This window comes from Streptomyces bluensis (genome assembly GCF_014650715.1).
GTDB lineage: Bacteria > Actinomycetota > Actinomycetes > Streptomycetales > Streptomycetaceae > Streptomyces > Streptomyces bluensis.
The window spans coordinates 57,672-102,945 of the sequence record NZ_BMVM01000022.1; the positions used below are offsets into that span (position 1 = coordinate 57,672).

The window sequence follows — 45,274 nt, forward strand, 5'->3', positions numbered from 1 at the left end:
CTGTTGTCTCTTCCGCTGACGGTCGTAGAGAAGGTGATACGGATCGGGCAGCGCGGGCACCGCAAATACACGTGGTCCGAATTGGTTCTCCCCAGCTCGAAACCTTGTCGCCGAGCGGCCTTAGCGAGATCGCGCAACCGTCCGTCGCGAATCCCTTTTTGTGGATTTATCTTGGACATGCAGACCTTCGTTGATGAAGTATTTCCTTGAGGAAGGGCAGCTTGCGGCAACCATTGAGGAGTCGCAGTAGCGCCCTGGTGGGATTTGACTTTGTCCACCAGTGACGACAGCTCGTGCGCCTCGGCTTCCCGAACGCGCGGGTTGCAGTACGAGCTATGGAAGGCGGCCGTGATGATCGGCACCTCGGGCGCCTCGGGCAGCCGCAACCCGACGTTGGCGGGCGGCGTCCGGACACCCTTGGGTGGTGGTGCTGGGGGCGAGGGCCGATGGTGAAGACGGACCCGCGTACGAATCTGGTGGGGTTGCGGCCCTGGCCCACCTCCGCCGGGAAGCCGCGCATGCCGGACGTGTCCTGGGCAGCCTGCCATCGCTGGCCGGCGGCTTTCTCCGCGGCGGTGGCGGTGGGCTTGGTCTGGGAGTAGGTGAGTTCCGTCATCCCAAGCCAGTCGGGCTCCGGCGGGGCCAGAACGCGCTCGCACGCCTGACACCACCGTGCGGGAAGGAGGCCCCGCTTCTCCTCGGGGCCCCTGTCGTGCTCCGGGTTCATGGGCACGAGACGGACTACGTCACCATCCTTGGTCTTCACCCCGGTCCTCCTTGCTGGGTTGTCGAATAGTGGTTTGGCCTTGCCCCGGCACGGCTTATCTGCGGGCCTGACTCACGGACCCTCGCCGGGCCGGCGCACAAGAAGGCACGGTGCGTCGGTGGTGCTCTCCTAAGGCGAAGGCGTGAGACAAACGGGCTGGGCCAGGGACGCAGGAGCGGTGACTCCCCACTGGGGCGGCGGTTGCAGGATCGTCGGTCCTTCGATACTGACGCGGCTGAACCACGCCTCCGGATTGGTGATTTCCCGGCACGTCGGGGCGAGCGACGCGTCGGTCCAGATCCGGTTGAACGGGACGACGCTGCCCGCGACTTCGATGGCTGCCTTGATAAAGCCCACGCCGTCGCCGCGGGCCGCCGCATTTTGATCCACTGAATGCGAGCACACCCATGAGGTGAGATCCGCAGGGCGTTTCAACCAGGGGAGCAGCCGCCCGTGTTGCCGGTACCGCCATGAGCACGGCACTGCTCGGGGCCGGTGTTCACGGCAGAATCCGAAGAAGGCGGTGGCCACCTCCTGTTCGGCCCAGGCGGCATGCCCCTCCATCAGGGCCCTCGTGGCCGAGTCATCGTGCACCCGTTCACCAGTGCGGATCGGGGGTGGTGGGAGCGCGCCCGCGCTTGCCGTGATCTGCGCGTGGTGGGTGCAGGCGTGGACGACGAAGCGGATAAGTGCGGTGCGGTCGTACCGGATCCCCGTGTGGTGCAGGGCCTGCGGCGCGATGAGGGTGTGGGGTTCGCCGTAGTGGTCGGTGATCGTGAGGCCGGGGTTCATCGGCCAGCCCAGGCGCAGGGCGGTGGCGGCCCATGCTGCGAGCCGACCGCGGACCTGGTCCGCCTCCGGCCCGTTGAGGTGGGCTTGCACGAGGTCTTCCTCCAGCGCCCGCTCGGCCCATGCCCGGATCTCGGCCCTCCAGGCGCGGGGAGTGAGCAGCCGGAACACCAGGCTCGGACAGGGCAGGTCCGTGACCTCCTGGAGCAAGGAAGCGGTGTCCCGCAGGATCTGCTCGATCTCCTCGGCGAGCCCGGTGTGGCCCCGGGTCTCGTTGAGGACGTGGATGATCGTCACCCCCGCGTCCCCCTAGCCGTCATCGATACCCGTCCGGGCTGCGGATCGTGCGGGACGGCGACGAGAGCGACCACCAGGGTGCCGCTCGGGGGAGTGCCGAGGCGGACGTGTCCTCGGATTCCGAGACTGGTGCGGGCTTTGGGCAGCCATGGGGGCGGGGGAGAGAGAGGAGCTCGGCTCTTCATTAACTGGCTTTCGGAGCTACGGACAGGGGGAAACGCGGAGGTTTTCGGTGGTGGGCACCGGGACCGACGAGTGGGTCAGGCGGCGGACAGGAAGTGCTGGCGGTAGAGCTCGATGAGCGTGCCGCGGTCGTACGTTGCGAGCACCGTGTGGTGGTCGGACAGGCCCTTCATGTCGATGACCTCGACGCTGACCACGGCGGGCAGGAGTATCCGGCTGGTGAAGATGAGGTCCACGCGGTGGGCCGGGCCGTGAGTCGGCGACGCGTCGACGGTCGGGGCGAGCAGTCCTGGCCGACCGCGAGGACAGGTAGCTTCCGTTCGATGGTGCCGGTGCTGGTCTCGTGCATCTCGACACGGTCGGCGAACCGGGTTACGTCGTCCGCCTGGACCGCCCGAAGCGATGGAGAGTTGTATGACAGGTGAGTGCAGGCGGCCACCAGGTCGACGTCCCTGGTACCGCGTACGCGCAAGGTCATGGCGGTGGGGTGCAGCAGCCAGCCTGGCCACTCGGTTTCCCAGAGAGTGATCTGCTCGAACACCTCGGGGTCGTAATACAGCGCGATGGAGCCCAACCCCGGGCCGAGTTCGCCGGCGAGCTGCAGGATGCGCTTCGACTGGCCGAACAGGGTGGACCCACGGCCAGTACGGGCGTGGCCGATGTTCTCCTGGCGGCACAGAATCGTCGGACGCAGCTTGGCCAGCCGCTGGTGCATAGTCAGCCACTTCTCGTGGTCGCCGTTGCCGTTGAGCTCGAAATTACAGGTAGCGATTCTGATCCGACTCACTGTCATGATCCTTGAGGGTGTGGACGGATGGGCGGGTCTGGTGGGAGTGGGGTTGGTGCCTTTGGACAGGAGGCAGGAGGGCGCCAGTTCGGCGCTCAGGCAGCACGGCGCCGGGATGCGTGCTCTGCGGACCACTGGTGCCGGGTGGGCTCGAGTACGTCGTCCCCGATGTACTTGAGTTGGATGTCGTCCGGTCCGGCGGGGGCGTTGATGAGCTGGATGTCCCGCAGTATCCGCTCGCAGGGGTTGCCGACGCGTGTGGCGTGACCGCCGTGCAGTTGCTTGGCATCTTCGGCGGAGGCGACGCCATGACGGTTGTTCACGAGTTTGGCGTTGTACAGCCATCTGTCGCACGACTGCCCCTGGTCCAGGAGATAGGCGGCGTGGTACGCGGCGAGTTCGGCCTGCATCAGCCGGAAGGCCATCTCGGAGATGCGGCGGCGCACCATCTTCACGTCGGAGAGGTAGCCGTTGTAGCGCTCGCGTTCCACGGAGACCCACCTGGTGGTCACGTCCAGTGCCTGCTGGTGGATGCCGAGTGCGACGGCCGCGAGGTTGAGTCTGCCGTAGACCACCGACGACATGAGCGCTACGTCGTGGCCGCCGCCGACCTCGCCAATGATGTTGCCTTCCGGGACACGGACACCGTCGAGGCGGAGTCCGTCGACGGAGAATCCATGCAGACCACTGGAGGGTCGGTGGACGACCTCGACACCGTCTCGTTCGGCCTCGACCAGGACAGCAGTCAGGCCCCGTGCGTCGCCGCGCTCGCCTGTCCGGACCACGACGCAGTGGATGTCCGCAAGGCCGGCGTTCCCTATGAATTCCTTCGCGCCGTCGATCACGAGTTCGCCGTTGTCGAAGCGAGCGGTACTGTCCATGTCCAGCAGATGGCTGCCGTGGCGGGGCTCCGTGACCGCGATGCTCGGCCAGACCTCGCCGGCAGCGATGGCAGGCAGCCATGTGCGGCGCAGCTCGTCGCTGCCGTACTCGGTGATCGGGGCAGCCCCGAGGATCGATGCCTGGAGTATGGCGCCGGCGGCCCCGCTGACGCGCGACACCTCTGTCACCGCGACGGTCTTGGCGAGGTGTCCCTCGTCCCTGCCACCCCACTCGGAGCTGATGAGCAGCCCGAGCCACTCGCCCATGATCGGTCGCAGTTCGCGGTCGGTGTGCGAGCCCCGGGACTCCATGCCCGGTACCCGGGGGGCGATCTCGGCGTCCGCGATGCTCTTGACCTGTTCCCTAAGGCGCTCGTGATCGTCAGTCAGGTACGGGCTCGTGGTGGGCATCGTGGTCTTCCTCTTCTCCCTGCTTGGCTGGTCGCTGCAGTGGGGCCTTGCGCAACGTTGTGTCGGTGCTACGAGCTGGTACGCCGGTAGAACTCGGTCATGAAGAGGTCGCGGTAGTGGTCAATGAGTGTCCACAGGGGGCGTCCTGCCGAGCGGGGACGCGGCTCGGTGCCGACCACGCAGACCGTGCCCCAGACGTGGTTCGTGCGTTCGTCGATGAGGGGGGCTCCTCCATAGACGCGGACCCCGATCTCGTCGACGACCGGGTTACCTGCGAACTCGTCGAAGTCGAGGACATCAGTCAGTACTAGCGAGCCTCGGCGCTGGACGACGTGGGGGCAGAAGCCGCGGGTCAGCGGCATGCCGCGGCTCACCACGGGCAGTTCGCCTCCGGTGGGGTTGGCGAGACCGAGGAAGAGCTGCTCGCTGCCGACCCAGTTGAGCATGGCGTACGGGGTGCCGGCCGCGTTGGCTACCTGCTGGGCGAACGCGTCGAATGCGCCCACGGGAGGAGCTGCGGGGTCGAAGAATTCAGGCAGATGGCTCTGCCAGTCGATGTCGTGGCCGGTAGTGGACAGGAGATCGGACGGAGCATGTGGGTTCACAGCTGTGCTCCTCGCAGAAAGTTGGCATGGGCATGTGAGAGGGTGAGAGTGTGGTCGACGAGACGGCCGAGTACGCTGGCCGCGTCCGCCCTCTTACGGGCATCGCACAGCACGACCGGAACCGTGGCCGGCAGGGAAAGAGCTGACGAGACTTCGTCGGGGTCGTAGCGGCTGGCGTCGTCGAACTCGTTCACGGCGACCAGGAAGGGCAGACCGAGCCGCTCGAAGTAGTCGACCGCGGGAAAGCTTTCGTCGAGGCGGCGGGTGTCGACGAGGACAACGGCGGCGAGAGCTCCTCGCGTGAGCTCGTCCCACATGAACCAGAACCGGTTCTGCCCTGGTGTGCCGAACAGCATCAGGATGGTGTTCAGCTGCGGGAAGGTGATCCGCCCGAAGTCCATGCCGACGGTGGTCGCCTTCTTGTCGAACAGCAGCGTGAGGTCGTCCACACCCTCGGAGGCTGCGGTCATCACGGCCTCAGTACGCAGCGGGGTGATCTCGGAGACGGCGCCCACAAACGTGGTCTTGCCGACCCCGAATCCGCCGGCGATGACGATCTTGATTGATATGGGCTTCGCCCCGCCGAGCCGGCGTGACAGCCCGAGGTCAGAGCTTGAGGAGTCCATCGCGAAGGGCCTTCAGGAGAGCAATGTCGGGAAGGTCAGCGGCGTTCGTGGCGGTCACGGCACTCAGCGCGCCGATGTCGATCAGCCGGGACATGAGGATCCTGGTGATCTGGAAGGGCAACCCGATCAGGGCGCCGATCTCGGCGACTGCCACGGGCTGCTCCCGGCACAACGCCATGGCCTGTGCGGCTTCCGGCGGCTGGCCGGGTGGCGGTTCTCCCTCGGCCCACAGCAGCGTCTCGATCTGCAAGTCGCGAGTGGGCCTGGTCTGGCCGCCGGTCAGGACGTAGAGGCTGGGGGCCTCGGTGTCCTCGACGGTCCAGGCCGGGCCGCTTGCGGCCGCCATCTCACTGGCCGTCACCGGAAGGGGCCCCGCTCACGCGCGCCTGTGTGGCCAGCAGTTCGCCCATCCGCTTGATCAGGTTGACCATCGCGAATCCGACGGCGCCCTCGTCCGCCCGCGTGTTGGTCAGCACGCCCAACACGCTTTCGACCTTGTCCGGGTCGCGTCCCGCGTTCCGCGCCACCACGGCAGGCGGGTTCCCGGCGCTCATGATGAACAGGAGCCAGTTGTTCTTCCTGACGAGAACCTGTTCGACCCGGCCCTGGCCGTCGTCGACGCCGTTGGCGATCGAGTACATACCGTTGATCACTGCGGCCATGCGGTCCGCCAGGGTGCCGTCCATTCCCGGTCCTGCGTGAGCCAGCCTCATGCCGTCCTGCGAGGCGAGCAGGACTCCGGTCACTTCGGGCAGCTGGGCGAGGTCGTTGAGCAGCTGGTCCAGAACCTCTTCCGGCTGGACTGTCGTCGAGTCGGTGGTCATCGAATTCTCCGTATCTCCGTACGCTGTACGGCTGGTGCCCAGGCGCCAAGGCGGGCACGAAGGACGTGATCGGGAGGCGGCTGCGGGCGGCTAGCTCGTGCTTCCCTCGGACGGCCACGCCCCGCTGTCTGTCTCGGCTTGCTCCGCGCGATACACGCCCTGGGCGAACTTGCTGACGAAGGTTGGATCCGGCGGTGCTTGTGAGACTGGGCCCGCCTCTGACACTGCAGGCGCCGCAGACTCACCCATGACCGCTGCCTGCGGTGTCCGCTGCGGCAACGTGGGGCGAGTGTCGTGTGCTGCGCCCTTTGGAGGCGTTGCCGTGCACTCAGCCGACGCGACAGGTTGCTGCGCTGGCGTACGCCGCGCGTCACGGTGAGGCAATGGGGCCATCCCTGCCGGGGCCGGGGCCGGGGCCGGGGCCGGGGGACTGGGCCTGGGACCGCCAGCGGGACGCGGTCCAGGGCGCCCCACGAACTGCGACTCCGGGCCTGGAACAGCGGCAACGGCTGCGGCCGGTTGAGTCTGTGACAGGGCCGCCGACCTGTCCTGCCAGAGCAGGAGTTCGTCCGGCACCACAACGAGCGCCGTGGTGCCGTGCATGAGATTCTTCTGCAGTTGCACCTGGATGCCGTACCGGCGGGCGAGCTTGGCCACGACGAGCAGGCCGGTCTGGCGCTGGGCCAGTTGTTCGGCCAGGTCCGTGTCCTGCGGATTGGCCAGCATCCGGTTGTAGCGATCGAGTTCGCCCTGAGCCATGCCTATGCCCCGGTCCTCGATCTCCACGGCCAGACCCGCGGTGACCCTCGTCGCCCGCACGACGACCTTGCTGTCCGGCGGCGAGCAGAGAGTGGCGTTCTCCTCCAACTCGGCCAGCAGGTGGATCAGATCGGGTCCCGCAAAGCCTGGTATCTGCACATCCAGGGTGGACGTGTGCATGCGGACCCGGGCGTACTTTTCGATCTCCCCCGACGCGCCACGCAGAAGATCCACCAGCCCGATCGGCTGGTTCAGCTGGCGCGCCTTCACACCACCCAGAACCGCCAGCCGTCCGGCCGACCGCCGCATGCGCTTGAGGAGATTGTTGACGTCGAACACGCGATACAGCACGTCCGGGTCCTGGACCTGCTTGGTCAGCTCCGTCACGATGCCCAGCGCGCGCACGAGCAGCAGGGTCAAGCCGCCGGCGAGATAGACGAGTGCTTGCGTCAGTTCGGCCTGCCGGCCGTTCACCACCGCCCGCCAGGCTTCCTCGTTCAACTGGGCTAGAGCGGCATCGGCCTCATTCCACGGGTTGCCGTCGGAGTTCGCCTGTGCCGCGCCGAAGGCGGGAGCGGAGGGCCGCTCGCCCCGGTCGAGCTGCTCCAGGGCTCCGCTGATGCTCTTGCGTCCTTCGTCCACGCCGGATTTGAAGTGGCGCAGCCAGCTATGCACTGAATCGCTGTACTCGCTGCGCTGCCGGTGTAGCTCAGCCGCAGTGCGAACTGCCAACCACTCTGCGACGATCAGCACGGTCAGACCAGCCGCTGCTACCGCCGTCACGATGATCCAGCCATCCACATGGACACGGGCCACCGTGCCGACGACAGCCGCCGTGCACGAAAATGCCGAGGTCAAGAGGGCGGGTATGAACACCAGAAGCCGCAGCCGCAGGCGTAGTCCCTTCTCGGTGCGTAGTGGCGCGGCTCCGTGAGCCCGCCGTCGCTGGCCACGTCGGTGACCGTTTGAACGCGGGCATGACAGATCAGACATGGGTGACCTCGTGGAACATGGTCCTGACGGGGAGGAGAACGCGGCCGGCGGGGAACGGGCGAGCAGCGCACCGTCGCCGAGCTGGGGAGCAGCGGCGACCAGGCCGAGACTTCGGCGGGAGTGGCCGCCGGGGCACGCGCACCAGTCCGCAGCCGACGAGGGAGGTGGCGTACGGTCCGGGCTCACTACGGTGCCCCGACGGCCGGTCTATATGCGGATCGCGCTGATGGTCTCGGCCATGCTCTCCACGAAGCGGCTGATGGACGGAGCGAGCGAGCTGCCCTGGAGATAGAAGCCGAGGAGCACGGCCGCTACGGCGTGGCTGGGCTTGAGGCTGCCATTGTGGATCAGCAGCCACACCACCATGGCCAGCAAAAGGACCAGGGAGACAGTGATGCTCACGGAACTGGGTTCCTGACGGGAGGGCGTTCCCGACGGGCCCCGCGTGGCCCATCGGCTTAGCAGCGATGACCAACGCGGCTGCGGGACTTGGGCCGATTGCGCGGCTGACGGATGGGGCGCCTGCGCAGCTGGTGGCCGCGATGGTCCGGGCGCGGCCGAGGCTGGCCGCCATACCGGCTAAGGCGGGAAACAGGGCGAGCACGGTGTCCTCCGGGTACGCAGACTTGTCGTCTTGCGTCTTGTCCGCGACGCCCGGGTGACCGTTTCCGGCCTTCGTCGAGTTTATAGGTAAACCAGCGAAGTAATCGACTATCTCGGACCAGATTCCTGTGAAAAGACAGTGAGCAGGGATGCTGGTGCCAGAACGAGGAATGTCGCTGCGCTGTGAGTTAGGTGGCGCTGGCCAATTAACCCCCTTTGCTGTGATGGCATTGGTCATGGCACCGACGGTCTCGCATATCGCGGTCGACGCTCCGAAATCTGTCAGAACTTCCCGGCGATCAGACGATCGAGTTGGGTGCCGTCGTGGTCGGGCGGTGTCGAGGGTCGCGGCGAGCGGCCGGGTGTGGTGGAAGGAACAGCCCGTCCGGCCGTAATGCGTGTCGGCTGGCGACGGACCCGGGGATGCAAACCGGTGGCCCCCTCGTTCCGCTGCTGACCAAAGTTATTCTTGCCCAATTGTGCAAGTAGTCCCGTGCTGGGCGGATGTTGTTCACGAGAGGGTTACAGAAGCCCGCGGAGCGCAGCTTCGGCTTTGCCCACGGCTTTTGTGAGGGCGTGCATGTGAGCCTGCGGAAGGTTGCCTGCACCGAGCTGTGAGGCCGTGAGTAGGGCGTTGAGTGTCTGTCTCTGCTCGCTGGTCAGGTGGGCGCGCGTCGTGTGGTGGTTCAGGACGTCTTGGGCGGCGTAGGCGTCGAGACTGGCCACGTTGGCGACGGCGTCCCGTAGGAGGACAGCGTGAGGGCTTGTGTGGTCAGGGGCCAGTTCGAGCGCGGTCAGTCCAACTCGGGCCTGGAACACCGTGGTTGTGGGATCGGGCGGGGTAATCAGCGCGAGTGCCTCCTGCAGAGCAAGGTCCGCATCCGGCTCTGGCGTGGGGTTGGGCGCGGGCCGGCAGTAGATACGCAGAAGCGCCGCGATGGTGTTCTCCCATGGTTCTGTTGGGGTGGTGGACTCGATGGTGTCGCGAGCCTCCTGATCGAGGCCGCGTTCCATCAGGGACATGATCTGGATTTGGCGTCCGTCGAGGAGGCGGTTGCCGACGCCGCGGTGCGCGGCCATGGCTTCGGCGGCCTCGGTCCAGCGGCCGATCCGTGCCAAGGCCCTGGCACCGTCGACGAGCACGGTGCTCCACAGCTCCTGACAGATCTTCCGGTGGTCTGCGTCGGTGTCGATAAGCATGGACAGATCGAGAGTGTGGCCGCAGATCTCGGCTGTGCCGCGTCTCTGGGCAGCGCGGTACAGCCGCGTGAGCACGTCGTAGGCGGCTTCACCGTCGCCCTCGCGGGTCAGCAGCCGGGAGATGTTGATCAAGGGCATGAGCGACATCACCGCGATGTCTCCCCTGAGGTTTTCAGCTTCGACGAAGACCCGGTGCTGCCTCCAGCACAGGTCGGCTGCGAGGTCGGGCATCCCGACGTCGGAGACGATCAACGCTGCGTAGTTGAGGACCGAGCAGGTGCGGGCCACCAGATCACGGTGGCTCGCACCAGCGGGCTCGACAGGCAGCCGGTTGAGGAGGGTGATCCGTTCGTCCAGCGGTAACGCGGGCTTCTTGGCTCGGCGGACCAGCGGGATGCGGCTGGCTATCGAGGGGATCACCGGCTCACCCCTTGCGCGGCCAGTCGACGACAAGGCGGCTGTAGGTCTTGTCGATCACGAAGCGCGGCTCCGTAGCCGTCAGTTGGTCGCGGGTATTGCCGACAGCCATACGGAAGCCGGGCTCCGGCCCGTCGTTGCCCCAGCCCTGGTCCCACTCGCCGATCTCCGTCGCGACGTGGTCGGTGAGTTCGGCGGCGCGCGATCCGTGGCCGACGACGCCGACCTGCCAGAACTTGCCCTGCTCGTCTTCGCCTTCGCGTACGGTCAGGTAGGCCAGCGTGTCGGCGTCGAGCGCGGCCATGGCCCCCCAGCCGAAGCTCGGGGCGTAACCGGGACGGGTGCCGGGCATGCGGGACAGGCCGTTGGGCAGTACGCACGCCAGGTACAGGTACATCCACTCCCAGGGGGCGCCCTTGCGGAACTTTACGCCGGTGTAGAGGGTGGTCTGCGGCTGGTCCAGGACGGTGCGCATCGCTTCGCGGTCAACCTCCTGCTCGCTGAAGGTCTCCAGGCGCACGTTGCCCTCACCTGCATGGGGCACCAGGGTGTAGATGTCGTCGCAGACGCCCTTGCGCAGGGGCACGAACGTCGCCATCTCACAGGAGACGGTCTTCCAGGTGTCGCCGTCGCGTTCGAAGGCGAAGGAGCGGGAGATGCTGCCGCGGATACGCATCGGCAGGACCAGGCGTCCGCCGGGGGCGAGCTGGTCGAGGATCTGCACGGGGATGTCGCCTGCGCCGACGGTGAACTGGATACGGTCGAAGGGGGCGTGGACGGGCAGGCCAGCTGCGCCGTCGCCCAGCACGGCGGTCACGATCGTGGCCCCGGCGTCGGCGAGGTTCTTCTGGGCGCCGTCGACGAGGTCCTGGTCGACGTCCACGGTCCACACGTGGCCGCCGGGCGCTACGAGATGGCCGAGGAGCGCGGCGTTGTAGCCGGTGGCCGCCCCGGCTTCCAGGATCTTGTGGCCGGGCCTGGCGCCCAACTGCTCCAGTTGGGTGGCGACGATCGAGGGTGCGGAGATACAGGAGATCATCTCGCCCGTCGCGTCGTGCTTGATGGGTACGGCGTCGTTGACGTACGCGGCCTGAAGGTCTACGCCGGGGAGGAAGCGGTGGCGCTCGGTGTCCCGGAAGGCGGCGATGACTTCGGGAGTGCGCAGGTGGCCGCTGTCGATGAAGCGGTTGACGAGCGCTTCGCGCAGTTCGGCGGGGTCGGTCACGGAAGTGATGGTGGTCTCCATTCGAGTCAGGTTGGGTTCCTGTGAGGTGGACTGGCGGGGAGGCACGTCGGCTACGCCCCTCTCGGGGAAGGCGACTTGACAGCCCAGCCATGCGGTGGCGACTTGCTCGCCGGCAGATACTGCGGCGCGGTTGAAAGCGAAGATCGCGTGGTGGGCGAGCACCGCGCGCAGGCCCCGCGTCAGCCGTCCCTCGGAGGCGAGCCGGGCCAGCTGGTGCCCGGCGTCCTCAAACGCGGTGACGCGTTCGGCCCATCCGGGCTCGGCGTCTGGCCGCATGGCTGCGTCCGCGTTCATCAGCCGTCGCATGGCTGCGAGTGCCTGGTCGCGCGCAGGGCCGGTGGGTGGGGTGATGGGTGGCCGCAGGGAGCCGATCTTCGCCCAGACGTCACCGGCCTCGAACTGGTCCAGGCCGGCCGACCGGATCATGGTGGAGAGCAGCAGGACACAGCGCTCTTTGGCACCTGGGCTGCCGGTCTCGGCCAGAGCGGCGCGGCTGTCCGTGCAGAACACGTTGTGGGCGACGGTCATGCCTTCGGCGCCGCCGAACGCTTCGGTCTCCGGCTCATAGACGCCGCCGACCCAGTTGCTGGCCAGCTCGTCGGCGACGAGTCGGTCCAGCAGGTCGGCGGTGGGGCGCTCGGTACGCAGTCGCAGCCCGCCGTCCTTGCGCAGGAAGTGGAACCGCTGGTCGCGCAGTGCGGATGACAGTGCCTGAGCGGCCTCTTGGGGCACCCCGGCACCGCCCGGGAAGAACACGGTGGCGTGCCACCAGTCCTTCTCTCTGGTGATGGGAAGGTCTTCGAGATTGACCATGGTCGTGGGTGCTCCTTGTCGGTTCGGCTCGGTTCGGATGGCGGGCGGGGAGTCAGGTGATCAGCAGGGCACTGGTCCAGTCCGTTTCGTTCGTGCCGTCCAGTGCCAGGTGTGCACCGGTACGGCCTTCGAGGAATCCGGGCTTGGGCAGTCGTTCCAGGTCGGCGGCCAGGCGCTGGGTCAGGTCTTCGATCGGCGGGGTGAATCGGTCTGGTGCGGGGCTGTCGTCGGCAACCGCGCGGGCGATGGTCAGCAGGCCGGCCCAGCCGTGGCACAGCGAGGCGTCGGTGATCAGCCCGAGGAAGTTCGGGTCGGCCAGCGTGCGTATGACGGTGTCCTCTGCCGCGAGTCGGCGGGCGGGGTCTTTCAGGGTGAGTGCGGCGAGTTGTTGGGTGCGGGCGATGCCGATCTGGCCGTAGCACCAGGACGGGCGTGCGGGTGCCGGCTCGGGTGGCTCAGGGGCTGACAGTTGGTCATGGGTGGTCCAGTACCAGCAGCCGTATGTGTCCAGCCAGCGTGCGAACACCTCGATGGCGTCGTGCTGCCCCGGGACCTGGACGTCGTGCCGGACGGCGAGGGAGAGCGCCGCTAAGGGACCGGCGATGCCGTGTGCCACGCCGTTGTTGCTGTGTCCGCCGGCCACCGCCTCGTCGGCGGGCCCCACCGGTGACCACCATCCCGGCAATTCCCGGCCTTCGACGCGGACCGGCCGGGCCAGGGAGACCAGATAGGCCAGAACCTCCTCCAACAGCGGCGAGGGCGCACCGCGGGCCAGGAGCAGCGCGCCCAGCCCGGTCAAGCCCCGAATGAGGTCGAACTCCGCGGGATGCGGCAGCGCCCCAGCCGCCTGACGCCGACGAGCTGCGGCCAGTCGGGCGGCCACGACGCGGTCGACGGCGCCCTGTACATCGTGGTCGGCACGCCCGGCGCGTCCCAGCACAAACTCCAGCGCCGGGACGCCGTGGAACAGGGAGGCGTTGCCTCCCGCGCTGACTCCGCCCGCAACCGCCTGGGTCAGGTTGTTTCGTGCGGCGGCGAGATCGCCGCGCTCGATGTGCAGCAGTGCCATCCCGAGTGCGCCTTCGGAGAGGTCCTGCGTCCTGGGCGGACTCGCCGTGGCCGTCATGAGCGCGCCTTCAGTGGGACGACGATGCTGTGGGCCCGCCCGCCGATCCATCCGTCAGCGTCCGGCGGCGGCGCGTCGTGCAGGACCGCGACCCCGGTCGGACTGGCGTCAAGGTGGGCGCGCAGCAGGTCCAGAGACATGTCCTGGCGCAGATCCAGGGGCAGGTGTTGGTCTTCCTCGGCTACCAGCACACGGTCCGGCACGCCGAACCGGCCCATCCAGGCGTGCAGCTGTTCGGCCCACTCATCCCGCATTGCAGAGCGGCCGGGCAGATCCCGGGTCCGCAGCTTCCACCGTGCCGCCACCAGGATCGACCGCCGGTAGTGCAGCGCCGGGGTGAACGGCAACGTCCAGGCTGCGCCCCAGTCGAACCACGACACCTGCGGTGCTGCGGCCCGGCTGATCTCGGCCAGGAACCGGGCCAGGGGAGGGGTGTAGTTGTTCCACACGAAGTTGATCGCGGTCGGCGCAAGCAGCTCAAGACGCCTGCCGGTGGCGGCCTCGGCGAGGTAGAGGCGGCCGTCGCGGAAACCAACGGCCAAATCGGACGGGAAGAGCATCCCCTTCCCGCGGTGCCGGAACTCCCCGACGCTGACCAGCCGGGGCAGCACCTGCGGGGCCCGAGTGAGCAGATCCGCCCTGACACGGCCGGCGTGAAAGGACAACTGGGCCAGCTCCGCGCCGGGCTCGACCGTGGGCAGGCCGGCATACCTCGCGCCGGCCTGCGGGAACAGGTGCCAGAACCGGCCCACAAACGAACCAGCCGCGCGGGAGGCGGTGGACACCCGAAGCCGGAAGTCCCCGCGATCCAGAGCCCCCATCGAGCCGGATTGGACCTGCCCGCACAGTTCGAGATGGGGCGGGTTGACCACCCGCTTACCCGCGGCAGCCTCCAGCTCCTCAATCATTGCGCCGGACAGCGCCACCGCCCTGCGGCCTTCGAGGGCCGCGGTACCGGCCAGTTCCAGCAGCAGCCGGTCTCGCCGGGTCATCGGGCGGGGAGGCTCGGAAACGTGGCCGAACCCCTCGGGAAGTCCCAGGCCATGCTCGGGATCCGTCACCAGCTCCAACGCCACCTCGACGTTCTCACCGTAACGGTCGGTGAACCGCTCGATGTAGCGGCGCCATGCTGGGGTTCCCGTCGGATGCATAGCGAGCCGGGTCAGAACCGTCGCGGCGGTATCCGCCTCCGTCAGGACCGCCTTCGGTAACCGCACTGTGGCGTCCAGCCGCAGATCCGGGGCAGTCACATGGTTCTGGGCGGCCTCACGCAAAGCAGGCGGCAGGGGGACCGTTGGATCGACGACGGTGGCGGGCGCGCGCAGCGAGGACCGCAGCAGCCGCACCCGCAGGAGCTGCGCGAGCAACCCTGCCCGGTGATGTTCTGCCGTGTTCGGGAACTCGGCCGCGAGCTTTTCCGCCAGCGCCGAGTATTGGATCGGTGCGCGTGCCGCGTCGAGGACCAGCGCGACTGCAGGCGTCAGCGCGAGCGAGAACTCCGAGGCTCCTTCGGACGGGACGTAGACGCGCCCGCCCTGCTGCCTGAGCAGGTTGTTGACGCAGACCTCGACCTCGGACATCCGCTCGGTGTCCGCCTCCCAGTCACTGATCGCCGCATCCATCGCCACCGGGTCCGGCCGGCGAACCGCCTGATGCTGGTCCCCGACCCGCACCTCGGCCGTGTCGTCGAACTCGAACAGCGCGACACCCGCGAACAGCCCGAACGGGGCGGAGCGGCGCGTGGACCTGATCGCGTACCGGGCGGTGGCCAGCGCCGCCCGTCGTACCCGGCGCTCCTTCGGCGACCGCCCGTAGAGGATCGACTGGACCTGGCGGGCGAGATCCGGACTGGCGCCGGAAACGGTCTGCCGGAAGGTGTCATCGGCCCACACAGCGGCCAGCCACGAACGCCAGTGTTCGAGCCGTGCGTCGGGACCCGGCCAGGGCGGCATGTCCGGCCCGGCGAGGTTCACCGCGGCGCGCAGCATCCCTTCGCCGGCACCCTGATACAGGCTGTGTCGTGAGCGCGTCATAACCCTCCGTTCTTGGCAGGAAGGGGGCGGGCTGGGCGGAGCCGTCCGTCCAGCCCGCACCGCCGGGACTGGTTAGACCGTGGAGCCAGAGCAGGCGCTCGGGCAGGAACTCCCGCAGGTGTCGCCGGTGCTGCACATCAGCACCGTCTCGGTCTCCGGCGTGTTCTCGATGATGGTGATGTCGAGTTGGAACGGGTCGTCCGCGTCGCCGATGGTCAGCTGTGCGGGAGCAACGGGCTGCTCCAGGGGAACGGCGGTCATGCATACCTCCTTGGATAGGTGCGGGCGGTGCAGGATTCCGGGACCCGGCCGGCCCCGGTGCTTTAGTGCCAGGTCACTGCGAGAATGCCGTGCCGCTTCTGCGCGGCTACCTGAGGCAGAGAGGATGGAGCGGGACCCGGCAGGTACCTGATCATTGCGGCTCCCCGGCGCCGGTGATTCTGAGCCCAGCGCTGCAGCGGGTCCGCGTATGGGTCGGCGAGAGCTTCGGCCTGCGGACCATGGGCGACCCCGTCGCTCTCGAAGCCGCCGCTATCCGTGTTCTCGCGGCGGGTTCGGTACGCGATGCTGTTCTTGGTGACCAGCGCCGCCGCACCGCAGGTGGGGCCTTCGCGGCGCGGGGTTTCCATCACCAGACAAACGGACGCAACGCGCACGGTCATGTGACGGCGGGCGCGGCGCATGACGAGCTTGGGCACGGTGTTCTCCGGGGCGCAGACATGACGTCCAGCGTCAGTGACCGCGACGCCCGGGTGCCCGTTGCCGGACATGATCAAGTGTACTGAGGGCACGGCCAGTTGCCGAATGGTCACCGCTCGGAATGCGCCAGGGGCTGGACTACACAGAGCCATGCGCCACCTCCTTCCGGGCCATGCCCGCATACGACGCGGCCTGCTGGTGGACTGGGTATTCCAAGGCCATTGCCTGAGGCTTGACCAGTCCCGGGTGGACCAGATGCCAGTCGTCGAACAACGGGGCGATCTGCTCTTTCGTCCGCAGGTAGACAGGGCAGCCAGCGGCCGTCACGGCCTTGGCGACCTTGCGAGCGGGCTGGCCGGCGAAGTCGGCAGTGGAATGCGTGATGACGAGCGCACTACCCGAGGCGGCGACCTTCTTGTACTGGTCGACGAGCACTGAAAGGGGGCGAGCGGGCGTGTCGCCGATGTGGTGGAGCACGCTGCCGAACAGCAGGATCACGGGTTCTCGCCAGTTGATCGTCTCCATGATCTCTCGCGAGGCCAGGACGGACTCGGGCTCGCCGATGTCGGCACGCAGGTGTGCGACTGTGGCTGGCGCGCCGACCTTCAACAGTGCACTGGTGTGGGCGTGGACTGCGGCGTCGTGGTCGATGCACACCGCGCGGGCCTTCGGGTGCACACGGGTGATGACGTCCACCGGGTTAAGGGAGTAGGGCATGCCGCAGCCGAAATCGACCAGCTGCCTGATGCCAGCGATCGCCATGGCCTGCACCATCAAGAGCACGTATATGCGCTCGTGGCGGACGGCGCTCTCCAGGAACGGCAGCTTGTCGGCCGCTTGGTGGGCCACGTCACGGTCCCCGGAGTGGTGGTCCCGTCCGCCGAGCAGGTAGTTGTGGATCCGGGCGCTCGACGGCCCGGTCAGAGTGTTGGCTGGCGTCACATCGGGTGCACCGGGGCGGACGAAAAACATCGGGTGGTCAGGTCGCATGATGCTCCGCCCCGTCGGCGAGCGTGTGGACGTCGGGCAGGCGCCAGGACGGGCCGTCGGGCGCGCCCAGCCACAGAGTGTGTTCGCTTTCCGTGATCGTCACACCCAGTTGCTGAAGCGCTGGTTCCCCTGCCGCATGCCATTGAGCGATCGCGTCGAACAGGACGGCGCCGAGATCACGTGGCCCCCACTCGTAGATGCTGCCGGGGCCGCAGAGGAAGACCACTGCTCGCGACGCCTGATGGTCGTGAATACGGAGACGGTCGGCGACCTCCCCTTCCAACTGCTCGGTGCCACGCACCACCTGCATCCGCAGGTCTGGACTAAGGAGGCCAGCGAACAGTCGCGCCGCGGGCCGAAGAGGCGCCTGCGTCGAGCCGGGGGCCGCCGAGGGCCGCGGGGACTCCTGCGACTCGATGAGGGCTCCTTCGCCCGGGCGCTGCTCGCGCAGCCACAACGTCTGCGGAGCCGGTCCGGCAAGGAAACGCCCACAGGCTGACAGCCCGTCCCGCGCCACCCTCAAAGTGAGCAGCGTGCTGGACCCGCCGAGGCCGGTGCGGACCGGTAGACACAGTTGGCCACCGGGGCGAACCTGGGTGACCCATTCCCACGGAACACGGCTCACAGCGCGATGGGAAAGGAGCCCGTCGAACGATCCCGCAGGCCCCAGAGCCCTGGCCTCCAGGCCGCACACCACCTGCACCTGTGGATAGTGCTCCAGGCCCTGCCGTGCCACACCGGCGAGGCGCTCGGTGTCTGCGACTGTGACGACCCGACCACCCCGGAGGTGATGGTCCAGCAAGGCCGCCGTCCAACCGCAGTCCGCGCCGATCTCGGCGATGGCCATCCCAGGTGTTGGAGCGAGCGCGGCAAGTCGCGCGGCGGCGTCCTGCCCTGCTGGGATCACGCCCGTGACGATGCCGGGGCCGCCGTCCTGACCGTCATCAATATCGAAGACGACCATCTCGCCGCTATGGACGAACTTCCCCCATTCACCAGCGTTCTTACTCCGATCCACCCTGCGCCATCGACCACCACGATGAGTGCGGATCACGGCGGGCGCGAAGTCCTGACGACGGTCGCAGGTGAACGCGTCAGCCGCGTGTTGGTGGACGCCTCGACTGCGCGGCCGCAGACTGCTGGCCTCTACGGGGGTCTTCATGCCTGGCCTGCCAAGGCAGCGATGTCTCGGGACGCATCAGAGCCGGCCGCAGGACCGAGGAGGCCGAGCTGCCAGCCGCGCGTGACCGCGTGCGCGGCCGTGGAGGCGCCCAGTGCTCGCAGCATGCGCCGAGCGTCCTTGCGCACGTCAGCCAGCGGGCGGTGCTCGTCGGCCGCAATCTGCTCGACGGTCTTGCCGCTCGCGAGTCCTTCCAGGACCGACCGCTGTTCAACGGGCAGGTAGACCCTTTGGCTCACGGGCTCAGGGACGCCCAAGTGGTGCTGCTGGTAGGCGAGTTCGACCATGGCGGCGCGTTCCAGAGACCCGAGTTTCCCGCCGATCCGTTGGATGTACGTCTTGACGGTGCTCTCGGACACGCCCATGTCGCCTGCCGTCTCCGCGGTCGTCCTTCCCTGAGCGATGCCCAGCAGGGCCTCCCGCTCCTGAGGAGACAGCGGCTGCGCGATGGTCCCGTCCGGGGCCGGCATGGTCATACTCCTTCGGTGTTCTGATGTGGCACGGTCTTCGTCATCGAGAGAGGGCTCCGTGCTCCCCTGGTCTTTCGCTCCCGGCGTGGAGCTACGGCTCGGCGTAGAGCTGAAAGACGAGCTCTGCGACGACGAAGATGGTGGGCAGGCTGATGGCGGCTGCGAGGAAGAGAGCGCCCCAGTGGGTGCGGGCGGTGAGCAGGCAACGTCGGATACGCCCCGGAGCTGGCTCGTCCACCGGGCGCGTTCCCGGTACTGGTGTAGAAGCAGGAGCACGGCGAGTCCGCTCAGGATGAGAAGTCCGATGAGACCCGGCCATGTCACTCCCCGCTCCCCTGGCTGCACTGCTCCGCGTACCGAAGCAGTGCCTCCGTGTGGACCGCGAGACGGAATGCGTGCTCCCTTGCCGCGTCGAGGTCCCCTCTCGAGGGAGCGTCGCGTGCCTCCTGCGAACGCTCGATTGCCTCACGGCGCGAGGCCCATGCCTGGCTCCCGAGGGCGAGCGTTTCCAGGTGAATCGACACGTACGGAACGAGCGTCGTGACGTAGCCGCTGAGGGCTCGCGTGACCACCGCGAGGGTGCGGGGGTGTGGGTAGATCCCCGCCTGCTTCCATGACTTCGCCGTGCGGATGCCCTCACGAATGCGCGTCGAGTCGAACCCAGCGTGCACCGTCCTGGCTCGAATCTCGGCAGCCCCGTGAGAGCCATCGGTGTCAGGAAGGACGGCGAGCAGCTCCCGCGCGGCCTCGGCCATGCTCCGGTGCAATGACGCTGCACGCACGGCGTCTCCGGGAATTTCCTCACCGAGCAGGGCACGGACGCGTGCAACCAGGTCATCCTCGTCAAGGGATACGGTGTCCTCGTCGACTGGAGGCGCTACGCCGAGTAGCGTCATCAGATTCCCTCGCATGAGGAGCAGCTGGTTGTGGCGCTCGTCCGGGTCCTCGCTAACGGACGCGATGCCGGCAAGGACTCGTTCGATCACGTCGCGGATAAGGGCCGCTTGCGACGCAACGTGCGGTGGTTCAGAAGTGAGGATCGACAGAACGGCACTTAGGCCGCTGGAGAGTTGACGAGAAGGCCCCTCTGGCCAGGACACGTCGCTTGCCTGCTCACCCCATGTCTTGGTCACCGGGGTCCTGGCGTGAGGCATCGGGGTAACTCCATCGTCTGGATCCGAGGTTGGCGAGGGGCGGAGCTCTGCTTCGGCGGCTCCCGCAGAGGAGCCGCCGAAGCAGTTCGAGCCGCCACTCGCCGACAAGGGCGGTTCGTACAGGTGAGGCACGGGGCGGCGTGCTACATGGGCATCGTCCAAGGGGCGCGTGGACACCGGTACCGCTCCGCAGGACCCGGTCGGGACGTCCTGGGACGTCCCGCCGACCGGATAACCATCAGGGCCGAACGACCCAACGGCGGTGCGCCGTTGAGGCTGAGATGTTCCGTCGCGCCTTCCAGAAGCCCCTGAAATCTCGGGAGGGGCCGGGGAGGCAGGTAATGGACTCACCACGTCGGTGGAGCATCGACGGCTTAGTTCGGCGGCGGCTTCACGCGTGACCGCAATCATCACGACCTCCTCGCAGGGACGCGGAAGACGCACCACGTCGTCTTGCCGTCTTCGCTGACGCCCCACTTCCGTGCGAGGACGGCGACGAGGAACAGGCCACGGCCGGAGACATCTTCGTCGTCCGCGAAGGTGAGCTTGGCCGGCGCAGGGTTGCCGTCGGTGACTTCGACCCGTATCTCTTCGCAGGCGTAGAGGACCGTCAACCCCATGTCTCCGCAGCCGTGCTCGATGGCATTGGCGACAAGCTCGGAGACGGCGAGCACGATGTTCTCCGCGGTCGGCTCGCATACTTTCCACAGCCGTAGGTGGGCCGCAGTGATCCGACGCATGCGTCCGACTCGGGCCCTGTCCGGAGTGAAGGCCACGGCGAAACCGAGGGCGGTTTGGTGCACGAGTTCTGCTGCCACCACGGCTGTGGCGGGGCTCATCGGGGGCCGGTCCCACTGTGCCACTGCGGGCCGACGCCACCGAGCAGTACGGCGTTGAAGACGGTGTATCTGCCAGTTGAGGAGTTCATGCTGGGGGTGCTCCCGCTCGTCGAGTGGCCGGCCTACAAGAGCGAACCGCCTAATCACGGTGACTGGAATGGGGTCAAGGACTTGGGTGTGGTCAAGGTGGTCAAAGATCGTCTGCGGTGGCGACGCAGGCGGGCGGCATGGTGCCCGCCCGCCAGGTACGTCTGGCGCTGCATCAGCAACGGCACTTGGCATGGATCCAGTGCACTGCGAACGGCAGGGGAACAGACAGGTGAAAGTGCTGGCTACCGATGGTCGTGACCCCGGTGATTTTTACCCTCGGGGTGTCGCCCCGGCTGACCGCACGGATACCTTGCGGTCGTGGGAGAGAATCGTGAGCTTGCTGCCGCTATGGCGGAACTCGACATGAGCCAGGCCGAGTTAGCGCGTCGCGTGAACGCGGAGACTCAGCAGCTCACAGGCAAGCAAGGCAGCCTCACTGACCGAGACATCCGGCGCTATTTACGCGGCGAGACCGCATGGCCGCAGCACAAACAGCGCATCGGATTGGAACGGGTATTGGTGCGTCCGGCCACTGAGCTTGGATTCATTCCCCGATCGCGCAGGGCGCGACAGGCACAAGCGGAGGACCCAGTGCACCGCCGTACCTTCCTTGTCGCAGCGACCGGAACCGCCGTCGCTGCTGGCACCCCGGTACCACGCCTACGGCTGGGGCAGGCCGACGCTGACCGCTTCCACCGCGAGTACAACGAGCTACTCCGCGATGACTCGCGGCTCGGTGGCGTGCGGAAGATCGAGAACAGGGCCGTCGAACTTGCGACACGAATCCAGTCCTCGCTCGCAGGCGGTGGTGCCTCCGACCGAATTCGCCGTCAGATGTACCGGCTTGCGTCCGACGTCACGTGTTCTGCGGCCTTCGCCGCCATCGATGCGAGCGCGCCGCAGCGTGCACGCGCCCACCTCGACAAGGCCCTCACCCTCGCCGGTCTCTCCCGCGACAGCGAGACCATGTATCGGGTGTGGGATCACCAGATGCTCACCTCCAGCCAGCGGGAGAATCACGCCGAGGCGGCGGCCGGCGCGGAGGTGATGAAGCGCTCGTCGGTCGCCCGGCGTAACCCGTTGTACGCGTCGCTGGGGCACATGCGGCACGCAAACGCCCTGGCCAGGTTGCATCAGCCCACGGAGTCATTGAGGGCCTTGAAGTCCGCGGAGGAGGCGTTCCGTAGGGCCCGGGGCGAGCAGCTATCGGAGTGGATCGCGTTCTACAGTCAGGCCGAGTTCGATGCCCTGTCGTCGTACGTGTGGACGGCGCTTGGGGAGCACGAACGGGCCGAGTTCTGCCTTCACCGCACCCTCACCGCCATCCCGGATGGCATGGTCCGCAACAAGGGCCTTTACACGGCGCACCTGTCGCTGTCTCAGGCGAAACAGGGGGAGCTCGAGCTTGCCTGCTCGACCGGGAGGCGGGCGTACGGGATGTTGCTGCCGTCGTCCGGTTCGCAGCGCACGACGAACACGCTCGCCAGAACACGGCAAATCATCGAGGCCACGGGCACCAGGGCGCCCGAGGTCGTGAGTTGGATCGAGGAGTCCCGTCGATGGACCTGAAGCGCTACACCCACGCTGACGCGCGAGACGTCCGCTCGCTGCTCCTCGACATCCACGACGAGGTGTACGCGAACGATCCCGACCCGTTCCACTCCCGCGAACGTTTCTCGTACTTCGTGGACCTGTGGTCGGCGCGGGAGGACTGGCTGTGCGTCTCGGGGTGGGAGAACGGCGGCCCTGTCGGGTATGCGTACGGCTCGAAGTTCAAACCGGGCGGCTGGTGGAAGGGCTCCGACCGACCCAAGGACGTGCGCGGCCGGATCTTCGCCCTTTCCGAGTTGATGGTGGTGCCCCAGTGGCAAGGTACCGGCCGCGCACAGCAGATTCATGACGCGCTGATTCAATCGGTCGATGTCGACTTCGTGACGCTCCTTGTCGACTCCGCGCATCCCAAAGTGCAGGCATTGTACGAGAAGTGGGGCTATGAACAGCAGGACGAGGCCAAACCCTCTGACGACTCCCCGCTGTACGCCGTCATGGTCAAGCGTCTGGGCTGTTGAGACATCAAGGGCGCAGGCCCGGGCTCCTTTCCTGCCGACCCCGGGCCCGGCCGCCTTGAATGACCAGATGTTGCCCCGCAGGGTGACCTTCTGCCACCTGTCGAATAAAGGGACTAGTTGAGAATAGCGTTGGAACTGTGGATGGCCTTGGGCTCCCAGCGAGCGCAGGTCGGTCAACGTGGTCAAAGATCGGGTTCACTGGTGAGGGCGCAAGGATGGCGCGCGAGCGGAACGAGAAGCTAGCCGCACTGCTGGAGGAAGCTCGCTGGTCACGGGCCCAGGCCGCCGCGGCGTACAACCGAGTCGCCGAGGAGACACTGAACGGCGAGGTCCGGGAGAACTCCAAGATCGGGCGCTCCCACGTGAGCATGTGGGTGGGAGGCACCCAGCCGACAGGAATCGCACCCGCTATCTTGTGCCAGGCGCTGTCCCGTCGCTTGAAGCGTGAGATCACGCCACAAGAGATCGGGTTCGCAGCTTCCACCTCACCGGCGCAGGGGGCGCTGGATTGGCGCGTCGATCCGTTGATCACGCTGAACGACCTAGGGAGTGGCGTGGACCCGGAACGGCGCCGCCTGCTGGCAGGCGGGGTGTACTCTGCGGCGGCCCTGATCCTGCCGGACGAGACGTGGTGGGACGCCATGTCGCGGCCACCAGTCGAAGAGCCGTCGACGGGCAAGCGCGTCGGCCTGGGAGACGTCGAGACAGTACGGGAGCTGACCCTAGCGTTCTCGCGCATGGATCAGCGGCGGGGCGGCGGGCACGGCCGGCGCGCGGTCGACGAGTACCTGCGGCATGAGGCCCACAACTTCCTCCGGGGCAGGTTCGCTGACGATGAGACCCGGCGCGCCATGTTCGCGGCCTCCGCCGAACTGGCGTATCTATCGGGTTGGATGGCCTTCGACAACAGCGAGCATGCGATCGCGCTCCAGCGCTTCAATACCGCGGTGAAGCTGGCAGCGCGCTCCGGCGACGCACCTCTGATCGGACACATACTGCGGGCCATGGCGCACCAGGCACTCGACCTAGGGTTCCGGCGCGAAGCCCTTCAGATCGCGCAGGCTTCGGTGCACGGCGAGCGGTATGCAGCCGCCACCCCCCGGGAACGCGCTCTCCTGGGTGTAGTGCACGCGCGGACTCTCGCCGCCAACTGCCACAACCAAGAGGCAGCCCGGGCCCTGCTGCGAGCGGAGGACGATCTGTCGAACGCCCACGACGGCATCAGGGAGCCGGACCGCACGTTCTTCTTCGGCGAGGCGTCGTTGGCGCACGAGACCGCATGCACACTCCGGGATCTCGGTGATCACCAGCGGGCGATCAAGGAGTTCCGGCGTTCCGTGCGCACGCGTGGGACTGCGTTCCGACGGACGCACGCGGTTACCCTCGGGTACATGGGCGCGACGCAGATCGCACAGGGGGGCGTCGAAGAAGCCTGCGCGACATGGGCCAGCGTCCTGGACGCGATGGAGGACGGGATCTACTCCGGCCGTGCGCGGCAGAGGGTCGTCGAGATGCGACAACTTCTGTCGCCCTACCGGAAGCGCGGCATCCCTGCAGTGGGCGTACTCGATGCCCGCGCGGCGGCGTATCTGGCGCAAGTAGATTGATCGCAAGTGTTGTTGAGACGGAGTCGAAAGGCTGGGCCATGACTTTGGAGATCAAGCCGATCGGGGAAGTTGTCGCGGGCCGTAGGGAGGTCGCGGATGACTATTGGGGTGGCGTCGAGTCGGTAATTCAGCTCGATGAGGATGAGTTTCCACTCGACTCTGTGCAGGGCCTGGAGGAATTCTCTCATCTGGTGGTCGTGTGGCACTTCGACCAAGCGTCCCCGAGCGACGTCGAGTACCACGCTCGCAGCCCGCGCGGAAACCCGCAGTGGCCAGCAACAGGCACCTTCGCGCACCGCAACCACCGGCGCCCCAACCAGCTCGCGCAGTCCTTCCCTCGCCTGTTGGGAGTCGACGGCCTCCGTCTGCGAGTGACCGACCTGGACGCCGTGGTCGGTACAAAAATTTACGACCTCTCTCCATTCTTCATCGAGATGGGGCCGCGCGGCCCGGTTCACGAGCCCGCGTGGCCTGGCGAGATGCTGGAGAACTACTGGGCAGAGAAGGGCTGAAACGAGGGGCGCAGTTCGGCTGGGATCGGGTTGTCGTGAGTACGTTTCCCAGCGGTGATCATTTCCAGATTCCGTTGAGGACGAGGGCGGCGCGGGCGATGTCGCCGCTCCGGCTGAGGCCGAGGGCCACGTGCTGCGGCGTGCGCCAGCCGGGCCCATCCCGTCCGGCCTGCTCATGCATGGGGTGTTTCACACCGCTTCGCCGTAGGTCATTGCGCCGAGAAAAACGTCAGTGACCAGCGAACACCGTGCGCGTCCGCCGGGGCCTGGACGGGCAGAGCGCCCGTGCGTTGTCCGAGTCACGATCTACGGCCCGAAGGTCGAGATGGGACACCCGGCGCTGACGAACCGCACATCATGGTGTCGGTGCGCGGTGCCGGCGGCCTGCCCCTGGAGCCGCTCCGCGCCATGAGCGCGCCGTACGAGCGCGACCTGCTGGAGGTGAAGCACGTCGGTCTCTTCGGTGCCCTGCACGCCCGTGTGTCAGCAGGGCGTGCGGGGTTCGGCGACGCGCTATTCGTCGGCCGCGAAGGTCTCGTGAGCGAGGGCGGCACCTGGAACGTCGCCTTCATCGACGGCAACGGGACCGTGGTGTGGCCGCAGGCACCCGTGCTGCCCGGCGTGACGATGGCCCCCTGCGGAAGAACGGCAACGGCGTCGAGCACCGCACCGCCCCTATCAGCATCGACCAGGCCAAGCGTATGGCGGCGGTCTTCGCGACGAACACCAGCATCGGGGTACGCGCCCTGTCGGCGATCGACGACAAGGAACTGCCGGCTCAGCACCCTGTGCTGAGCGCGCTCCGCGAGACGTACCTGTCCATCCCCGGCGAGACCCTGTAGCTGTACCGCCGAGCGGCTGGCCATGCGGTGCGCGGCTTCCCGGACGGGACGCCGATCCCGGGCGAACCACGCGCGGCCGGTCCACCGTGCCACCCCCGTTGTCAGGTGGAGGAGACCGCATACCCGCGCCGACGGATCACGAGTACCTTGCAGGCATGACCTTGGTCCAGCCTTCCAGCCGCCTCGTTCGCCTCTCCGATGCGCCTGGCGAGCTCTTCGTTTACGGCAGGCTCCAGTTCGCTGCCGTCCTCGAAGCTCTGTTGGGGCGAGTACCGGCCCACATTCTTGCTTCCGCACCGGGGTGGCGTGCTGCCGCGCTCGAAGGCCGGGTCTATCCCGGACTCGTTGCCGCGCCCGGAACCGCCGCGGCCGGCCTCTTGCTCACCGACCTGAGCGACCAGGAATGGACGTTGCTCGACTCGTTCGAGGACAACCGATACGACTTGCGGGAGGTGACTCTCTCGACCGGCGATCACGGGTTGGCGTACACCTGGCCGGACGGGGAGGTCCGGCCAGAGGACTGGGACCGAGCCGAATTCGAGAGTCTGCATCTTCAGGCTTACGCCGCTCGGTGCGCCCGGATCGGCCCGAGGCTGGCCGCAGGCGAGCCCAAGGGCGAGTAGGCAGTCCAGCGCCAGGCTGGTCAGACATGGTAACTCTCACCAGCACAAGCGGCTCACGACTACCTTGCTGATATGACGATCTCGGCTGTACCCGCCCGTGCCGTATTAGGAGAAGCCTGCGCTCTCGCAGGCTTCGACCCCGCAGGCGCCGAGCCCGTCCGCCTCGCCGAGAACGAGATCTGGCGCCTCGCCAGCAATGTAATCGTCCGTATCGCCCGCGCCGGCCAGTGGAAGGCCGCCTTGCGCGAGGTCCTCGTGGTCCGGTGGCTCGCCGACAACGGAGTGTCGGCCGTGCGAGCGTTGCCGTTCGAGCAGCCCATCGAGGCCGGAGGCCAGCCCGTGACCTTTTGGGCCGAGCTCCCGCCGCACGAGATCGCCAACGTCATGGACGTCGTGACGCTGCTGAAGCAACTTCACCCATTGCCCGTCCCGGACCTGCCGCTCGACCGGCTGGACCCGTTCGTCCGGGTGCCCGAGCGGATCGAGGCGGCCACGTCGCTGTCGGAGGACGATCGCGCCTGGTTGCGGGATCGGCATGCGGAACTTCGCGAGCAGTGGGAGCGCCGGCCCCAGGGCCTGCCCGAGTGTGTCGTACACGGTGATGCGTGGGTCGTTCACTAGGCAAGTGGGTTGTCGGATTCGAAGGTGTCGCGTTGGCTGATGGCTCTCTAGCCCGCTGCAACTCTCACCGGTCCTGGGCCAGCTTGTAGAGCTCGGCGAGCAGGCCGCCAAGGTCCATGAGCTCCTGCCAGGTGCCTTCTTCCCGGACGCGGCCGCCGTTGAGAAGGATGATCCGGTCGGCGATACGGGCATTCTCTGGGGGTTCCCCAGCTGTGGTGTGACGTCGTACGGAGGTCTCTCGTTGGAGAGGTTGCGACGGTTCTCAGGGGGTGTGGCTCTGCGGTGGATCGTTGCGATCGACTCGTCGAGTGGGGTACCAGTGCGTGCATTCCCTGTACAGCTGCCGTCAGGCACCCGGTACTGGACTGTGGTGGACGACGAGTTGGGGCTGGTCGAGGACGCCGACCGCGCCCTCGGACGACGAGATCACTCGAGTGCGCCGTCTGGTCAAACGTGTCCGTGAAGAACTCGACGACCTCACCGACGAGGACCGGGCACAGATCCAGCAGGCCATCACCGTCGTCCGCAGAACGCGGGCGGGCGTCGTCTCGCTCGGCATGCCGAAGGTGAGGCAACCCCTGCCCGACCTCCGCCCCGAGAGGACCGCATGACCCCCAGCATTGATCGACGGCAAGCAAGCCGACTCCGCACGACGCCGGGATCGCGTGATCAAGGCCCTAGACGCGGCCCTGCGGACCGGAGGCGACATCACCGTCTCCGGCCTCGCCCGCGCCGCCCGGGTCGACCGCAGTTTCCTGTACCGTCACCGTGACCTGCTCGAACGTGTTCACGTCGCTGCCCACACGCCTGTCGAGGAAGGACGACTGGCTGCCGTCAGCCGGGCCTCCTTGCAGGCCGATCTCGCCAACGCGCTGGAGCGGAACACCCGTCTCGCCACGCGAGTGCGCCAGTTGGAGACTCGGCTTTCCGAGCAGCTTGGCGAGCAGGCATGGAGCGAGTCCGGGCTCGGGGTCGCACCTAACATCGACCAACTCCAGCGCCGCATCGCCTCGTTGGAACAGGAACTCGCACAGAAGCGCGGAGAGCTTGAGGAAAGGACGGAAGAACTTGAGGCAGCCCGGGCCGCCAACCGGGAACTGACCCGTGTCCTGAACCAGCCTCACTGTGCGAAATCCCGCTAGTTCTCCTGGCCTCCGTTGAATCCCAACCGGTAGCCAGGGGGTTCGCGGACGGTATTCGCCTTGCAGAGTCGGTGATGACGGTGCTCACCGTCCTTCGGGCGGCCTGGGGCCGTTCCACGGTGTTGCGGGCTTGGTCAGCGACGTCCTGAGGAACGATGACCCCGTCCTTCCCCTCCCGGAGACCGGTACACCCTGCCACCCCGCCCGTGAAACCTTTGGAAGCACCTTATGCAAGCCGCTTGACCCAAATGGCAGACCTTTCTAGAACACACCCTGCCTCTGCTGCAGAATCTAAGTGACTCGGCGGGAGGTAGGGCGGCATGGAAGACGAGAATCTCAGACTGGTCTACGAGTCTGAGCGCCATGATGAGCAGAACACAGCTGCTCTAATCATTGCGGTGACTACGGGAACTCTTGCCTACTTCGCTGCGGCGGTCGCATACCTTGCCGATCAGCAAAGGCAGACAAAATTGCAGCCAGAGCTATTGATGGCTGCACCTTTCCCGTTGCTCATTCTGACCGGGTACGTCACTTTCCAGTACGCGGCATCGCGGGTCAGGCAAAGCTACCTGATGCACCTAGAGGCCCATCTGTCCAATCAGCCGTGGAACCGGAAGGTAAATTTCCCGGGCTTCACCACGCTACATCAAGGGCTATTTGCCGGATGGAAGTCAAGTTTGTGGCCATTCGCTGTTCTAACGGTCCTGACTTTCGTCTCTCACGTCATCATCGTTGTAGGCTTCACTGCCTACACTTGCTACATCGCCTACAGGGAAAATGCGAATGCGGTCGTTTTCTGGCTTCTCGCCTCCTTTTACATTCTCATGATTGCCGTTAATATTGCGGCAGCGGTGATGATGATGAGATTTGCTAATGACCCCGATAGCCCCTATCTGAAGAAGCTCCGCATGATGGCTTGCGAGACGGCCAGGTCGGAGGAGAGGAGGTGGGACACTAGTCGTTCATAGATTCCGTCCCGTCAGAATGGGAGGGGCTTTGAGCGTTTGGCTGCTTAGAAAATTGCGGCCTAACGTCGTCCTGGCACTTGTGGTTGTTGCCAGTGCAGGTATGGTTGGGCTGCTTCGGGTTGTACGGGAGGGGCGATTTTACGATTACTCACGGGCGAGTCTTCCCGGGGATATCTTCATTGGCTGTGAGCTGGCTATAGTCTCCGCCGAGCTTCGCGGGGGTAATCCCTCTGGGTTGCTGTATCGGTCTCGAATTTGGCATACCGCAACTTTTGCCACTTGCCTTCTCTCGGCGCTGGTGCTTCAGATTCATTCGATGAATCAATCAGGTAGGTTGCAGACTGCGGCAAACACCTATCACAACCTCGCCGTCGTATCCATCTTGGGGTATTTTGTAATTTCAACCATTCCGGTTGTTTTCGGGTCTCCAAGGCGCACTAAGGCTGCCGCTGGCGCCTTGTTGCTCACTTGGCTAGGCTTGCTCATTTTGGATATGATCCAAGGTAATCTGCAGAGGAATTCACCGCTTATCTCCTGAGTGTGTAGCCGACCTCAACTCACTCCACCGGACGACGTCCACACGCGGAAGTCGCGCTGCTCCGATGCGAGACCCTCGAGGTCCTGTCAGATGGGGGTAGGTCGGCGGTCTGGGCGTTGAAGTAGATCGCCACTCCTCCCGGGCGGCCATTAGCTCACCCGATCCAGCGATAGCACCACACCTGTTGCGATGGATAGGCTCCAGCACACCGGCGCTGAGCTGCATCAGCCTGAGCATCCCGCCACTGCTACAGCCCGAACCCCCAGAGAATTGGTGTTTTCCAGGTTGTGCGTCACGAAGACCGCGGTCTTCCCGGCGGCGAGGTCCTTGAAGCGGCTGATCACCAGGTGCTCGGCGCGCGGGTCCATCGTTATCTAGAGTTGTCAAGTGAACTTGCTGGTAGATGGCCGATGGCTCTGTCTGTCACATGAGGCACGGTTGCTTCTGTCCACGAGTTACCGACAGCGGTTGCTCACAGTCTCGGGAGGCGGCTGGATCGAGCCGGGTGTTCACGGGAACGGACAACACCCTGCCGGCCGCGGTGCTCCCAGGCAGGGTGGGCCTTCCTCGATAGCTGCGGGCCTTTGCCGTTGGCGAAGTCGCTGGTCGGGGGGTGCGGGAATCCGCGCAGATCGCGCGCTAGCGGCTCCCGAGATACGGTGATGAGGGCAGCACATCACCATGGGCAGAGTCTCTTGTGATGACGATGAGGTGATCAACGTGGCCGGAAACGAAAGCGTTACTAACGTCTCTGCCTTTGCCACACGCGCTCGCAGCGCTGCTCGACGAGCAGCCGCGGCTGCTGCGCATGAGCAATCCCATGACGGCGAGGCATCTCAGGCTGCTCGGCGCGCCGCCGAGGCCGCTGCTGAGGCCGAAGCTGCTGCGGCCGATGCCAATGCTCGCGCGCAAGCAGGCGAACATATGGGAGGCGGGCCATGGGCCCACGTCGCGGAGGAGGCGGCTAGGGCTGCAACGGAAGCCGAGGAAGCCACAAAGATTGTCTCGGTGGAAAAGGGTGAATCTTCCCCGTATGTCGAAGCTGCTAAGGCCGCCTGGATGGCCGCCTCCGATGCGCGGATGGCTGCTGCGCAAATGCCGAACGAGAAGTTGGCCACCAAGGTTGAAGAGCGTGAGGCGCGGGCTGTCGAGGCTTCCCTTACTGCCTACGGTGAGCGGTGATTCCTATCCGTAGGTCGACACTGAACGACTTGGAGGAGCGGCGAGCGACGGCCGCACTCGGCCCGCGAGGAAGGCTCGGCACTGTCGAAGCTCGTGAACAGAGCCACACAGTCTCTCGTGTCCGCGTTCGCGGCATGTGAATGAGGATGGTGGCCGCCCCGTCCGGTGGGGCGGCCACCATCACTCACTCGCTGTCGGGGGTGTTCTCTGCGCGGATCATTCTGCGGAGGCTGGTGCGGGCGGCGGCCAGGTCTTCCCTCGGCGACCGGCCCAACTCCGCCCGCAGTTACGCGACCGCCGCAGCGAGCCGGCCGGGGACGACGTACGCCAGGATCATCGCCCTGGACCTCGTCGCCCAGGCCGAGCAGCAGGCCAAACAGGGCGGCATCGAGCAGGCGTGCACCACCTGGAGCCGAGCCATCGACACCATGGCCGGGGTACGGTCGACTCGCACCCTCAAGGCCGTCCGCTCGCTCCGCTCCGACCTGCGCCCGTACCGGGCCCGCGGCGTACAGTGCGTGGCCGAGCTCGACGAGCGCGCCCGCCTCTTCCTGGCCTCCCACCCGAACTGAGGGCTGCACTGTAGCGGCTGTAGCGTCAGCCGGACTGGTCTCCGGGGCGGGCGGATAGATCCGTGACGGGCCCGCCCCGGTCTGCCTCCTCCGGCGCCGCACTCTTCTCCCAGGCGGGTCAAGAACTGGGAGACTGGCCCCCACCGCGACCGCGGCGCGAAATCACCGCCGCCACGATCGCGGCCGTTCCGGTCACCACCGCAGCCCCCAGCATCGCGGCCCCTGTGATCACTGCCCCGATCACCACTGCGTCCACGTACACGTCAACTACCTCCCTCCTCGACCCCAGCGGTCGAGTGGGACGACAGTGCAGGCTCGGCCCATGTGGTGTCCGAGAGGTCGGGTAAGGCGGGCAGGCCCGTTCTAGGCTGCTGGTCACAGGCCCGCCCGCAGGCGCCCGATGCGGGCGCTGGAGAGGTCGGGGAGCACGGGGAGGCATCATCACCGCAGCGGACGCCCACAGGTTGCGCAGCGAGCTGCACGCCCTCAAGAAGCGGGCCGACGAGGCCAGGCGAGCGGCCAGGCTGCCCTTCTCACAGAGCGAGGTAAGGAAGGCCCTGAAGGCGGAGCCCTACTCGTTCACGGACTCCCGAGCGCAGCGCATCTCGAAGCGCATCAGCGACTGGGTGCCGGAAGACCCGACGGCCAAGGCTCGCGTCCCTCGCGACGCCGACTCGGTGTGGGCGCTCGTGCACCTCTGGAGCCACTGGGCTGGCGAGAAGGAGCCGAACCAGCAGTACTGGAGCGACCTCATCGAGAGGGCTCAGCCAGCGGGCCCGCGTGCGGGGCGGGCACAGGCCGTAGAGCCGACCCAGGGCGACTGTCGCGGGGGCAACTCCACCGATGTGGACGATCCTCGGCTCCGGCAGGCGATCCGTAGAGTCTTCCGCCTGCTGCACTCCCTCACGCAGCAGGGAGCACCGCAGGTGTACGTCGGCATCATCGGGGACTGGCTGGGCGAGGACGCGGACCTGCGGGGCCAGGTGATCGGCTACCTGTCGGCGCGGCAGCTCATCGCCAGATCGGCCAAACCGATCTGTCTCACCTTCGTGCCGGGCATGCCGAACTTCGAACTCACCGAAAAAGGAAGAACGCTGGGCGGGGACCCCATGTAGTGGTGGGCGCCAGCCGCTGTACCGCTACCACTCGCCCCCGTTTGTCGCAGGGCGGTCATGGAGAGGCGGTCCACGTCCATGGCCGTGGGCCGCGTCGGCCGCGCAGACAGTCGACGCGCAGTAGGGCCTCGGAAGTGAATTGAGGCTGCTCCGTGGCGAGTTGGGCGAGGTAGCACATCATCCGCAGTTCTCGGATGTCACGTAGAAGCGGGTAGCCGGGCCACTCGGTGACGTCGACGCCGTAGGTCTGGGTGAACGCCTGATAGTCGGCCTGGCTGATCATGTTGAACGACGTGTACTTGATGGCGGTGGAGACCAGGTCCCACTCGGGACGGCCTACAGAGAACCGCTCTAGGTCGAGGAGCCGCACCACGCCGTCGTCGGACACCGCGAGATTCCCGCTCCACAGGTCGCCATGAACGGCTGTCTCGCTCAGCCCGGTCGGTAGCCCGTCCGCCCACCGGCTTTCGAGGGCCGCAAGGTGTCCGAGCACCCACTCCCGGTCGTCGGGCATGAGGACTGTTGCTGTGGTGAGCCGTTCCCTGAGCCGTACGAAGGGCGCCAGGCGGCCAAAGTTCCGGTCGGCGGGAACCGGGAGGCCATGGAGCTGGCGCAGGATGGTGGCGGTCTCGACAGGGGTGCCTGGGCGGTGCGGTGGCAGCTCCTTCCAGAAGGTCACCGGCCGGCTCTCGACCAGCAACGGCTGCTCCACCGGGAGGGCTTCGACCGCTGCCACTCCGTTCTCGGCGAGCCAACGAGCTACGCGGATCTCCCGTGCTGCGACCTCGTGTTGGCCGACTCGGGCAATGCGTACGACGACGGCCCCCGGCAGCCGATAGATCGCGTTCTCGCCCTGCCGGATCCCTTCGGCATCCGTCGCGTCGATGCCGAGCTGGCCGCAGGCTGTCTTGAGGATCTTGGCCATGGTGTCCACGGGCCGAGCTTGGCACACCGATCGCACGCAGTGGCCCGCGGGCGAGAACGACGAGCCACGCCGTTGACCATCCGGACCGATCTCCTGCTCCTGGCGCTCGTCCTCCTCGGCCGTCGAGACACTGGGAACGGGGTTGACCAGCGCATAGGCCCCCGATGCCCAGGAGTAGAAGGTGTTCAGGGCGGCACGGTCGGTGTCGAAGCTCCCCGGCATGATGCGCTCAGGGTTGCGGACATCCGTCAGACGCCAGTCCTTGAACGCCTCCACGTCCTGCGGCGTGGCCTCGGTCCAATCGCGACCGACCGCGTCGAGGAAGTTGAGCCACACCACCAGCGTCATCGCGTAGCGCCGCCACGTCCTGGGCTTCCGCCCCGTCATGGGACGTACACGGAAGAACAGGTTCAGGCGAGGGTCAGGCAGCATCCCGTGCGGAGGGATGATGATCGGCGTACCGTGCCGAGCTTTGTTGCGCGCGGCTCGCTCATGGAGGTCTCCGAAGGAAGCGAGGTACTCGTCCGGCGGGCTCGGTGCAGGCTTGAGGAAGTCATAGAACTCGACTCTCCACCCGTCCTCGTTCTCGTCGCCCAAGTCCCCTCCACCGCCATCGAATCCGACAACTTCAGAGAGCCTAGTGAAGGGTGGGCAACGTCGTACGTACGATGGACGGGCCGGTACTGCTGGACTTCGAGCGTGCCTCCGTCGGGCCGCCAGAATGGGATCTGGTGTCCATCGCGGTCAAGGTGTCCACGACCGCCACCGTCACCGCAGCGGAGTATGCCGAGTTCTGTTCTGCGTACGGCATAGACGTCACGCAGTGGGAGGGGTACCACCTACTCGCTGGAGCCCGTGAGTTGCGCATGACTACTTACGCGGCCCAGCACGCCGCAACGCGCCCCGTGTGGCAAGCCGAGGCACAGTACCGCGTCGACTGCCTGCGCGGCCGTGCCGAGCCGCGTCCCTGGAGCTGGAAAGGGATCATGTGATGTATTACATGCATCCGGTCGGGCGTTCTAGCCCACGCCTTGTTGTGCGTGAGCTCGCCCTTGAGGACGTGGATGCGGTGCTGGCCATCTACGGCAGCCCCGAAGCTACGGAGCACCTGTCGTTCGAACCGCGTAGCCGTGAAGAGGTGGCCCAGATGGTGGCCAGGTCGATTGCCTCGGCGAGAGCGACTCCGCGCATCGAATACGCGCTCGCCGTCATCGAACGGGACACGAACGAGCTGATCGGGTTCGGCCGTCTCGCTGCCGATCCGCATCAGCAGCGCGGAGCCACCATGGGCTTCGCATTGCGTCCAGATGCCTGGGGCGTCGGATACGGCGTGGAGATGGTGCGGTTGCTGCTCAGCGTCGGGTTCGACGATTTGGGTCTTCACCGCATCTGGGGAGCGCGATCTCCTCTTAACGACGCATCGGCCAAGACGATGGCGGCTGTCGGCATGGTTGAGGAAGGAGTGATCCGAGAGCACGTCCTGAAAGCTGGCAGATGGCGGGACTCCGTCGTGCACGCGATCCTCGATCGAGAGTGGCAGTCCACCACGCCGGTGTAGGACTCCTTCATGCGCTGGCTGGGTCGCACCAACTCGCCCTTCGCTGACGGTCATCGGGATTCTGCTGCACGGTGCGCTACGCGGCGGCTCGTTTCGGCCCCGACGGCCGGTGACGGGCCCGCGTGGCTCTGCCAGCACTTCCTGGCCCCTCTTGGCAAGCTGACGCGCGGGGATAGTCAGGACCGTTGAAGCTACCCGCGGCTGTTCACCTCATGTACTGGTGCCGGTGGTGAGAGCCAGGGCGTGCGCGCGGACTCCCGGGTCGGTGGCCAGAGCCGCATCGGCGAGGAGGTGGATGCGCCAGTACAGGTCCAGGCGCTGCTGATCGGCTGGGGCGTGCCCATGGCTGAGCACGGGAAGAGATGAGAGCAGACGCAGACGTACGGCGAGGCGGGCGAGGTCGGACACCGGGTCGCCGAAAGCGGCGAGTTCCCAGTCCAGCAGGAGCCGTGGACCCTCTGGGACGCGGACCAGGTGCCCGGGCTGGAGGTCGTGGTGGAGCAGCCGGGGCTCGATCTCGAGATTCACTTGGTCGAGGTCTCGGCGGAGGGCTGCTGCGGCAGTAGCGAGATCGGGTGCGGCGGCTGTGTAGAGGTTCATGCGGTCGTGGAGGTAGTCGCGCCAGGTGTGGTGGCGGGTGGCTCCGGCGAGGCGCCCGAAGTGGGTTCCGGGGATGGCGTGGACTGTGGCGAGGGGGCCGGCGAATTCATCCAGGAACTGGTCGGCGGGGACAGGCTCGGCCTGGACGGCGCTCTGGGCGGTCCAGGCCGGCTGCCTATCGACGTCGGCGTGCAGCAGGCGAGGGCTGGGGGCCCGGTGGTAGGTGAGGAGGGCGAGGGCGGCGGCCTCGTTGGCGGCGCGGGCCGGGTCGCTGTAGTGCTTGAGGATGTATGGCTCGCGCCCGCCGATGTACCAGACGCGGTTGGCCTGGCCGGTGGTGATTTCGGTGGCACCGTCGGGGACGCGGCCGTCGATCCTCATAGTCAGGCGATGTCGCCGAGGTAGCGGGTGGGGGGCTCGCTGTGGGCGAGGTCGGCGATCGGTCCCCGCAGGCCCTGGGGCAGGAGGTTGAGGCCGGTCACCTTCTCCAGTTCCACCCATTCCAGCCCGGTCTGCACGTCGTCTTCTGCGTGGCCGCCGAGCTGGCCCGGGTCGCCTTCGGGCCGGCACAGGAAGATCGCTTCAACCCGGTGGTCCTCCGGGGCGCCGCCGTGATGGGCGCCGATGTACTCGCGCAGCCACAGTAGGCGATCGGGCGTGACGTCCAGGCCGGTCTCTTCGTGGACCTCGCGGCGGACCGTGGTGTCGAGGGCCTCGCCGGGGTGCTGGCCTCCGCCGGGAAGGAAGTAGCAGTCCTGTCCATCCCAGTGGGCGCGCTGGAGGAGGACGTGGCCGTCATGGAGGACGACGGCCTTGGCGGCGTTGCGGACGGTCGCGGTAACGGTTTCAGCCACGGGGGCTCCCATTCTTGCTCGGGGGTTGAGGTGTTCAGCGTTCAGTCTTACCGAAGCCGAGGCGGTGTCCGGTGGCCTTGGCCCAGATCAGCCGCCAGGGCCCGGCCAGCCGGATGAAGGGCTGGAAGGGGCTGGTCGCGACGAGCGCGATCGGACGCGCTGGGGCAGCGAACGGGGTTGGCTCGGTGGTGGCGGGCGGGATAACGCGGTGGTGCAGAGCCGGTGCCAGGGCGAGCAGCCGGGCGGTGGTGATGGGGCCGTGAAGGAGGACGCCGGCTGCGGCGAGTCCGGCCCAGAGGGGGCCTGCCCACCAGGCGCTGGCCACGGCGGCGGTTAGCAGCGGTGCGCCGAGGAGCCAGGCGGCTTCGTCCGTCCACTCCCGCAGTATCAGGGCGGCCCTGGCCGACCGGGGCAGGGTGCTGGGCAGGTGGGCGACCTCTCGGGCGTGGCGGTCGGGACGGGCGGAGGCGGTGAAGGCGAGCGCATGGAGGTTGGTCAGGCCGGCGGTGTCGGTGTAGGGCTCGTCGAGGACCAGGGCGGTGGATGGTGCGAAGTGGGCGCCGAGGAGGGAGAGGCGGTGCCCGGTGCCGAGGTCTTCCATCGGTTCGGGGAAACCGTCCAGATGGCGCAGGGCCGGGAGGTGGACGGCCATGCCGCACCCGACGGCGTACACCATCGGCCGCAGCCACATCCGGACCGGTTCCGGGATCCGGGAGCGGGTGAGCCACTGGTGGAGGCGTACGCGGGCGAGTTCGACGCCGAGGGAGCGCCGCAGCTGGTAGACCCACTCCTCGGTCAGCAGGAGGCCGGCGATGCCGCGGGGGAAGGGGCGGCGGGTGAGCAGAGGGAGCCGCTGTTGCTGGATCAGTGCCGGCATTCGGTCGGTGAGTGTCCGGTGGGTTGCGGCGGCGTCGGCGAAGGCGGTCAGGGTGGCTGCGTCGGGGACGGCGTCGGCGTCGTAGACGAGGATGAACGTGTCGTGGGCGTGGGCGTCCTCGCGCCAGCCGAGTGGCCCGAGCACGTCGGGGAGGCGGTCGAGGGCGAAGTTGAGCTGTCCGGGCTTTCGGCCGCCGACGTCGGGCTGGTGCAGGTGCACCAGCGGCAGCCCGCTCGTGGGGCCGGTGGTCAGCGCGGTCACGATGTCGGCGGTGCTCGGCTCGGCGTCGAACTGCTTAGCCAGCACTGCCAGGCGTTCGTCGGGCGGGGTGGTGTTGACGGTGGCGGCAACGGCGGGGCAACGGGCGGCGGGGAAGAGTCCCCGCAGATGGGATGGCGTCAGTGTGGGCAGCGCGGCGAGCTCCGCCAGGCGGGCGCGGTGTTGGGCGCGGGCGGTGTGCTCGCGTTCGGTGGTGATGACCGCGACGGCGGCCCGGCCGGTGGGGTAGTCGAGCCCGGTGAACGCGGCGATCGACTGGGCGGCGACGGCTTGTTCGCGGAGCATTGGTAGCAGCACCACCAGCCACGGCGCTTCCTTATCCTCGTCGGCGGGGCGGCGGTGGGCGGGGGCGGACAGCAGCCACTGTGCACTCACCTCGACAGCGATGGCGGCCCAGCTCGCGCGGGCCAGCAGCCCGGTCACGAGAGCGGGCACCACAACGTCCAACCACACGTCGACGGCGCTCATCCTTCCCCCAGCAACTGGTAGACGGTGCGCACTTGGTCGGCGACCAGCGGCCAGGCGAAGCACTCGGCCCGCTCCCGGGCGGCCATGCGTCGTGCGGTGTGGTCGGCGGTGCCCAGCTCGGCAAGGAGCTTGTCGGCGGCTTCGGCTGCGGCCGGGACGTTGCTGGGTGGGACGAGGACGGCTGCCGGGCCGTTTCCGGTGTAATGCCGGATACCGCCGATGTCCGTAACGACGGCTGGGGTACCGCAGGCGAGTGCTTCCAGCAGAGCGTTGTTGGCGCTCGCCCCGGTCAGGGGCAGCAGTAAGAACGCAGCCCGCCGGTACAGGCCGATCAGTTCCTGTTCGCTGATCCCTTCGAGGATGCGGGCGGCCGGGTGCCAGGGGCGGGAGGCGGCCTGCCGGGTGACGACGGTCAGCTCGATCTCCTCGCCGTGGCGGCGGTGCAGGAGGTGGTGGACGGCGTCGAGGGTGTCGAAGTCGCGCAGCCACCAGCCGACGGTCAGCACCAGTGGACGGCCGGGCTCCGGTGACGCGGCGGCGGGGGTGAAGGCTGTGGTGTCGATGCCGTGCGGCACCAGGTGCACGCGCTCGTCCGGGAGCAGGTTGCAGAAGAACGCCTGCTGATGGGAGTCGAGGACGATGATCTGATCGGCCCGCGAAGCTAGGCGCTGCCATACCCGCATCGGCAGCAGCCGTGCGAGTTGGTCGGGCGGCTGGTGGTAGGTGACGGCCGTCGGGCCGGTGCGGTGCCGGGAGAACCAGAACTGCTCGTCCCCGTACAAGACGTGCGCGGGCTGGCGGGAGGCGAGGACGCGCAGGTCTGTGGCGAAGTGCTTGGCCGGGTAGAACGGTAGAGGGCACTGTGGGCCGAGCACGCGGTGGGCGGCCGTGAAGGCCAGCCGCGCGCCCCGGTGTCGAGGCGGGGTGATGCGGCGAACTTCGGGCAGGTGGTCCAGCAGGCGGTCGTAGCCGCCGTTGGTGGTGTGCCAGGGCACGCGGACGACGGAGGCGATCACGCGCGTCACCTCTCTGTTGCGGGCAGCAGGTCGAGCCGGCGCAGCTGCGCAGTGATGGCAGAGGGCCGGTCGAGGCGCACCACAGTCAGGTCGGCCGTGCGGTCGGGGTGGAGCCGCTCGGACCAGCGGCGGCGGTGCCGGTGGTGGTGCAGAGGTCCCCAGCGCAGGATGGAATCCGGGGCCAGCAGGTGGCGGAAGGTCTCCCGGTTTCCGGCGAACAGCTCTTCGCCGGTGGCGGCCCGGCGCAGCGAGCGGTTGACCAGCCGGGGCAGACAGATCCGCAGCGGCAAATCGAGCCACAGCACCAGCTCGGCGCGGTCCAGGAGCATCTTGGCGACCTCGCCGCCGTAGTTGCCGTCCGCGATCCACGCCGGTCCAGCGAGGCGGTCACGGACGCCTTTGTGGAAGACGGGCGTGTCCAGGGGAGTCCAGTCGGGACCCCAGAACAGCTCGTCAAGGTCGATGCCAGGCAGACCGGTGTGCGCGGAGATCGCTGCGGACAGCGTCGACTTGCCCGAGGCAACCGGTCCGACCACGGCTATGCGGCTTGGGGTCACAGGAGCCTCCCCGCCACGGTGTCGGCGATCCGCTCCAACAGGTCAGGACTGTGCACGCCGGCCGTGATCGCGAGGACCGGCACTGTGGCGATGAGTCTCTCGATGAGGGCGGCGGCTTGGCAGGCCAGGTCCTCCACCGGCCGGGTCCGGACGGCGAACCATGGCTGGCGCCAGTCCTCGTCGTACGGGGTGCAGCAGGCCGCGGCAAGAGCGGTGCGGGCCTGCTCCGCGCCGAGGACACGGCTGCTCAGGCTCTGGTCTTCCTCGCTGAGCTGTGGGATGACGACGAGCCGCAGTCGCGCCATCTCCTGTACGCGAGAGGAGAAGGCGCGGGCGAACTCGCGTGGAGTCAGGGCCGCTTTCCGGGTGCTGCCAAAGGCGTCGGGCAGCGTGTGCGGGTTCGGCAGGCCCGCGCGCGGGGCGACTGCGGACAGGGTCCCGCCGCCGATCCGGACGGAGATCGGCACTCCGGCCACCACGCTGGCGTCGGCGGTGACCAGCGCCCGGTCGGAGGCGATCAGGTCGGCCCCGCGGTGGGCGGCCAGCGCGGTCAGCACGGTGGTCTTGCCCGCCCGGGAGGGACCGGCGATGAGCACACCATGGTCGTCGTGGGCAGCGGCTGCGGCGTGAAAGGAGGTTAAGCCGCGACTCTCGGCGCAGCGCAGGACGACCTCGCGGACGGCACGCATCAGGTATCGCTCGCCGCCCTCGGCGCCAGGTTTCAGCAGCACGGTCAGCCGGCCTGCCGCATCCCGGGCGTAGAGGTGGTCCTGGGGCAGGTGCGTGTCCGGGCCGGGCTGCCACCAGGTGATCTGGTCGAGCTGGCAGGAAAGGTACGGCTCGCTGCGGAACGGCACCACGGTCAGCGACTCGGCGCCCCCGGCGCGGGCCATCTGGTCTTGGAAGCAGTCCGCGTCCTGACGCACCCGGACCGTCGTCTCTTCCCCGCACGGTGGGGCGAGCTGGTGCTCGGGAACGAAGGCCCGAAGGTACCGCTCTTGGGCGGCGTCGAAGGTGACGTCGGTGACGACCTGGAAGCGGTGTCCGGCGAATAGAACCGTGGACGTCTTCGCGCCGGTCACGACCGGCACTCCACCCGGACCGCGGACAGGTCGGGTGCGGAGGCGAGGAGTTCCTCGCGCGTCCCGTTCAGCAGGCGGCGGGCGATGTCAATGCCCATCTTGACCGCGTGGTCCATGTTGCCGATCTCGTAGCGCCAGGTCCCGAAACGGCCCCGGGGGTAGATGCCATGGGCTTCCATCCACGGCACTACCTGCGCCAAGACTTCGTCTCGCCCCAGGGTGGGGACCGGGTAGGCGTACGGGATCACCTCGACATGGGTGCTGGCGAGCGGCGCCTGCTCGGGCACCAGGCCGTGACGGCGCAGCGCCTGGTCGCAGGAGCGGACCAGAGCATGGCGGTCGAGGCCCTGGCCGGGGGTGAGGGAGGTCTCGGTCATCCAGGCGCTGTAGGTGCCCGTGTCGGCGCCGGGGACGTTGGCGGGCGCGTACTTGCTGAAGTTCGTGGCCCGGTAGAAGGGGATGTCGGGCTGCGGGAAGTAGAGCCAGGACCGGCTGTCGGTGGTCGGTGTCTGGTAGCCCAGGCCGACCATGGCCACGGTGGTGTGCCGCAGGCTCCGGGCGGCCGTCCGGAGCGAGGCCGGGCAGGTGGCGGTCATGGCGGCGAGCTGGTCCAGCGGGCCGGTGGCCACCAGGTGGTCGAAGCCGACCTTCTTGCCCCCGGCGAGGATGACGGTGCGGGTGCCGGGATCGATGGCGACTACGTTCGCCTGGGTGCGCAGGCGGCTGGCGTCGATGCGGGCGGCGAGCCGGCGCCAGATCTCGCCGGTGCCGCCGGACGCGGGGAAGGCGAAGGTGGCGTTAGGGCCCCACCGGCGCGCGGGTACGGTACCGACGAACGCGGCCAGGATCTCTTCGACGTCGACGGGGGCCACCCGCTCGGCGACCCACGCAGAACCCATGTCCTCAAGCGGCGTTGCCCAGACTTTGGTGTTGTATGGGGCGAAAAAACGGTCCACCAGGGCCTGCCCGTACACGGTGCCCAGCCACGTCGCGAAGTCCGCCGGGGCTGCGGATCCCCCGCTGTCGTCGGGGCGTGCAGCGAGAAGATCGCGAAGGCAGGCCGCGGCGTCCGGCGCCGGGAGGTGATGGAGGTGGTGCTGGAAGGGGTAGGGCATCCATCCGTCGCCGTAGCGGATGTAGGAGGAGCGGTCGTGGTGCAGCAGCTCCTCGGTGGTGAACAGTTCGGCCAGCAGCCGGTCGAACTCGCCGAAGTGGGAGAAGACCACGTGGCCGCCCAGGTCCCACGTGAAATCGGCCGCGTCCACAACGGAGGAGGCGAGCCCGCCTGGGGCGGACGAGGACTCCAGCAGCAGGAAGTCGCGGTGCCCGAAGCGGGTCAGCTCGTCGGCGCAGGCCAGACCGCATGGTCCAGCCCCGAGTATGACGATCCGGCCGGTGTCTGGCGCGTGCGCGGGGTGGGGCATGACGCCCTCCTTCGATCGGCAGATGACGTGGACACGCCCAGCAACGGGCTGGGCGGCGTTGCGACGGCGGTGACTCGCGGCTCAGGCGGGCGGCGAGCAGGATCGCTGCTTACCCGGGGGCAAGGGCTCAGGGAGGCGGGAGCCAGTCGAGGGGCGTGGCCCTGGAGTCAGGCCATGCAGCAGAGTGCTCAGACGGAACAGGCCGGGTCCAGCAGCGTGTACGGCAGCCTCTAGCCGGGCCGGATCCGCGCAGAGATGGTCGATGCCAGCACGGGTGAGCTCAGTGGTGAGTTGGTTCTGGCATGATCGTGGTGTCACGAGACGGCGCTCCCGGGGACGAGGAATCCTGTCCAATGCCGTCTGTGACCGCGACGCCCGGGTGCCCGTTGCCGGACGTTGACGAGTCTATCTGTGCTGTGACGTAGGGAGTTGGGTATTTTCGTGTGGGCGACTCGTCCACTCGTTCGGCGGTCGCAGTCATGGCGTGGGACGGCAGCAGCCCAAGGCCCAACATCACGGCCTCGGTGGCCGCCAGCTGGCCGCTGGCCCCGCAGGGACGCCTGTGGCCGGAAGGGCCGGGGTGGACGGGCTGGTTCGACCACTACAGCGACGGGTGATGAGTTCGTTCAGCGGTAGCGCAGGCTGGCTGCTTGGCTCGGTGGACCGGCGGGACGCGGCTGGCTTGCGACCGCCTTCTATACCTGTCACCTTGGACGCCCGCTGACCAGCTCAGTGCGGACGATGCCGACCTGGCCGTAGCACCAAGAGGGGCGCGCGGGCTGCCGGAAGACAGATTGTCTTCTCCATCAGCGGAGGACCAGACCGCGCGTGATCATACGAGCACCGGCTGCAGGGCAGGCGGTGGCGGCGAATTTTGTGGGCCGACGCATGGCGCGGATTCGTGCCGGGCGGGCGAAACCGTGTTCCGCAGCCGCTACTGTTACGACCCGCCTGATCTCCCGCCAGATTTGGAGCAGCCCCAGATGAACAGCGCCCCTTTCCGTCTCGTTGTCACGGGCGGCGGGACCGGTGGACACACATACCCGGCGCTGACTGCTGTGCGTACTCTGCAGGCCCGGCTCGCTGCCGAAGGTAGGGCGCTTGAGACTCTGTGGATTGGGACGGCTGACGGCCTGGAGGCACGCGTGGCCCCGGCCGAGGGCATCCCGTTCACCAGCGTGGTGACCGGTAAGATCCGCCGCTCGAAGAACCCGCTGAAGCTGGCGTCGCCGGCGAACATCAGGGATATGGCGCGGGTGCCGCTCGGGGTAATGCAGGCCCGGAAGGCGATCGATCGTTTCCGGCCGGATGTGGTCCTCGCGACGGGCGGCTATGTGGCGGTCCCGGCCGGGCTGGCGGCTCGGATGAGCCACCGTCCTCTGGTGCTGCACGAGCAGACGGTCAGGTTGGGGCTGGCGAACCGGAAGCTGGCGGCGTCGGCGACTCGGATCTGCGTGTCGTCGGAGTCGACGCTTGAGCTGCTGTCGGAGTCGGCGCGGCAGGTCGCCGTGGTGACGGGGAACCCGGTGCGGCCGGAAGTGCTGTCCGGAGACGCGGACAGGGCCGTGCAGGCGCTGCAGGTGTGGGGCTTCGAGCGGCAGCTGCCGACCGTGTACGTCACCGGCGGCGCGCAGGGCTCGCAGCAGATCAATGAGCTGGTCGGCGAGGTGCTGCCGTGGCTGCTGCAGCAGGCGAACGTGGTGCACCAGTGCGGGCCGGCCAACGTCGAGGGACTGCGGGCGCGGGCGGCCGGGCTGTCCGCCGAGCTCGCGGGCCGGTACTACTTGGCCGGGTTCGTCGGCCCAGAGCTGCCGGATGTGCTGGCGCTCGCGGATGTGGTGATCTCCCGCAGTGGTGCGGGGACGTTGGCGGAGCTGACCGCGCTGGGCAAGCCGGCGGTGTTCGTGCCGCTGGCGTCGTCGGCGGGCAACGAGCAGGCGCACAACGCGCGGCATCTGCAGGAGGCCGGGGCCGCGGTCGCGCTCGAAGGCGCGGTGACGGCGGAGCAGGTGCGGAACGCGTTGGGCCCGCTCCTGGCCGATGCCCAGCTTCGGTGGGCGATGGCGGAGCGGGCCCGTGCGTATGGCCGTCCGGACGCGGCCGACAGGCTCGTGGTCGAGCTCCTGTCCGCCGCGTCCGGCCAGTCGGTTACTGGGGTGGCCGGCTGACGTGAAGAGCCGTTCCTGCCTCAATGAGGACGGCGCAGTCGTTGAATGCGTCGTCGTCCTGCCCCATCGGGTCGGGGACGTCGCGGTCGCTGAGGTACAGGGCGAGCTTGGGCTCGTTTGGCTGAGTGCAGATCGCCCGGAGCGTGTCGAGGACCGAGGTGTCCATCGCCAAGACGGTGTCCGCCCAGTCGAGCATGCCCAGGGTGATCTGCCGCCCGCGGTGCCTGGTGAGGTCGTGGCCCAGGCGTCGGGCCCCCTTTGACCATGGACTCGTTGGCGGGCTGGTCCTGCCATTTCCCGATCAGCCCCGCCGACCGGACCTCCAGGCCCGGCCCGCCTCTGTGGGCCAGCGCGTTCTGGGCGAACGGGCTGCGGCAGTAGTTCCCCAGGCACACCGTCAGGACCTTGCGCATGATGCGGCTCCAGCGGTCTTGAGGGCTTGGTGGAGGGCGGTGGTCACCTGGTCGATGTCGTTGTCGGTGAGGTGCTGGTGGAAGGGCAGCGTCAGGATCTCCTGGCCGGCCTCCTCGGTGGCCGGGAGGGGGCGGTGCCAGGCGGCGAAGGCGGGCTGCAGGTGGTTAGGCGGGTAGTGGACGCCGACGCCGATGCCCTGGGCGTGCAGCTCGGCGAACACTTGGTCGCGGTGGGGCACGCGGTAGCCTGCCTGCCCTCCCGTGATCTCAACTCAGAACAGGCCCTAGGTGTATTGCCCTGTGAGGTTGGGGACGCGGCTGGCGGGTGGTTGCCCGTTGAGCGCGGTGTGTCCGCGGTGGTGATTGTAGGTGTGCAGCCAGCCGGGGAAGGCGTCGCGTCGTTCCTGCTCTGAGCGGTAGGGTCGGGCGTAGGCCCACTCGTCGAGCAGGGTGCGGTTGAGGCGTTCGACCTTGCCGTTGG

General features: G+C 67.6%; 50 protein-coding genes and 2 pseudogenes (1 of these 52 running past the window's edge). 17 read left to right on the forward strand and 35 right to left on the reverse strand.

Features of this window, described 5'->3' with window-relative positions; genetic code table 11:
- The 22 genes from IE262_RS34625 to IE262_RS34730 all read right to left on the reverse strand — a co-directional run.
- Positions 1-362, reverse strand: the 5' portion of a protein-coding gene (locus tag IE262_RS34625) for a type II toxin-antitoxin system HicA family toxin (RefSeq protein WP_189879338.1). Its footprint begins 97 nt before the window's first position; 362 of the gene's 459 nt are visible here — the first part of the coding sequence; its start codon is at positions 360-362; its stop codon lies off the left edge, out of view.
- A 533-nt stretch (positions 363-895) separates the two neighbouring features.
- Positions 896-1,852, reverse strand: coding sequence for a hypothetical protein (locus IE262_RS34630; protein ID WP_189879340.1), 957 nt, complete (start codon positions 1,850-1,852; stop codon positions 896-898).
- Between the two features lie 352 nt (positions 1,853-2,204).
- Positions 2,205-2,822 (reverse strand): hypothetical protein, encoded by a 618-nt coding sequence (locus IE262_RS34635; RefSeq protein ID WP_229877798.1) that lies wholly within the window; start codon positions 2,820-2,822, stop codon positions 2,205-2,207.
- Positions 2,823-2,917: 95 nt separating this feature from the next.
- The gene (locus IE262_RS34640) at positions 2,918-4,114 is read right to left on the reverse strand and encodes an acyl-CoA dehydrogenase family protein (RefSeq protein ID WP_189879342.1); all 1,197 of its coding nucleotides are present in this window, start codon (positions 4,112-4,114) and stop codon (positions 2,918-2,920) included.
- Positions 4,115-4,182: 68 nt separating this feature from the next.
- A complete protein-coding gene (locus IE262_RS34645; protein WP_189879344.1) occupies positions 4,183-4,719 on the reverse strand; it encodes a GAF domain-containing protein in 537 nt (178 codons plus the stop codon).
- Positions 4,716-5,345 carry a GTP-binding protein gene (locus IE262_RS34650; protein ID WP_189879345.1) on the reverse strand — a complete coding sequence of 210 codons (630 nt, stop codon included), beginning with the start codon at positions 5,343-5,345 and terminating at the stop codon, positions 4,716-4,718. The genes IE262_RS34645 and IE262_RS34650 overlap by 4 nt, the downstream gene beginning before the upstream one ends.
- Positions 5,326-5,691: a DUF742 domain-containing protein gene (locus IE262_RS34655; protein WP_189879348.1), complete on the reverse strand. Its 366-nt coding sequence runs from the start codon at positions 5,689-5,691 to the stop codon at positions 5,326-5,328. The genes IE262_RS34650 and IE262_RS34655 overlap by 20 nt, the downstream gene beginning before the upstream one ends.
- A gap of 1 nt (position 5,692) precedes the next feature.
- Entirely contained in the window at positions 5,693-6,169 is a 477-nt protein-coding gene (locus IE262_RS34660; protein ID WP_189879350.1) for a roadblock/LC7 domain-containing protein, read from the reverse strand.
- Positions 6,170-6,259: 90 nt separating this feature from the next.
- Complete coding sequence (locus IE262_RS34665) at positions 6,260-7,786, reverse strand: ATP-binding protein (protein WP_189879352.1); 1,527 nt, start codon at positions 7,784-7,786, stop codon at positions 6,260-6,262.
- 342 nt (positions 7,787-8,128) lie between these two features.
- On the reverse strand, positions 8,129-8,323 hold the full coding sequence (locus tag IE262_RS34670; RefSeq protein WP_189879354.1) for a hypothetical protein: 195 nt from the start codon (positions 8,321-8,323) through the stop codon (positions 8,129-8,131).
- A gap of 723 nt (positions 8,324-9,046) precedes the next feature.
- Positions 9,047-10,144, reverse strand: a complete 1,098-nt coding sequence (locus IE262_RS34675; protein WP_189879357.1) for a hypothetical protein — start codon at positions 10,142-10,144, stop codon at positions 9,047-9,049.
- Positions 10,145-10,148: 4 nt separating this feature from the next.
- Positions 10,149-12,200 carry a methyltransferase, FxLD system gene (fxlM, locus tag IE262_RS34680; protein WP_189879359.1) on the reverse strand — a complete coding sequence of 684 codons (2,052 nt, stop codon included), beginning with the start codon at positions 12,198-12,200 and terminating at the stop codon, positions 10,149-10,151.
- A gap of 52 nt (positions 12,201-12,252) precedes the next feature.
- Positions 12,253-13,326: a lanthionine synthetase C family protein gene (locus IE262_RS34685; protein ID WP_189879361.1), complete on the reverse strand. Its 1,074-nt coding sequence runs from the start codon at positions 13,324-13,326 to the stop codon at positions 12,253-12,255.
- Positions 13,323-15,359 carry a lantibiotic dehydratase family protein gene (locus tag IE262_RS34690; protein ID WP_229877800.1) on the reverse strand — a complete coding sequence of 679 codons (2,037 nt, stop codon included), beginning with the start codon at positions 15,357-15,359 and terminating at the stop codon, positions 13,323-13,325. The genes IE262_RS34685 and IE262_RS34690 overlap by 4 nt, the downstream gene beginning before the upstream one ends.
- A gap of 72 nt (positions 15,360-15,431) precedes the next feature.
- Positions 15,432-15,620 carry an FxLD family lanthipeptide gene (locus IE262_RS34695; protein WP_189879362.1) on the reverse strand — a complete coding sequence of 63 codons (189 nt, stop codon included), beginning with the start codon at positions 15,618-15,620 and terminating at the stop codon, positions 15,432-15,434.
- Between the two features lie 62 nt (positions 15,621-15,682).
- The gene (locus tag IE262_RS34700) at positions 15,683-16,129 is read right to left on the reverse strand and encodes a hypothetical protein (protein ID WP_189879364.1); all 447 of its coding nucleotides are present in this window, start codon (positions 16,127-16,129) and stop codon (positions 15,683-15,685) included.
- Between the two features lie 67 nt (positions 16,130-16,196).
- Positions 16,197-17,048, reverse strand: a complete 852-nt coding sequence (locus IE262_RS34705) for an SAM-dependent methyltransferase (protein ID WP_189879366.1) — start codon at positions 17,046-17,048, stop codon at positions 16,197-16,199.
- Complete coding sequence (locus tag IE262_RS34710) at positions 17,038-18,012, reverse strand: methyltransferase (RefSeq protein WP_229877802.1); 975 nt, start codon at positions 18,010-18,012, stop codon at positions 17,038-17,040. Before IE262_RS34710 ends, IE262_RS34705 begins: the two co-directional genes overlap by 11 nt.
- 194 nt (positions 18,013-18,206) lie before the next feature.
- A complete protein-coding gene (locus IE262_RS34715; protein WP_189879370.1) occupies positions 18,207-18,698 on the reverse strand; it encodes a helix-turn-helix domain-containing protein in 492 nt (163 codons plus the stop codon).
- A 91-nt stretch (positions 18,699-18,789) separates the two neighbouring features.
- Positions 18,790-18,936: a hypothetical protein gene (locus IE262_RS34720; RefSeq protein WP_189879372.1), complete on the reverse strand. Its 147-nt coding sequence runs from the start codon at positions 18,934-18,936 to the stop codon at positions 18,790-18,792.
- Between the two features lie 82 nt (positions 18,937-19,018).
- Positions 19,019-19,684 carry a DUF6415 family natural product biosynthesis protein gene (locus IE262_RS34725; protein ID WP_189879374.1) on the reverse strand — a complete coding sequence of 222 codons (666 nt, stop codon included), beginning with the start codon at positions 19,682-19,684 and terminating at the stop codon, positions 19,019-19,021.
- A 578-nt stretch (positions 19,685-20,262) separates the two neighbouring features.
- Positions 20,263-20,691: an ATP-binding protein gene (locus IE262_RS34730; RefSeq protein ID WP_189879376.1), complete on the reverse strand. Its 429-nt coding sequence runs from the start codon at positions 20,689-20,691 to the stop codon at positions 20,263-20,265.
- 408 nt (positions 20,692-21,099) lie between these two features.
- Between IE262_RS34730 and IE262_RS34735 the strand changes: the two genes are divergently transcribed.
- From IE262_RS34735 to IE262_RS34750, 4 genes are all read left to right on the forward strand, one after another.
- Entirely contained in the window at positions 21,100-22,350 is a 1,251-nt protein-coding gene (locus IE262_RS34735) for an NsdA family TPR-like regulatory protein (RefSeq protein ID WP_229877804.1), read from the forward strand.
- Positions 22,341-22,850 carry a GNAT family N-acetyltransferase gene (locus tag IE262_RS34740; RefSeq protein WP_189879377.1) on the forward strand — a complete coding sequence of 170 codons (510 nt, stop codon included), beginning with the start codon at positions 22,341-22,343 and terminating at the stop codon, positions 22,848-22,850. Before IE262_RS34735 ends, IE262_RS34740 begins: the two co-directional genes overlap by 10 nt.
- A 215-nt stretch (positions 22,851-23,065) precedes the next feature.
- Positions 23,066-24,457, forward strand: coding sequence for an NsdA family TPR-like regulatory protein (locus tag IE262_RS34745; protein WP_189879379.1), 1,392 nt, complete (start codon positions 23,066-23,068; stop codon positions 24,455-24,457).
- A 38-nt stretch (positions 24,458-24,495) separates the two neighbouring features.
- Positions 24,496-24,969: a TrmO family methyltransferase domain-containing protein gene (locus IE262_RS34750; RefSeq protein WP_189879381.1), complete on the forward strand. Its 474-nt coding sequence runs from the start codon at positions 24,496-24,498 to the stop codon at positions 24,967-24,969.
- A 58-nt stretch (positions 24,970-25,027) separates the two neighbouring features.
- Here IE262_RS34750 and IE262_RS40285 read toward each other — a convergent pair whose 3' ends face one another.
- On the reverse strand, positions 25,028-25,150 hold the full coding sequence (locus tag IE262_RS40285) for a hypothetical protein (protein ID WP_268249597.1): 123 nt from the start codon (positions 25,148-25,150) through the stop codon (positions 25,028-25,030).
- Between the two features lie 227 nt (positions 25,151-25,377).
- On the opposite strand from IE262_RS40285, the pseudogene IE262_RS39945 reads away from it, so the two are divergent.
- The 10 genes and pseudogenes from IE262_RS39945 to IE262_RS34795 form a co-directional block, all read left to right on the forward strand.
- Positions 25,378-25,542, forward strand: a pseudogene (locus IE262_RS39945) (aminotransferase class IV); the annotation flags it as partial.
- Positions 25,543-25,562: 20 nt separating this feature from the next.
- A complete protein-coding gene (locus IE262_RS39950; RefSeq protein WP_229877814.1) occupies positions 25,563-25,811 on the forward strand; it encodes an aminotransferase class IV in 249 nt (82 codons plus the stop codon).
- Between the two features lie 155 nt (positions 25,812-25,966).
- Entirely contained in the window at positions 25,967-26,434 is a 468-nt protein-coding gene (locus IE262_RS34760) for a gamma-glutamylcyclotransferase family protein (RefSeq protein WP_189879383.1), read from the forward strand.
- 72 nt (positions 26,435-26,506) lie between these two features.
- Positions 26,507-27,055: a phosphotransferase gene (locus IE262_RS34765; protein WP_189879385.1), complete on the forward strand. Its 549-nt coding sequence runs from the start codon at positions 26,507-26,509 to the stop codon at positions 27,053-27,055.
- Between the two features lie 323 nt (positions 27,056-27,378).
- Positions 27,379-27,666, forward strand: a complete 288-nt coding sequence (locus IE262_RS39955) for a hypothetical protein (protein ID WP_229877805.1) — start codon at positions 27,379-27,381, stop codon at positions 27,664-27,666.
- Positions 27,667-27,675: 9 nt separating this feature from the next.
- On the forward strand, positions 27,676-28,197 hold the full coding sequence (locus IE262_RS34775; protein WP_189879387.1) for a DUF6262 family protein: 522 nt from the start codon (positions 27,676-27,678) through the stop codon (positions 28,195-28,197).
- Between the two features lie 320 nt (positions 28,198-28,517).
- Positions 28,518-29,165 carry a hypothetical protein gene (locus IE262_RS34780; RefSeq protein ID WP_189879389.1) on the forward strand — a complete coding sequence of 216 codons (648 nt, stop codon included), beginning with the start codon at positions 28,518-28,520 and terminating at the stop codon, positions 29,163-29,165.
- 1,219 nt (positions 29,166-30,384) lie between these two features.
- Positions 30,385-30,885, forward strand: a complete 501-nt coding sequence (locus IE262_RS34785) for a hypothetical protein (protein WP_189879391.1) — start codon at positions 30,385-30,387, stop codon at positions 30,883-30,885.
- Positions 30,886-31,031: 146 nt separating this feature from the next.
- The gene (locus IE262_RS34790) at positions 31,032-31,457 is read left to right on the forward strand and encodes an NsdA family TPR-like regulatory protein (protein WP_189879393.1); all 426 of its coding nucleotides are present in this window, start codon (positions 31,032-31,034) and stop codon (positions 31,455-31,457) included.
- A gap of 464 nt (positions 31,458-31,921) precedes the next feature.
- A complete protein-coding gene (locus tag IE262_RS34795) occupies positions 31,922-32,572 on the forward strand; it encodes a hypothetical protein (RefSeq protein WP_189879395.1) in 651 nt (216 codons plus the stop codon).
- 55 nt (positions 32,573-32,627) lie between these two features.
- Here the strand turns inward: IE262_RS34795 and IE262_RS34800 are convergent, their stop codons facing one another.
- Positions 32,628-33,884, reverse strand: coding sequence for a phosphotransferase (locus IE262_RS34800; RefSeq protein WP_229877806.1), 1,257 nt, complete (start codon positions 33,882-33,884; stop codon positions 32,628-32,630).
- Positions 33,885-34,144: 260 nt separating this feature from the next.
- On the opposite strand from IE262_RS34800, the gene IE262_RS34810 reads away from it, so the two are divergent.
- Positions 34,145-34,489 carry a phosphotransferase family protein gene (locus tag IE262_RS34810; RefSeq protein WP_268249598.1) on the forward strand — a complete coding sequence of 115 codons (345 nt, stop codon included), beginning with the start codon at positions 34,145-34,147 and terminating at the stop codon, positions 34,487-34,489.
- A gap of 8 nt (positions 34,490-34,497) precedes the next feature.
- Positions 34,498-35,055 carry a GNAT family N-acetyltransferase gene (locus IE262_RS34815; protein WP_189879433.1) on the forward strand — a complete coding sequence of 186 codons (558 nt, stop codon included), beginning with the start codon at positions 34,498-34,500 and terminating at the stop codon, positions 35,053-35,055.
- 210 nt (positions 35,056-35,265) lie between these two features.
- Here IE262_RS34815 and IE262_RS34820 read toward each other — a convergent pair whose 3' ends face one another.
- From IE262_RS34820 to IE262_RS34850, 7 genes are read right to left on the reverse strand one after another with little or no spacing between them, the layout of a single operon-like run.
- Positions 35,266-36,036, reverse strand: a complete 771-nt coding sequence (locus IE262_RS34820; protein ID WP_189879396.1) for a phosphotransferase family protein — start codon at positions 36,034-36,036, stop codon at positions 35,266-35,268.
- A 2-nt stretch (positions 36,037-36,038) separates the two neighbouring features.
- Positions 36,039-36,509, reverse strand: coding sequence for an NUDIX domain-containing protein (locus tag IE262_RS34825; protein WP_189879398.1), 471 nt, complete (start codon positions 36,507-36,509; stop codon positions 36,039-36,041).
- Between the two features lie 34 nt (positions 36,510-36,543).
- Complete coding sequence (locus tag IE262_RS40290) at positions 36,544-38,133, reverse strand: amino acid adenylation domain-containing protein (RefSeq protein ID WP_189879400.1); 1,590 nt, start codon at positions 38,131-38,133, stop codon at positions 36,544-36,546.
- On the reverse strand, positions 38,130-39,149 hold the full coding sequence (locus tag IE262_RS34835) for a glycosyltransferase family 4 protein (protein ID WP_189879402.1): 1,020 nt from the start codon (positions 39,147-39,149) through the stop codon (positions 38,130-38,132). Before IE262_RS34835 ends, IE262_RS40290 begins: the two co-directional genes overlap by 4 nt.
- Before the next feature lie 5 nt (positions 39,150-39,154).
- Positions 39,155-39,706, reverse strand: a complete 552-nt coding sequence (locus IE262_RS34840; RefSeq protein WP_229877807.1) for a P-loop NTPase family protein — start codon at positions 39,704-39,706, stop codon at positions 39,155-39,157.
- Positions 39,703-40,788 (reverse strand): hypothetical protein, encoded by a 1,086-nt coding sequence (locus tag IE262_RS34845; protein WP_189879404.1) that lies wholly within the window; start codon positions 40,786-40,788, stop codon positions 39,703-39,705. Before IE262_RS34845 ends, IE262_RS34840 begins: the two co-directional genes overlap by 4 nt.
- Complete coding sequence (locus IE262_RS34850; protein ID WP_189879406.1) at positions 40,785-42,212, reverse strand: protoporphyrinogen/coproporphyrinogen oxidase; 1,428 nt, start codon at positions 42,210-42,212, stop codon at positions 40,785-40,787. Before IE262_RS34850 ends, IE262_RS34845 begins: the two co-directional genes overlap by 4 nt.
- Positions 42,213-43,195: 983 nt before the next feature.
- On the opposite strand from IE262_RS34850, the gene IE262_RS34855 reads away from it, so the two are divergent.
- Positions 43,196-44,380, forward strand: coding sequence for a UDP-N-acetylglucosamine--N-acetylmuramyl-(pentapeptide) pyrophosphoryl-undecaprenol N-acetylglucosamine transferase (locus tag IE262_RS34855; RefSeq protein WP_189879438.1), 1,185 nt, complete (start codon positions 43,196-43,198; stop codon positions 44,378-44,380).
- Here the strand turns inward: IE262_RS34855 and IE262_RS40295 are convergent.
- The 4 genes and pseudogenes from IE262_RS40295 to IE262_RS34870 all read right to left on the reverse strand — a co-directional run.
- The gene (locus IE262_RS40295; protein WP_268249600.1) at positions 44,361-44,576 is read right to left on the reverse strand and encodes a low molecular weight phosphatase family protein; all 216 of its coding nucleotides are present in this window, start codon (positions 44,574-44,576) and stop codon (positions 44,361-44,363) included. The genes IE262_RS34855 and IE262_RS40295 overlap by 20 nt on opposite strands.
- Before the next feature lie 133 nt (positions 44,577-44,709).
- Positions 44,710-44,793, reverse strand: a pseudogene (locus IE262_RS40650) (low molecular weight phosphotyrosine protein phosphatase); the annotation flags it as partial.
- Entirely contained in the window at positions 44,778-45,032 is a 255-nt protein-coding gene (locus tag IE262_RS34865) for a DegT/DnrJ/EryC1/StrS family aminotransferase (protein ID WP_229877809.1), read from the reverse strand. The gene IE262_RS34865 and the pseudogene IE262_RS40650, both read right to left, overlap by 16 nt.
- 45 nt (positions 45,033-45,077) lie before the next feature.
- The coding region (locus IE262_RS34870) for an integrase core domain-containing protein (RefSeq protein ID WP_189879408.1) at positions 45,078-45,274 on the reverse strand (197 nt) is incomplete at its 5' end.

Excerpts from the sequence above, each read along its gene's own strand:
- IE262_RS34815 (WP_189879433.1), top strand. The coding sequence starts at position 34,498 with ATGCATCCGGTCGGGCGTTCTAGCCCACGCCTTGTTGTGCGTGAGCTC.
- IE262_RS34745 (WP_189879379.1), top strand. The coding sequence starts at position 23,066 with ATGGCGCGCGAGCGGAACGAGAAGCTAGCCGCACTGCTGGAGGAAGCT.
- IE262_RS34655 (WP_189879348.1), bottom strand. The coding sequence starts at position 5,691 with ATGGCGGCCGCAAGCGGCCCGGCCTGGACCGTCGAGGACACCGAGGCC.
- IE262_RS34800 (WP_229877806.1), bottom strand. The coding sequence starts at position 33,884 with ATGACGGGGCGGAAGCCCAGGACGTGGCGGCGCTACGCGATGACGCTG.
- IE262_RS34855 (WP_189879438.1), top strand. The coding sequence starts at position 43,196 with ATGAACAGCGCCCCTTTCCGTCTCGTTGTCACGGGCGGCGGGACCGGT.
- IE262_RS34760 (WP_189879383.1), top strand. The coding sequence starts at position 25,967 with ATGACCTTGGTCCAGCCTTCCAGCCGCCTCGTTCGCCTCTCCGATGCG.
- IE262_RS34640 (WP_189879342.1), bottom strand. The coding sequence starts at position 4,114 with ATGCCCACCACGAGCCCGTACCTGACTGACGATCACGAGCGCCTTAGG.
- IE262_RS34715 (WP_189879370.1), bottom strand. The coding sequence starts at position 18,698 with ATGCCGGCCCCGGACGGGACCATCGCGCAGCCGCTGTCTCCTCAGGAG.
- IE262_RS34660 (WP_189879350.1), bottom strand. The coding sequence starts at position 6,169 with ATGACCACCGACTCGACGACAGTCCAGCCGGAAGAGGTTCTGGACCAG.
- IE262_RS34740 (WP_189879377.1), top strand. The coding sequence starts at position 22,341 with ATGGACCTGAAGCGCTACACCCACGCTGACGCGCGAGACGTCCGCTCG.
- IE262_RS34730 (WP_189879376.1), bottom strand. The coding sequence starts at position 20,691 with ATGAGCCCCGCCACAGCCGTGGTGGCAGCAGAACTCGTGCACCAAACC.
- IE262_RS34705 (WP_189879366.1), bottom strand. The coding sequence starts at position 17,048 with ATGCGACCTGACCACCCGATGTTTTTCGTCCGCCCCGGTGCACCCGAT.
- IE262_RS34850 (WP_189879406.1), bottom strand. The coding sequence starts at position 42,212 with ATGCCCCACCCCGCGCACGCGCCAGACACCGGCCGGATCGTCATACTC.
- IE262_RS34765 (WP_189879385.1), top strand. The coding sequence starts at position 26,507 with ATGACGATCTCGGCTGTACCCGCCCGTGCCGTATTAGGAGAAGCCTGC.
- IE262_RS34695 (WP_189879362.1), bottom strand. The coding sequence starts at position 15,620 with ATGACCGCCGTTCCCCTGGAGCAGCCCGTTGCTCCCGCACAGCTGACC.
- IE262_RS34820 (WP_189879396.1), bottom strand. The coding sequence starts at position 36,036 with ATGAGGATCGACGGCCGCGTCCCCGACGGTGCCACCGAAATCACCACC.
- IE262_RS34700 (WP_189879364.1), bottom strand. The coding sequence starts at position 16,129 with ATGTCCGGCAACGGGCACCCGGGCGTCGCGGTCACTGACGCTGGACGT.
- IE262_RS34780 (WP_189879389.1), top strand. The coding sequence starts at position 28,518 with ATGGAAGACGAGAATCTCAGACTGGTCTACGAGTCTGAGCGCCATGAT.
- IE262_RS34650 (WP_189879345.1), bottom strand. The coding sequence starts at position 5,345 with ATGGACTCCTCAAGCTCTGACCTCGGGCTGTCACGCCGGCTCGGCGGG.
- IE262_RS34710 (WP_229877802.1), bottom strand. The coding sequence starts at position 18,012 with ATGGTCGTCTTCGATATTGATGACGGTCAGGACGGCGGCCCCGGCATC.
- IE262_RS40290 (WP_189879400.1), bottom strand. The coding sequence starts at position 38,133 with ATGAGCGCCGTCGACGTGTGGTTGGACGTTGTGGTGCCCGCTCTCGTG.
- IE262_RS34785 (WP_189879391.1), top strand. The coding sequence starts at position 30,385 with ATGGGCAGAGTCTCTTGTGATGACGATGAGGTGATCAACGTGGCCGGA.
- IE262_RS34690 (WP_229877800.1), bottom strand. The coding sequence starts at position 15,359 with ATGACGCGCTCACGACACAGCCTGTATCAGGGTGCCGGCGAAGGGATG.
- fxlM (WP_189879359.1), bottom strand. The coding sequence starts at position 12,200 with ATGGTCAATCTCGAAGACCTTCCCATCACCAGAGAGAAGGACTGGTGG.
- IE262_RS34685 (WP_189879361.1), bottom strand. The coding sequence starts at position 13,326 with ATGACGGCCACGGCGAGTCCGCCCAGGACGCAGGACCTCTCCGAAGGC.
- IE262_RS40295 (WP_268249600.1), bottom strand. The coding sequence starts at position 44,576 with ATGCTCGACTGGGCGGACACCGTCTTGGCGATGGACACCTCGGTCCTC.
- IE262_RS34790 (WP_189879393.1), top strand. The coding sequence starts at position 31,032 with ATGGTGGCCGCCCCGTCCGGTGGGGCGGCCACCATCACTCACTCGCTG.
- IE262_RS34750 (WP_189879381.1), top strand. The coding sequence starts at position 24,496 with ATGACTTTGGAGATCAAGCCGATCGGGGAAGTTGTCGCGGGCCGTAGG.
- IE262_RS40285 (WP_268249597.1), bottom strand. The coding sequence starts at position 25,150 with ATGCATGAGCAGGCCGGACGGGATGGGCCCGGCTGGCGCACGCCGCAG.